Genomic DNA, 57,671 nt, shown 5'->3' on the forward strand with positions numbered 1-57,671 from the left:
CGGACTACGACGGGGACGGGACCTGGGACTTCGCCGTCTTCCGCTCCGCCTCGGGCAAGTGGCTGGTCCGGGGGGTGACCTCTCCCTATTACGGCGCCTCCACCGATCTCCCCGTCACCAATCCCTGAGGGGGGGAAGCAGAGAGCATGGAGAGAAACCCCTCCGCCACGGACCCTGGGGAATTTTGCACCTGATTACTCTGATTAACTCTGATTGAGAGGGGAAAGAATCGTGGTTTCCATTGTCTGCCGAGAGGCATCTTCAGCCCGTCATCAAACCGTTAAAATCCCCTTGTGCCTCTTGCGCCTCTTGTGGCCAACCCTTTCCCCGTTTGTGCCTTTTGTGGCTAACCCTCCCCCTTCATGGCCTTCATGGTCGAGAAAGCATAGAGCATAGAGCTTGGAGCATAGCGAGATTGCTTCGTCGTCCCGCAAGACGCGGGGCTCCTCGCAATGACCTCAAATATTCCGTTCCTATGCTCCCCCGAAACCCTTTTCCTATCTGTGTAAACCTGCCTGCCGGCAGGCAGGCCTGCCTGCGGCAGGCAGGTCTGTGGACCGCTCCAGGGGGTAAGGCGGTGGGCCCGAACCCTGAACCCTCTCTCGGGCCGGCCGGGCTCCGGAGATGCGGGAGGATGAAACATGGTATAATTATTGCAGGAACGAAACCCGGAGCGCCCGGGGAGGTGTCTGGATGCACTGTCGGTATCTGCTCGTGGCCGCGGGATTATCGCTGGCGCCCGCCGCGGGCGCGGCCGGGTTCGAAGGCTGCCCGGTTTTCCCTCCCGACAGCTACTGGAACGTACGCGTGGACCGGTTGCCGGTCCATGCCGCTTCCGCCGCCTATATCGATACCATCGGGGCGGAGACCGGCCTCCATCCCGATTTCGGTTCCGGGACCTGGGAAGGAGGGCCCATCGGCATCCCGTTCACGGTGGTCGGCGCCGCCCAGGCCCCCGTCGATATCCAGTTCGACTATGAAGACGAAAGCGATCCCGGGCCCTATCCGGTTCCTCCCGACGCTCCGATCGAGGGGGGCAGCGAATCGGACGGCGACCGGCATATCCTGGTTTGGGACCGGGACAACTGCGTTCTCTACGAGATCTATTATGCCTGGCCCCAACCCGACGGGAGCTGGCTGGCCGGATCGGGGGCCGTCTTTCCCCTCAACGGCAACGAGCTTCGGCCGGACGGATGGACGTCCGCCGACGCCGCCGGTCTTCCCATATTCCCGGGTTTGGTGCGCTACGACGAAGCCGCCTCGGGGGAGATCCGGCATGCCCTGCGCTTCACCGCCCCCCATACCCGCGATGCCCATGTCTGGCCGGCGCGCCACGACGCCTCCGCCCTGAGCGGCTCTCAATATCCGCCCATGGGGCAACGGTTCCGCCTCAAGAAGAGCTTCGACACCTCCTCGTTTTCGCCGATACCGCGGACCATCCTGGAGGCGATGAAGACGTACGGCATCGTCTTGGCCGACAACGGCTCCGCCTGGTACATCTCGGGCGCGCCCGACGAACGCTGGGACAATGAAATCCTGGCGGAGCTGCGCCGGGTCGAGGGCGCCGATTTCGAGGCGGTCGATTGTTCGTCCCTGATCGTCGACGCCGACTCCGGAGCCTGCCGGGGGGCGAGAAAGTCGGCGGCCAAGCTCGATTTCAACGGCGACTCCACCGCCGAGTTCGGACTTTTCCGACCCGAGACCGGATTGTGGATCGTCCGGGGAGCGACCCGGTTCTACCTGGGAACCGAAAACGATCGACCCGTGCCGGGCGATTTCCGCCGCGACGACCGCCAGGAGCCCGCCGTCTTCCGGGGGACAAACGGGCTTTGGGCGGTGAGGGGATGGAGCCGTTTCTATTTCGGGGAAGCCGACGATCTTCCGCTTCCCGGAGTCTACGACTCCTCGGGAAGGTTCCGGGCCGCGGTATTTTCTCCGGAGTCGGGCGCCTGGAAGATCCGGGGGATAAGCCGCTTCCATTTCGGCCGCTCCGGCGACATCCCGCTTCCCGCCGACTACCGGGGTGAAGGAGAAGTCTGCCCGGCGGTGTTCAGGCCCGGCGACGGTCTCTGGCTCGTCAGGGGCTTGAGCCGTTTTTATTTCGGGCACGAGGGCGACGTCGCCTTCGTTTTCGATCAGGACGGGGACGGGACTGCGGACCCGGCTCTTTTCCGGCCGCAGACGGGCTGTTGGGTCCTGCGGGGACGAACTCGGTTTTATTTCGGCTCCACCGGAGACGCCCCGGCCGCCGCCGATTACGACGGCGACGGGAGCGGGGATCCCGCGGTCTTCCGCGGCGGCACCGCTTCCTGGTTCTGGCGGGGAACGACCAGGTTCTGGTTCGGCAATCCCTCCGATACCCCCTTGGGCGGAGTCTGATGGCGGGAAGGAGCAGGTTGCGGTATCTCCCGCCCGTATTTCTGCTGCTTTTGGGCGTTCTCTTCTGCCTTTACCTGCTTTTCTCGCCCGCTCCCGAGTCACTGCCGGATTCGGCCGAGCGGCGGCCCGTATGGTCGTGCGAACTCAGCCTGGGCACCGGCCTCCACGGGGAGGAAGCCGCCGGCGGCGCTCGAAATTTTTCCGCCGGGGAGAAGATTTATGCCCGGTTTCTGGTCCGGGGGCTCGAACCCGGACCCCACCGGATCGATTTCCGCTGGTACGGTCCCGGAGGAGAAGAGAGGGAGAGGTACACCCAAACCCTGACATCGAACGGGGGAACCTACCGCTGCCGTTCCTGGATCGTGGTCACGGCCGGCGCGGGGGAGTTGTTCGGGGATCTCTGGCCCTTCTCCGGGAAACTGACCGGGCGCTGGGAAGTCGAAGCCAGTATCGACGGCACGGCGGCGGCCAGGAAGTGGTTTGATGTGGCCCCGGAGACGTGATATAAACGCATACATTCACCAGCGGAAAGGGGATCACATGCGCACGATCGAATTGAAGGCGGGAACGATCCTGGCTCTGGTCCCGCTGCTGCTCGCCTCCTGCGGCGGCAGCGGGAGCGGGGGGAGCAGCGACGGTTACGTCAAATACAAGGCGGAAACCGCCGATCCGGAAACCGGCTGCCAGATGAGAATCAAGTACAACGATTCCGACGGCGACGAAAGGACGCGTTACGCGGACGCCCCGGGGCCCTGGGATTACTCGTTCTACGGCAAGGACGGGGACCACCTCTACCTCGAGGTAAAATCCAACGATTGTCAGGGCCAGGTGACGGCGTCTCTCTACCTGGACGGAACGCGCCTGAAGCGGATCACCCGGTTCACGGCCGAAATCGACGGATACCTTCGCCAGAACGAAGACGGCGAGTTTTATTTTGAAGACCAATCGCCTTGACGGAGCTCCGCCTCCGCGTGCGGCCGGAGTGGTGGAAATGGCAGACACTGGGGACTTAAAATCCCCTGCACCAAAAGTGCGTGCGGGTTCAAATCCCGCCTCCGGCATGGCGGCCGCCGGTCTTCTTTTCGGCCTGCTGCTGTTGTCCGTCCCTCTTTCGGGAGCGGGCCAGGAATTCGACAACTACGGCCAGTACGGGAATTACGGTCATTACAGCGTCGAATCGACCCAGGTCGAGATCATGCGCCAGGAATTGACCAGGAAACTGGACGAGATCGCCGCCTCCCTGGACCGGATCAACCGTACCCTGGACCTGCTCAAGCGCAAGGTCGACGAGTTGGACCAGCGCATAAAATAGGCGCCGACCGGAGCATGGTTCCGGAACGTATTCAACTCCTCCTGGCGGGCGCCATCCTGGCGTCGGCCGTTCCCGGCCACGCCCAGAGCGAAGCGCCTCCGGGAGGATTTTCCCGGATCGTCAGCCTCAACCCCGACTTTACCCAGTCCCTGGTGGATCTGGGAGCCGGAAACCGGCTGGCGGGGATAACCCGGTTTTGCCCGGCCGTTACCGGAGCGAGAACGGTCGGGGACCTTCGGGAGATCGACGCCGAAGCGGTACTGGCGCTGAACCCGGACCTGGTCCTGGCCACCCGGACGGGAAATTTCCGGGAGAGCGTGGATGCCCTGCGGCGGTTGGGGCTCCCGGTCCGGATCGTGGAGAGGCCCCGGACGCTGGACCAATTCGAGGATTACCTGCGGGAAATGGGGGCGCTTTCGGGGAGGGAAGAAGCCGCCGAGATCCTGTGCCGGCGGTTGGACCGCCAGCGGGAAATTTTCCGGAAGAGGGCCCAGAACGGTCCCCGGCCCCGCGTGTTCTTCGAGTTGGACGACTACCCGGTCTATTTCAGCGTCGGCAAGGAGACCATGATCGGAGAACTGATCGGCGTCTGCGGCGGGATCAACGTCTGCGAAGGCCTGGGAGAACCGTATCCTTCCCTGGACGCCGAACAGGTGGTGGCCCTGGCCCCGGATGTGGTGGTGGTTTCCATCATGGGAACGAACGGCGAGGCGGCCGTCCGCCGTTGGCTGGACTCCGGACTGGTCCCCGCCGCCCGCCGCGGGCGCGTCTACAGGGTCGATCCCGATCTGGTCTGCCGTCTCGGCGCCGGTCTTCTGGAGGGCATGCGGGAGTTGGCGGAGTGCATCCACCCGGAATGGAGCCCGGCGGGGGAGGACGGCGGCGGTGAAGAGTAGGGTTTCCCGGATCGTTTTCTGGTCGTTCCTGGCTCTGCTCGCGGCCGCCTCCATAGCGTTTTCCCTGGGGTCGGGAAGCATCGATATCCCTCCCCGGGGAATAGCCGACGCCTTGATCTCCCGGGTTTCGGGCAACGCCCCCGCCGGCAGAGGGGAATTGGTGGTGGTGGAACTCCGTCTTCCCCGGACGGTGGCGGCGCTGCTGGTCGGAGGCGCCCTAGCGGCGGCCGGAGTTCTTTTCCAGGGTCTTTTCCGCAACCCGCTGGTGGAACCCTACACGCTGGGGGTTTCAGGAGGCGCCGCCATCGGCATCAGCCTGGGGATCGTGCTCGGCGGGCCAGATGTCATGGCATTACGGCCACTGTTGGGATTTGCCGGGGGCGTGGCGGCCATCGCCGTCGTCTGGAAAATCGCCGGGAAAGGGGAGGGGACGAACCGCCTGCTCCTGGTGGGAGTGATGGTGTCGTTCATCAGTTCGGCCTTGATCATGTCCTTGCTGGCGGTCGCCGGGCTCGATCGTTTCCGGCCCGTGCTGTACTGGACCATGGGCTCCCTGGCCGGAACGGATCCGGTCCTGGTCGCGATTTTGGGCGGTCTGGAGGCCGTATGCCTGGTGTTCGCCCTGTCCCGGGCCTGGAAGTTGAACGCGCTGGGCGCCGGGGAAGAGATCGCCGCCGGTTTGGGCGTGGACCTGAGGCGCGAACGGCTGCTGGTCTTCGCCGTCGGCGCGCTGCTGGCCGGGGGCGCGGTCGCGGTGGCCGGGGTGATCGGTTTCGTCGGGCTTCTGGTTCCCCACGCCGTCCGGCATTTCACCGGACTCGATCATCGCCGACTCCTTCCCGCGGCGTTCCTGGCCGGGGGAACGTTCCTGGTGCTCTGCGACACCCTGGCCCGCACCCTCTTCGCCGACAGGGGCATCCAGTTGCCGGTGGGCGCGGTCACCGGATTGTCGGGAGGAGTGATTTTTCTCATGATCCTGGCGGGAAAAAACGGACGGGAACGATGACCTCGGCCGTCGTCCTGAAGCGGGTCCGCGCCGGTTATCCGGGCAGAACCGTGCTCCGCGAGATCGATTTCGAGGTCGGAGAAGGGGAGTTCGTGGGGATCCTCGGCCCCAACGGCTCCGGGAAAACCACGCTGGTCCGCGTCATCTCCGGCCGGATCGTTCCGGAAGCGGGGCGGGTCGATTGGCCCGGGGTATCCCGGAGCCGGAGTCTACCCCGGCACCTGGCGGCGGTCCCCCAGAATCCGGAAGTCGATCCCGCCCTGGACGTCCGCTCCCTGGTTATGCTGGGAAGGCTCCCCTGGTTCGGGCCCCTGCAGTGGAACCCTTCTCCGGCCGACCGGGCCGCGGTGGCGGACGCCCTGGACGTGACCGGCACGGCGGATCTGGGCGACCGCAGGATCGGAGAGTTGAGCGGAGGCGAGCGCCAGCGGGCCCTGCTGGCCATGGGCCTGGCCCGCGAGCCCGCCATTCTCGTTCTGGACGAACCTTCCCAGAACCTGGATATCAAGCATCGGATCGAGCTGTTCCGGCTCCTGCGGCGGCTGCGCCGAGTCCGGGGTAAGACGGTGATCGCGGTTCTTCACGATCTGAACCTGGCCGCCCTCTACTGCGACCGCCTGCTCCTTCTGCGCGCCGGCGTCATCATGGCCCAGGGGTCGCCGGCGGAAGTCCTGCGCGAACCGATATTGGCGGAACTTTACGGGATCGAGGTAACGGTGGCGGAGACGGAAAGGGGACCGGTCGTGCTTCCGCGCGATCCGGGAGTTGACGGATTCGAAAGCGCCGCCGTACCATAAAACGGTCAACCGAGGCTGGTACCGAAAATCAAGGAGGTCGGAAATGGCCCTCACCGTCAAAGGCGCGGTCTTCGACAACGACAACACCATCGCCAAGATATATCCGGATCCCAAGAGCTACTGGAAAGACGTTTTCCTGGAAATCGTCAAGGAATGCGGCGGGAAGGTTCCCCCGGGCCGGGAAGATGAGTTCATGCTCTCGTATTATATGGCCCGGGGGTTCGAGGAGAAACTGGCCGAAATCGGTCTGAAAACGACGTTCGAGGAATTCCAGGCGGGGAAGGGCAGGGTCGACGAACGGCTGCGCCTGGCCTACATCCGGGCCGGAAAATCGCGGCTTTTCGACGACGCGGTCGAATTCATCCGCTACCTGGAGAAGACGGGGATCGTTTACGGGGTGGCCACGTTCACCTCGGAACCGGTGGTGATGGCCGCGTTCGACCAGGTTCCCGGTCTCTACCGACCCTCAGGATTTTTCGGTTGGGACGATTCCCTGCGTTTGGGATACGAAAAGCCGGATCCCCGGATAGCCCGGACGGTGCTCTCCCAGCTGGGGGTGGAGCCGAAAAACGCGATCATGGTCGGGGACCGCCTCACCGACGTCGTCCTCGGCAACCGGGCGGGGATGACGACGTTCCTGGTCAAACGCCGCGACGAGGACGGCGACGCGCTGGTCGATTCGCTCGAGCGCGAGATCGAAGAGATCAAGAAGATGGGAATGGTCGAGGAGTTCTGCAAGATCCCCGATTATCAGGTTTCCAAGCTGACCGAAATCATTCCCGTGATCGAGGGATAAGGCGGAAGCGCCAGGGGTGTTCCAACCCCTCCCTGATTCCGACCCGGGGGCCCCGGACCACGTTCTCCTCGGGGCGGATCTCGCCCGCGGCCACATACAGCGTCCCATGGAGAGCGAGGTCGAGCCCGTTACAGGTCAGGTCGACGGACATGGCCTGGGTCAGCCGGCCCGGGCCCGAGGCCAGCGGATTTCGACCGCCCCGCCGGCCCTCCATAACCGCTTCTCCCCACGACGGCTCCAGGGCCCGAAGCAGGACCGCTCCCGCAGTTCCTTCCTTCTCCGTGACCACGTTGAGCAGGAAGTGGAACCCATAGCAGAAGTAGACGTAGGCGCGTCCCGGCTGCCCGAACATGATCCGGCTGCGGGGGGTGGGGCCGTTGCGGGCGTGAGAGGCGGGGTCTCCCGGACCGAGATAAGCCTCGGTTTCGACGATTCTCCCCGCGGTCACGCCCTCGGGAAGGCGGCGGACGAGAATTTTCCCCAGCAGTTCTTCGGCGACCCGAACCGTTCCCCGTTCGTAGAATTTCCGGGGAAGGGGCGTTGGGGGCGGGCCATCCGCGCCGTCCCCCCGCCCGAGGCGCCCCGCCCGGGCTTTCACGGTTTTTCCTCCCGCCGCCGCTCGAAGAGCGCCAGCAGCTCCTGGTGGGGGGTATGGGGGAAAAAGTCGAACGGCCGCCCCAAGACCGGCCGGTAGTCGTCGAAAAGTCCTTCCGCCTGCTCCGAGAAGGTGCGGGGGTTGCAGGAGGAATAGAGGATGAAGGGAGGCCGCAGCTCGCGGATCCGCTTGAGCACTTTTTTCCCGATGCCCGATCGGGGAGGATTGACCACCAGGAGTCCGAACCTGCCGGTCCAGTTTTCCCGGCGCTCGTACAGGACCTTGCGGGCATCGCCGGCGATGAATTCGACGTTGCCGGCGCCGTTGAGAACGGCGTTTTCCCGGGCGGTCTCCACCGCCGCCCCGTCCATTTCCACGCCGACCACCTCCCGGGCGCGGGGAGCCAGGAGGAGACTGATGGGGCCGATCCCGCAGAAGAGGTCGAGCACCATGCCGGGATCGGCCGCCGGCGGAAGGTCCCGGAGAACCCGGTAGAACCCCGCCACGGCGCGAGGGTTGACCTGAAAGAAGGAAAACGGGGGGATCTTGAACTTCAGGCCTTCCACCTCCTCCACCAGATAGCCCTTGCCGGCCAAAAGCGCCACCGAATCGGGAACGACCGCGTCTCCCGGCCGGTCGTTGATCGTGTGCAGGAGGGAAAGATCCGTTCCCGGAGGGAGGGCGGCGGCCAGGAGCCCCGCCAGCCGTTCGCCGTCGAAATCTCCCGAGGAGGTGGTGACCAGGTTGATCAGAAGCTGGTTCGTGAACTTGGTTTCGCGGACGACCAGGTTGCGCCAGAACCCCCGGTGCGTAAAGCAGCTATGGGCCGAAAGACCGCTCCGGCGGGCGAACTCGCGGACCGTCCCCACCACCGCCGGGGCCTTCTCCGAGAAAATCAGGCATTCTTCGAGGTCGAAAAGCTCCCTTCGACGGTCGCGGCGATGAAGACCGCAGATCAGGTCCGCCGCGGTCCCGGCAAAGCTGAACTCCATCTTGTTGCGGTAGAAATACGGAGAGGGGGAAGGGACGGCGGGAAGCAGCGCTCCCTCGGCCCCCCACGAGGAGAAGAGGCCGCGGCATTCGGCTTCCTTGGCCGCCACCTGCTCGGAATAAGGGATATCCTGATAACGGCACCCCCCGCAGGTGCCGTAATGCCGGCAGATTCGGCCAGGATCGGACATGCTCGCTTCCTTTCTCAATCGCGGTTTTATCCCCGCCCGGAGTAGGGTATAGTAACAAAAACGAACAAGGACCGACGACCATGGAAATCGAAGTTTTTACGCTCTGCGATGCCGCCACCGATTCTCGGGGCAAACTGAACATTCTGGGAACCTTCGACAGCATCTACGCTTCCGGATTCCCGATGGTCTTCCCCCGCTGCTCGATAGCCCTCAGGCTCCGCTACGCGGTGATCGAGGAAGGGGAGCACGCGGTAAAAATAACCATGCGCGGCCAGGAGGGGAAAGACGTCATCCCGCCCATGGAAGGTTCGTTTCATCTCAAAGTCATGCCCGAGCGGTTCAGCGCCGCCGCCAACCTGGTCTTGAATCTGGAACGGCTCCGTATCCCTCAGCCCGGAGAATACCTGATAGAGCTCTCCATCGACGGCGATCGGCTGCGGACGCTTCCGCTCAACGTATTTCAGAGCTCTCCCCGGGGGCCGGAGAGAGAGCGGGAGCAGTAAGGCGTGCCGGGCGGGGCGGCTCAGGACATTCCCGAACCGGGGAAGCTGCTCCTGGTCAAACTCGGCTCGATCGGCGACGTGGTGGAAACCCTTCCCCTGGCCAACCGGTTGCGGGTCGGCCTGCCCGGAACCGAAATCGGGTGGGTGATCGAGCCCAAGTCCTATCCGCTGATCGAATCCCACCCGGCGGTGGACCGCCCGATACTTTTTCGCAGGGGAGGGGGGACGGCCGCCCTGAGGGAAGCGGTCTCCCGTATTCGGGAATTTTCCCCGGACCTGGTCATCGACGCCCAACGCATCCTCCGCAGCTCCCTGTTTACGGTCCTATCCGGAGCGCCCCGGCGCCTGGGGTTCGACAGGGCGCGGACAAAGGAAGGGTCGTGGATGTTCACCAACCGCAAGCTTCCCCCGCGTCCGGGGTCGCGCCACATGGTGCTTCAATACCTGGAATTCGCCGATTACCTGGGAATTCCCGCTTCCGCCCCGGTCTTCGGCCTGACGGTCGCGGAAGAAGCCACAACCGCGGCGGCCCGCCTGCTGGAGGGCATGGGCGGGAGGTATCTGGTCTTCAACATCGGCGCGGCCAAGCCCGCCAACCGCTGGCCGATCCGGCACTGGGCCGAACTGGCCCGGGAGGCGTCGTCTCGAACGGGGATGCCCATAGCCGTCACCGGCGGCGCAGCCGATGGTGCGGCGGCGGCCGAGCTGGCGAAAACGCTTCCTCCGGCGATTCCCCTGAAAAACCTGGCCGGGGCCACCTCCCTGGCGGAACTGGTCGCCGTCCTGGCCGGCGCCGGAGCGGTGGTCTCCGGGGACACCGGGCCGATGCATATAGCTTCGGCCCTCGGGGTCCCGACCCTGGGGCTTTTCGGTCCCGCCGATCCCGGCAGAACGGGGCCGTTCAACCACCTGGACCTGGTGGTCCGTTCCCCGGCACCCTGCTCTCCCTGCGGGCGCCGGAGCTGCCCGCGCGACGACTGCATGGCCGCCATCTCCCCGGGCCGGGTCTGGAAGGAACTGGCGGCGGCGCTGGAGAGGGGGCGGGAACGGTGAACGGGGCCGGACGGCGGGGGCTGCTGGGGATGGACTCGGTCCGACTCGACCGGAACTGGACCTGTTTCTGCCCCTCGGAGCGCAGACGGCAGGCGCTGGCCGCCGCCGCCGCTTACGCGGAGGGGAAAGCGGCGCGCCTCGGGACGGGGCGGGGAACGACCTTTTCGGTCTCCACCCCCTTCGGCATGGTCGTTTGCCGGGAATACCGCCACGGGGGGATCCTGGCCGGATTGACGGGGGGGGTGTTTCGGGGGAAGAGACGATTTCTCCTCGAGGTGTCGGCACTGAATAAAGCCCGGGCCGCGTCGGTCGCGGTTCCCCGGGGAGTGGGGGTGCTGGTCAAAAACCTCGGAGCGGGTTTGACCCGGGGAATCCTCATGACGGAGTGGATCGAAAACGCCGGGGACCTGCTGACTCTCTTGCGGGAAGGAACCCTCACGGACGGGACCTTGCGAAAGATCGCCCGGGAAACGGGGCTCCAGGTGAGAAGACTGCACGACGCCGGTCTCCGTCACCCCGACCTTCATCTTAAAAACGTTCTTTATTCTCCGGCTTCGCCGGAATCCCCCGTCTGGCTGATAGACTTCGACAAAGCCGGCGCCGCCGGGGCGCTTTCGGAACGGGCGCGCGCCGCCGATCTGGCCCGGCTGTGGCGATCATGGGAAAAACTGAGAGAGAGCGGCGAAGGGCTGCCGGAGACGCTTCCCCGTCGCTTTCTGGCCGCTTACGCGGGAAAAGAAAGGAACCGTCTCCACCGGACGGCGGCGGAGATCGGCCGCAGGCGGTTGCGGATCGGGCTTTCGGCGCTGCGGTGGCGTTTCCTCCGCGCGCGGGGGAGACAACCGTACGCCCGCCCGCGGAATGCAACCGGGCCGGGAGGGAAAGGCTTTAAAACCCGCCCCGGGACCGAGGGCAAACGGTCCGATTCCGGGGCTTGATCGCGCCGGGTCCTGAGTTTATCCTGATTCGAACCTCCATTCCGGCGTACCGGGCGCGGTTCGAGGGGAGGCCGACGGGATCGACGCCGGGGGTTAGGCGGCCGCAGCGAGGCTAGGAACATGAGAGTGGCGTTTTGTATCGAGAATTTCGTGCCCGCCCGGGGCGGGGCGGAGCAGTACGTCAAGGATCTCTCCCTGCTTTTCTGCCGGGAAGGGCACGAGGTCACCGTCATCACCATGCGCAGCGACGTCGAACCCGAGGAGAAGCTAAGCATCCTCCGCGTGGGAATCCCCCGGCGGCCCAAGTTTCTGCGGACGCTGGTGTTCGCGTGGAAGTGCCGGAGCCTGGTGCGCAAGGGCGATTACGACGTCGTGCATTCCTTCGGGCGCACTCTGGGCATGGACGTATTTCAACCCCTGGGCGGGTCCCAGATGGCGGGGCTGGTAGGCAACCTCCGTTCCATCGATAATCCGCTGAAACGGTTCTTTAAGATACTGTGCTACATCTTCAGCTTCCGGCGTATCGCCTATTTCATCATCGAGAAGCTGCAGATGAAGACGGCCCGGGTAGTCGTGGCCATTTCGGGAATGGTCAAAAACGACGTTCTCCGCTATACCCGGTTGGGGCGGGGCAAAATCAGGATCGTCCGCAACGGGGTCGATCTGGAGCGGTTCCATCCCCGCAACCGCGAACTGTACCGGTCGGAAGTCAGAAACGGGCTCGGACTCTCGCCCGACGATATCCTCATCCTTTTCGTGGCCCATAATTTCAGGCTCAAGGGCCTGCGCCCGCTGCTGCAGGCGTTGGCCGTCATAACGGAAACCTTTCCGGAAAAACCGTTTATCCTCGGGGTGCTGGGGGAGGGGAAGAAAAAGCGTTTCCGCACCCTGGCCCGGAAATGGGGGGTGGAAGACCGGGTCAGGTTCATCGGGTTGAAAATGGACACGTCCCATTACTACGCCGCCGCCGATATCTGCGTCCATCCCAGTTTCTACGATCCCTCCGCGCTGGTGGTCCTCGAAGCCATGGCCAGCGGCATTCCGGTCATCACCACCATGTTCTGCGGAACTTCCGAGATTATCAGCGAAGGCAGGGAAGGCTATGTCGTCAACACGCCCAACGATATCGCCGACATGGCGGAAAAAATCATGATTCTGGCCGACCCCGAAGCCAGACGGCGGATGGGCCGCCAGGCGCGCTCCCGGGCCGAAGAAGCTCCGTACGTGAGGAACATGCAGGCGATCCTGGGAATACACAATGAATATTGCCGCCCTCGTTCCTGACCGGGAGGCTCCCAGCAGCCGCTACCGGTTGGTCCAGCTGATCCCGGCCCTGGCCGGGCGCGGAATCGGGCTGAAGGTCCTCGAACTGGAACGGGCACCGCGCGCTCGGCGGCGGCAAATGGCGGACCTGGCTTCCTTCGACGCCGTGATCCTCCATCGGAAACTCCTCACCCGGGGGGATTTTTCCCGTCTCCGATCCCGGGTACGGCGCCTGGCCTTCGACTTCGACGACGCGGTACTCTTCCGGGATTCCAACCGCGGCCGGTTCGAATCCAGGACCCGCCGCCGGCGCTTCTTTCGCGCCGTCCGCGGGGCCGATCTGGCGATCGCCGGGAACGAATATTTGGCATCCCTGGCCTCCGAGGCGGGCGCGGCCTGCCGGATTCTTCCCACCGTGCTGGATCTCTCCGGGCTCCCGGCTCCGGACCTCCGGGACCGGGGGGAGACTATCGGCTGGCTGGGCACCTCTTCCAACCTGATCTACCTGGCGGATATCGCCGAGGCCCTGGCCCAGGCGGTTTCGTCCGCTCCGGGAAGGCGCCTGGTGGTCGTCTGCGACCGGGACCCGGAACTGCCCGGTTTGGACTACGAATTCCGACGGTGGTCGCCCGCGGTCGAACGCAACGCGTTGGCCGAATTCGGGGTCGGGATCATGCCGCTGCGCGACGATCCCTGGACGCGGGGTAAATGCGCGTTCAAGCTCATCCAATACGGCGCCGCCTCCATCCCGGTGGTCGCCAGCCCAGTGGGGATGAACCGTTCGGTGGTGAAGCACGGGGGCACCGGTTATCTGGCATCGTCGCCCCGGCAATGGGCGGAGGCCCTCGATCGCCTCTTGAGCGATCCCCGTTCCCGGACGGAGATGGGAGCGGCGGGGCGGCGCCTGGTCGAGGAAGAATATTCCCTGGAAGCCAACCTGAGCCGCATCGTCGAAGTCCTGGAGGAGCTGGTCGGGTGACGGAACTCTCTGTCTGTATCGTCAGCTGGAACGTGCGCGAGCTGCTGCTGGCCTGTTTGGATTCGGTCCGCCGGGAGCTGGCGGGCCTGGAGGGGGAAATCGTGGTGGTCGATAACGCCTCCGGGGACGGGAGCGCGGACGCGGTCAGACTTGATTTCCCCGAAGCCGGGCTGATCGCCAACCCGGAGAACGTCGGCTTCGCCCGGGCGTGCAATCAGGCCTGGAAACGAACCCGGGGCCGCTACGTCCTGCTGCTCAATCCGGATGCCGAACTGGGGAGCGGGTCCGCGGCCGAAATGATCTCCTTTCTCGACCGTCAGAGTCGGCCCGGGGCCGGGGGGTGCCGTCAGCTCGGCCCCGACGGAGCCCTGCAGCCGTCGGTCCGCGCTTTCCCTACGCTGGCTACGGGATGGGAGCAGTTCACCGTTCTGGGCCGATTGGGTTTTCTGCGGGGGGAGCGGAGGCGGTACCTCGCCCAAGATTTCGACTACGCCCGCGCCGCCTCCATCGATCAGCCGATGGGTTCAGCCCTTTTCCTCAGCCGCCGGGCCGTGGAGGAAGTCGGACTTTTCGACGAAGGTTATTTCATGTATTTCGAGGAAGTCGACCTCTGCTGGAGGCTGGCCCGCGCGGGTTATTCGATACACTACAACCCCCTGGCCACGGTTGTTCACCATGGAGGCGCCAGCGCTTCTCAGGCCGGCCCCCAGACCCGTGCCTGGCTTTTGACCGGTTACCTTCGTTTCATGCGCAAACGCTACGGAAACGAGCGGGTGGACCGTTATCTGAGCTGGTTCCGGCCGTTGGCGCGGGCCCGGCTGGGATGGGACCTCTGTCTTGGGACCTGGGGTTCTCGGTTCCGCCTGGGGACGGCCGGGGCGTCTCGGGCGCGCCGGGCGCGGATGAAGCTGGCGGCCAAGCGGGAGTTCCGAGACCGTTTCCTGGAGAAGGTGTTCGAGCGTGATCGTCTTAATCAGCCATGACGGGACCTTGACCGGCGCTCCCATCTGCCTGGCGAGGCTGGCGGGAGAGATGGCCGCCGACGGCTCGGGCCGCGACCTCGTTCTGGGAACTCCCCGGGGAGGCAGGTTGGAGGCCCATCCCGCACTCGCCGGGGTGGATACGTTCCGGTACCTTCCCCGGTGGGGGCCGGGGAAGAAAAGGGTGGCGGGGCCCGGAGTCCGCGCGCGCCTGCGCCGGGTCTACCGGCGGCTGGGAGCGACGGCGGTGATCGCCAACACCCTGGAATCGTTTCAGGCGGTCATGGCCGCCGCCGACGAAGGCATCCCCTCGGTCTGGATGGTTCACGAATTCGCGGAGAATTACCGAGCCCGAAGGGAGTGGGGAGCGATCAGGGAAGCGGCCTCCGCCGCCTCCTGTCTGGTCTTCAACTCCGACGCCTCCCGAAAACAGGTTTCCGCGCTGGGGGAGGGGCTGGAAAGCAAAGCTTGCCGGGTCTATCCCGGGATCGATCCCGGTCTCTTCCCCGCCCGGAGCCGTCCTTCTCCGGGGCCCGGCTTCAGGATCGGGTGCGTGGGCGACATCTGTCCCGCCAAGAATCAACTCGGCCTGATCGAACTTCTGGCCCCTCTTTTGCGGGAGTTTCCCGAAGCCGGCTTGCACCTGATCGGCCGCGTCCCGGCCGCGTTCGCCGCCTACGGCAAGGAAGTCGAGCATCGGATCGGCCGCCTGGACGCCCCGGCGAAGGTGGTCCTGGAAGGGGAGAAAACGGACGCTCCGGCTCTCATCGCCGACCTCGATCTTCTGATCAACGCCGCCCCCCACGAGTCCTTCGGCTTGGCCGTGCTGGAAGCCATGGCCGCCGGCGTCCCGGTGGTGGCCGTCGACGGCGGGGGGCCGGGCGAATTGCTGGGTCCCCTGGGCGCGGTGGTGCCTCCCGGCGACGGGCCGGCCTTGCAGAACGCCGTTTCCAGGGCCGTTGCCGCTTCCGCCGGAGAGCGCCGGATGTGGGCGCAGGCGGCACGGGCGCGTATCGAGGAACGTTTTCTTTTGCGGGATTACGCCGGAAATATGTTAGAAATCCTAACGCGCCTGACCGCCGCCGAACGGCGGCCGAGAGGAGGGCCGGACGGCTGAGCCCAGCCGTCCGGCCGGAAAACATGGGTCTGCCCGCAAACGATTATAAACGGCTTCTGGAATCGCTCCTGCGCTGGTGGATTCTGGCCGCGGTTTTTTTTCTGGTCCTGGGGCAGGTCAGCTTAAACCGCGACAACCCCGAAGAAGCCCTCCTCGCCCAGCCCGCTTTCCGTTTCCGGGCGGCGTGCGTCTCCTCTCTCGACTTCTCGGTGGGGGGCAAGATTGCCAATCTGGTTTATCCCGCGGCCGGACTCTGGCTGGCATGCGCCGCCTGGGGGGCTTTCAAGAAACGCCCCCCCCTGCTGTTTCCCGTTCTCGGTTTCCTTCTGGCCGCGGCCGTCTCCTGCGCCTTTTCCCCGCTGACACGCTTGAGCTGGGAGACCGGGGTCAAGCCCCTGCTCACCGCCACCATGCTTTTCCTGATAGTGGCCACGGCCTTCGGGCCCGAAATCTGGCGCCGCCGTTTGCTGGTCGCCGTCTTCGGAGCGTTGCTCCTGACCGCGGCGGCGGGCCTGGCACTCTACCTGGGACGGGTCTATTTCCCGCAGACCGACCAGAGGATATGGCTTTCCTTCGGTCATCCCAACAGTTCCGGAGCGGTGATGATCCCCGCCATCGCCATCGTGGCCGCTTACCTGATGACGTCGGCGCCGGCCCGGGTCAAGGTCGCCTGCGCGTTGACCCTTCCGATCCTGGCGGCGACCATGGTGCTCACCTTTTCCCGGACCGCCTGGATCAGCCTGCTGCTGGCGTTGGGAGTGCTGGCCTTCTGGGCCGGGACCAGGAAGTTCAAAACGTTTTTTCTGGCGGCGGTCCTGATCGCGGTCGGAGCCCTGATCTGGGGCGTGAACGTCGGACCCCAGAGTTATTGGAAGACGCGGGTAAGGAGCCTGGCGGGCTGGCGGGAAGATCCCAACATTCAAAGACGACAGGTCTATTGGGAGGCCGCAGGCAGAATGTTGGCTCGCCGGCCCCTCGTGGGTTGCGGGCCGGGATATCGGGTTTTCATGGAAGCCTACCGGGGTTATTTCCAAAGGGTGGATACCGGAGAACTGGTTACCGGGCCCCACAACGGGTTTCTCTCCATCGGGGCGGGCATGGGAGGGTTGGGGTTGGCGGCGTTTCTCTGGCTGATCGCGGCCGTTGTCGGTCTTCTGGGGTCGGGACGGGGTCCGGGGTGGCTTCACCGGGGTTTTCGGCTGGGGTTGGGCGCCGGATTGCTCGGCTTTATGGTCGGAAACCTCACCGACGACCCTCTCCTCAACGACCGCATTCTCTGCCTGGTCTGGGTATTTCTGGGAATTTTGGCGGCCGGGGAGGAGGGGAGCGGATTGACGGCGCTCCCGATATCCCCTACGATACCCGAAAATCGGGGGAAACGAGGTTAAATGAATAGAGAACAGATAACGGTGGTTACGGGCGGAGCGGGATTCATCGGCAGCAACCTGGTCTGGGAGCTGAACCGGATGGGGGAGGATCGGATTCTCATCGTCGACAGCCTGGGGTCCGGAGAGAAGTGGAAAAACATCGCCGGTCTGAAGTTCCGGGACTATCTGGAAAAGGACGAATTTCTGCGCAGAGTCGAGGGGGGAGGGTTCGGAACCGGGTTGAAAACCGTTCTGCACCTGGGCGCCTGTTCGTCGACCACCGAGAGCGACGTCGGGTATCTGGTCGAAAACAACTACCGCTACACCGTGGTCCTGGCGGAGCAGTGTCTGCGCAGCGGGACCCGGTTCGTTTATGCCAGCAGCGCCGCCACCTATGGGAACGGGAGTCTCGGCTATTCCGACGCCGAGGCCGGGTTGGAGCGGTTGCGCCCGCTGAATGCCTACGGCTTCTCCAAGCAGATGGTGGACCTGTGGGCATGGCGACATGGCTTCCTCGACCGCATGGCGGGCTTGAAATACTTCAATGTTTTCGGGCCGAACGAATATCACAAGGGGGCGATGCGCTCCATGGTCTGCAAGGGATTCCGACAGATCAAGGATACGGGCAAGATCCGGCTGTTCGCCTCCGATCGGCCCGAATACGGGGACGGCGAGCAGGAGCGGGATTTCATTTCCGTCGGGGACGCGGCCAGGATGACCCTCTTTTTCCTCGAACGTCCCGACGTCAACGGGATCTTCAACGTCGGCAGCGGGGAAACCCACACGTGGAACGAGATGGCCGCGGCCATCTTCGAGGCCCTGGATATCCCCCCCTGCATAGAATATATCCCGTTGCCCGAGGAATTGAAGGGGCGTTACCAGTACCATACTCGGGCGGAGATGGCGAAACTGCGTGAAGCCGGGTACGCTCTCTCCCTCACCCCTTTCCGCGACGCCGTCGTGTCCTATGTCAGGGACTACCTGATCGCGGACGGGTACCTCTCCTCAACCGATTAACGCAAAGGAGTCCGGGACCGTGGATGCAACCAGCCGCAAACGTTACCTGGAGCTGTTGAACGCCTTCGGGGGAGTGAAGGTTCTGGTGGCGGGCGACGTCATGCTCGACGAATATATCTGGGGCGAGGTGGAGCGGATATCTCCCGAAGCGCCGGTCCCCGTGGTCCAGGTCCGCGAAGAAACCTGGGTTCCCGGGGGAGCGGCCAACGTGGCCAACAATATTTCCGCCCTGGGCGGAAAGGCCTACATAGCCGGTTTGATCGGCGCCGACCACGCCGGGCGCCGACTCTCGACCCTCCTGCGGAGACTGGGAATCAAAACCGACGGTCTGATCGCGGATCCCGAGCGTCCGACCATCACCAAATCCCGGGTGCTGGCCGGGCATCAGCAAGCGATCAGAATCGACCGCGAAGAGACGAAACCGGTCGGCAGAAAATCCCTGTCGGGGATCAGGGACAGGTTCAAATCCCTGGTTTCTTCCGTGGACGTGGTCGTCATCGAAGATTACGCCAAGGGTCTTTTTTCCCAGGATCTGGTCGACGATCTTATCCAGATCGCGGCCCGGGAAAAACGGCCCGTTCTGGTGGATCCGAGTTCCGGGAACCTATTCACGTTCCGGGGCGCGGGTATCGTCACTCCCAACCTCAAGGAAGCCCTGGCCGCCAGCGGTCTGCCCCGGGGCACTCCCGTCGCCAAGGTGGGAAGGAGCCTCCTGCGCCGGTGGGGTTCGGGAGCGGTGTTGGTTACCCTCGGAGAGGACGGGATGGCCCTCTTCGAACCCGGGAAGCGCTATTACCACATTCCCACGGTCGCCCGCGAAGTCTTCGACGTCTCGGGCGCCGGCGACACCGTCGTCGGGACCCTGGCCATGGCCCTGGCGGCCGGGGGGAGCCTCTCTGAAGCGGCATTTTTGGCCAACTGCGCCGCCGGAGTCGTGGTGGGCAAACTGGGGACGGCCACCGCCGGGATCGAGGAGATTCTGGAGGCGCTCGATTGGAGATGAAGTCTCCCGCGGTATTTTTCGATCGGGACGGGACGATCAATCCCGACCCCGGGTACATCCGGGTCCCGGAAGATTTTACGCTTTTTGAAGAGACGATTCCGGCCTTGCGCCTGCTCAGGGAGCACGGCTACCTCCTCTTCGTCGTCACCAACCAATCGGGGATAGGGAGAGGTTATTTCCGGCATGAAGACCTGGCCGCCGTTCATCGTCGGATGGAAGAGCTGCTGCAGGCCGGAGGAATCACCCTGGACGGGATCAGATACTGCCCGCACCACCCGAGCGAGGATTGCGGCTGCCGCAAGCCCTCGCCGTTCATGATCCAGGAACTGGCCCGAGCCCACGGCGTGGATCTGCCCCGGTCCTGGTTCGTGGGGGATACCCCGGCCGACGTCGTCAGCGGCCGGCGAGCAGGTTGCCGGACGGTGAGGATACTGGGAGAAGGCGAAGACGGACGGGAACCTTCGGAGCTTCCCTCTCCGGCTGATATCGTCGTCCGTTCGATACTGGACGCGGCCCGGGCCATCGTCAGGGTCGATGCCTCATGAAAGCGGTCGGGGTGATTCCGGCCCGGTGGGGGGCGAGCCGTTTCCCGGGAAAGCTTCTGGCCCCGCTGGCGGGGAAACCGGTGCTGCAGCATGTCTGGGAGAGGGCGTCGCGCGCCTCGACCCTGGAGAAGGCGGTCGTGGCCACCGACGACGACCGGATCCGCCGGGCCGCCGGGGCTTTCGGGGCCGAAGTGGTCATGACCTCGAGCGGGTGCCGAACCGGAACCGAAAGGGTGGCGGAAGCCGCGGAACGGCTTTCGGCCGATGTCCTGGTCAATGTCCAGGGAGACGAGCCGTTCATTCTTCCGGGCATGATCGATACCGCGGTCGAGGCTTTGGAGGGCGCGTCCTGGGCGGAGGTTTCGACTCTGGCCCGCCCCTGCGGATCGGGGGAAGAGCTGGAGCGGCCCGATACGGTCAAAGTCGTAGTGGGGCGCGAAGGCTCGGCGCTGTATTTTTCGCGTTCGCCGATACCCTATCCGGGCCGGGGAGGCGGCGGGGGGCTGGTGCATATCGGTCTTTACTGTTATCGCCGGGAGTTCCTGCGGGTCTTGGCCCGGTTGGAGCCTACTCCCCTGGAAACGGTCGAAAAGCTTGAGCAGTTGCGGGTGCTCGAATCCGGATATAAAATAAAGGTCGCCATGGTCGCCGGGGGAACGATAGGGATCGACACTCCGGCGGACCTGGAACGGGCGAGGGCGATGATCGGTGATTGAGCGAACCAGAAAAATCAGGGTGGGGGAGATCGAGATCGGGGGCGAAGCTCCGCTGGCGCTCATGGCGGGCGTCTGCGTGATCGAAGACTACGAGCACGCCCTTTTCATAGCCGAGAGCCTGCAGGAAACCTGCTCGGGCCTGGGAGTGCCCCTGATCTTCAAGGCCTCGTACGACAAGGCGAACCGCACCTCGCTTGACTCCTATCGGGGCCCGGGACTGGAGAAGGGGCTGGAAATCCTGGCGCGGATCAAAGCCCGAACCGGACTTCCCCTCCTCGTCGATTTTCATCAGCCCGGCGACGCCGTCAAGGTGGCCGAGGTGGCGGATATGCTCCAGGTCCCGGCGTTTCTCTGCCGCCAGACCGATCTTCTCCTGGCCGCCGCCGCCGCCGGACGGCCGGTAAACGTCAAGAAGGGCCAGTTCCTGGCGCCGGAGGATATGGTTCACGTGGCGGAAAAACTACAAAGGGGGGGGTGCCGGGCGATCGCCCTCACCGAACGAGGCGCCAGCTTCGGATACCACCGCCTGGTCGGAGACATGACTTCGCTCGCGGTCATGCGGTCGCTGGGCTGGCCCGTGGTCTTCGACGCCACCCACAGCGTTCAGTTCCCGGGCGGTGCGGGGGGGGTGACGGGGGGGGAAGGGGAGATGGTCCCGGTTTTAGCCCGGGCGGCGGTGGCGGCCGGCTGCGACGCCGTTTTCATGGAAGTTCACGATCGTCCGGAAAAAGCGCTCTCGGACGCCTCCAGCGTTCTTCCCCTGGAGAAGCTCCCGGAACTGCTGGAAAAGCTCGTGGCCATCGATCGGGCGGTGAAAAGATGAACGGCAAACCCGTCAACATTCCGGAACTGGCCCGGGAGGTGATTGAAATCGAGGCGGAAGCGCTTTCCGTTCTCGGCCGGCGCCTGGACAAGGAATTCGAACGGGCGGTGGAAATATGCTCGGCCTGCCGGGGCCGGATCGTGGTCACGGGGATGGGGAAAGCGGGGTTGGTGGCCAGGAAAATCTCGGCCACTCTGGCCAGCGTCGGCTCCCCTTCGATCTGGCTCCACCCGGCCGAAGCTCTTCATGGCGACCTCGGCATCATCGGCGAGGCGGACGTGGTCCTGGCCGTTTCCAACAGCGGGGAATCGGACGAGATCAAGGCCCTGCTCCCCTATATCGATGCTCTGAGCGCGCCCCTGGTGGCCATCACCGGCAATCCGAAATCGACATTGGCCAAGGCGGCTAAGGCCGTTCTCGACGCTTCGGTCGCCCGGGAAGCTTGCCCGGACAATCTGGTTCCTACCGCCAGCACTACCGCCGCCATGGCTCTGGGCGATGCCCTGGCGGTCTGCCTCAAAGAGTTGCGGGGGTTCAAGGCCTCCGATTTCGCGCGCCTCCATCCGGGAGGGACGCTGGGAAAACGGCTTTTGGCCAAGGTCGGGGATCTGATGAGAAAAGGCGCGGCCAACCCCGTGGTCGGAGAAGAGGCCACGGTCAAGGAAGTGCTGTTCCGGATCACCGCCGCCCGCGCCGGGGCGGCGAGCGTCACCGGCGCCGATGGGGTGCTGACCGGTATCTTCACCGACGGAGATCTGCGCCGCTGGCTGGAACGCGATCCGGGAATCATGGAACGCCGCGTCGGAGAGGTCATGACCGGAAATCCGTTGAAAGTCCGGGAAGATCAAAAAGCCCTGGAGGCGATGGAGATGATCCGGGACCGAAAGATAGACGAGGTTCCGGTGGTCGATTCCCGGGGAGCGCCCGTCGGCATGCTCGACGTCCAGGATCTCTTGAGCGCGGGAATTATCTGATGCCGGGCCTCGACACCGCCAGGGCCAAAGCCTCCCGGGTACGGCTGATCATTTTCGATGTCGACGGGGTCCTGACGGATGGGAGCATCTCCTATGCTTCCGACGGAGAAGAGCGCAAGCGCTTCCACGTCCGGGACGGGTCGGCCGTTATTCGCGCCCTTCGCCGGGGCTTGAAAATAGCCTGGGTCAGCGGGCGCCGGGCGACGGCGGTCGAGCGCCGGGCGTCCGAACTGGGCGTTGCCGACCTTTTCCAGGGAATCGAAGACAAGCGTCCGGTTTTCGAGCGGCTGCGGCGCGAGGGCGGTTTCAAGAAGGAGGAAACGGCTTATCTGGGCGACGACCACGGCGACGTGGAGCTTTTCGAATCGGTCGGATTCAGCGCCGCTCCGGCCGACGCTCACCCCGCGGCCCGGGCCCGGGCCGACTACCTCTGTTCCCTGCGGGGAGGAGAAGGAGCGGCGGGGGAGGCGATCGACTTTATTATCGAGTGCCGGGAGGACGGTCGATGACGTTGTCGGGGTTCTGGACGGCCGCGGTTTGCCTGGCGGCGGGCGCCGCCCCTTCTCCGCCTCCACCGGTTCCGGCCGCTTCTCCCCCCCCGTCGCCGGCGGCCACGTCGGCACCGGTCCGTTCGCTGTTCGATTCGCCCGCCGCGGCCGGCGAGGCCCGTGAAATCAAGGACGGGTTTTCCCGTTACGTGCCCGACGAAAACGGCGATATCGATTGGGAGATCAAGGGTTCTTCGGCTCAGTTCGTAACCTCCAACCTGATCACGCTCCAGGACCTGGTGGCGCGTTCCTTCGACCAGGATATCGGTCCGGTCAGCATCCGCATCGCCAGCGGCGATTACAACACCGATTCCAAAATCGCCACCGGGAGGGATCAGTGGATCGAGATCCGCCGGGGAACGATGGTACTGACCGGGAGAGGCGTGGTCTGGTCCATCCCTTTGGAGGAAGTGCGGGTGCTTGAGGACGTAAGGGTTCTGATCAAGGAGAGCGGGGGAGCGGGGATGTTCCCGGAATGAAAAGAATCTTCATCCTGTTGGCGGCCTCGGCGCTCTGGGCCGGCTCGGCCCGGAGCGAAGAGACTTTGGACGATCTCGGCATCGGGACCGGGGAACTGCCCGAAGTCGTAGGGCCGGACTGGACGGAGATAACCTGCGACGGCAACATGCTGGTCAATTACCGCGAGGGGTGGGTAAGATTCGCCCGCAACGTCAAGGTAACCAATCAACGCGGGATCATTACCTCCGACCTCCTGGTGATTTTCACCAGCGGCGGGGGGGAAAAGGTCGATCGGGCGGAAGCGAGGGGGAACGTCACCATCGTCAGCGGAGATCGGGTGGGAACGGGCGACGCGCTGATCTACTACCCCGAGGAACACAAAGTCGTCCTCTCCGGCAACGCCCTGGTCAAAGAAGGGGTCAACACAGTCTCCGGAGAAACCCTGACCCTCTATACCGATTCCAGGGATGTGGAAATCAACCGGGCCCAGGATATACAATTCCATCCCCGGACCGAGTTCGAACTGGATATTTGAGCCTCATGGAACTGCTGAAGACCGAAGAGCTGGTAAAGTCCTACCGCCACCGCAAAGTGGTCGATGGAGTCAGCCTGACCGTCAACCGGGGCGAGATAGTGGGCTTGCTCGGCCCCAACGGCGCCGGCAAAACCACCACGTTTTATATGATCGTGGGACTGATCCGAGCCGAGGGCGGCAAGGTGTTTTTCGGGAGCGCGGACGTCACCCATCTGCCCATGTCCCGGCGGGCCCGCCTGGGCATGGGCTACCTATCCCAGGAACCGAGCATATTCCGCAACCTGACCGTGGAGGAGAACATCCTGGCGATTCTGGAGACGCTTCCCATGAAACGTTCGCAGCGATGGAAGCGCAAGAACGAGCTTTTGACGGAACTGGGAATCTCCAAGTTGGCGGAGAGCCGAGCCTGCACCCTCTCCGGGGGGGAACGGCGCCGGTTGGAGATAGCCCGGGCCCTGGTGACCGATCCCAGTTTCATCATGCTGGACGAACCGTTCGCCGGCGTCGATCCCATCGCCGTGGCCGACGTCCAGCAGATCATTATCTACCTCAGGGAGAAAGGGCTGGGAATACTGATAACCGACCATAACGTCCGTGAAACCCTTTCCATTACCCAGCGTTCGTATATCATGTTCGAGAGTCGGATTCTGATATCCGGCACGTCCGAGGAGCTAACCAACGACCCCCGGGCCCGGAAGATTTATCTCGGGGAACAGTTCATGTTGTAAGGAGGGAGCGGTGCAGATAGAAATCACCTGCCGCCATGCCGAAATCGACGAGACCGAGCGGGCTTACGCCTTGGAAAAAATCGGGCAACTGTCCCACATCTGGAACCGGCCGCTGGAAGCCCGTCTGATCGTGGAATTCGAAAAATACGATTATCGGATCGAGATCAACCTTCATGCCGGCCATTCCCTGATCTCGGTAACCGAGAAGGACCGGCATTTCCAAGCGGCGTTGGATAAGGCCGTTCGAGTCACCGAGAGGCGGTTGCGGCGCCTCAAGGGAAAGACGGCCAATGAGTCGAAGCGCCGCCGGCGGCTCTTCGTCTCCGAGATCAGGGAAAGCGCGGGAGAGGACGATCTTCCGGAGCTTTCGAGCATGGAAGATATGGAGATGCCGGAAATGACCAGGAGCATGGCCGTCGACGCCTTCAAGGATTCCGGCCGGGGTTTCTTCGTGTATTACGACCTGGAATCGGGCCGGACGGCCATCATCTACCGCAGGAAGAACATGGCCCTGGGCGTGATCGAACTGTAAACGGGCGAACCGGTCTGAACCCGGAGACGAGAACGGGCGGAACAGCATGACCCACGGGGTGACGGTCAGTCAGTTTTTCCAGCAGATGCAGGAACGGCTCCAGTTGACCCTGGTCGCCGGAGAGAACGGCCTCAAGCGGAAGATCCTGGTTTCCGAACTCAACCGCCCGGGCTTGATTCTGGCCGGCTATTCGCGGTTTTTCGCCCGTCGCCGCGGCCAGGTACTGGGAAAGGTCGAAATCAGTTACCTGCGCGGCTTGAAACCCGACGAGCGCAGGCGGACGATCAGGGCCCTGTTCGAACAGAAAATTCCCTTCTGCATTATCGCCCGCAACTATCTGCCCCCCCGAGAGCTGATCGAGGAAGGAAACCGCTACGCGATTCCGGTGTTCCGTTCTCCCTTGATAACCATCAGGCTGGTGCACACCTGCACCATCTACCTCGAAGAAAAATTCGTGCCCCAGACCACCGTCTTCGGAAACCTGGTCGAAGTCTACGGCGTAGGCGTGATGGTCATGGGACGCAGCGGGGTGGGGAAGAGCGAATGCACCCTGAGCCTGGTGGAGCGGGGGCACCGGCTGGTTTGCGACGACATCATCCACGTGCGCCTGATGGAGGGCGAATACCTCCTCGGGGAAGGGTCGGAACTGACCAGATTCCATATGGAGATCAGGGGGTTGGGAATCATCAACATCCAGAACCTCTTCGGTCCCGGCAGCGTTCGGCAACGCAACCGCCTCGACCTGGCCGTTACCCTGGAAAAATGGGATCCGGAAAAGGAATACGAGCGCCTGGGGCTGGACGAGTCCCGCTATGCACTTCTGGGGATCAGTATCCCCCATCTTCTGGTTCCGGTTCGGCCGGGAAGGGACCTGGCGCTGCTGATCGAAGTGGCGGCTTTGAATTACCGGAGTAAACAGATGGGATATGACCCCGCCCGGGAGCTGGACAAAACCCTGCAGGCCCGCATGACCGGGCGTTTCCCGCGGGGCGGATAGCGTGAGCCGGGAATACCGGGAATTCAAGATTCTGAACAAGTACGGGCTGCATGCGCGGCCGGCGGCGCAGTTGGTCCAGACCGCTTCCAAGTTCAATTCGGAAATCTTCATCGAAAAAGGCGCGGTCCGCATCAACGCTAAAAGCATCATGGGCGTGTTGATGCTGGCCGCCGCCCAAGGAACCGTCCTGAAGATCCATGCCGAGGGACCGGACGCCGCGGAGGCGGCCGAAGCCCTGGGCCGGCTGATCGAGGGCAAGTTCGGGGAAGAATGAAAGAGGAACGGATATTCGAAGGGATCGCCGCTTCACCGGGAATCGTGGTGGGAAAGGTCCTCATCTTCGGGCACGAAGACCTCCCGGTCCGTCCCCGGAAGATCAAGGAGGGCGAGATCCCGGTCGAAATCGCGCGTTTCGAAAATTCCCTGATCGCGACCAGGAAAGAACTGTTGGAAATCAGGCGGCAGTTGGCCGACCAGTTGGCCCGCAACGAAAGCGATCTTTTCGACGCCCACCTTCTGGTCGTCGAGGACCGGGCTTTGATCGAAGAGGTGGTGCAGGGGATCGAGGAGCAGAAGTTCAACGCCGAATATATCTTTCAGGAAGTCCTGCACCGCTACGAGCAGGTCTTTTCACAAGTCAAGGACGATTATATCCGAGAACGGCTGAGCGATATCAAGGATGTCGGGCGCCGGGTCATGCATAACCTGACCGGGCAGCAGCGGGCGACCCTGTCCTCGCTGGAAGAGATATCGGTGGTCGTGGCCCACGATCTCTCTCCGTCGGATACGGCCTTGATGCACCGGGAAATGGTGGTGGGGTTCGTCACCGACGTGGGGGGACGGACATCGCATACCGCCATCATGGCCAGATCCCTGGCCATCCCGGCGGTGGTCGGCGTCGGGAACATCAGCGGCGTCGCCGAGGACGGAGAACCGGTGGTGGTCGATGGGAACCGCGGCCGGGTTATTCTCAACCCCAGCCGGGCGACCTTGGCCCGGATCGAGAAGGAGAAGCGGGAGCTCGCCGAAAACGAGCGGATGCTCTCCTTCCTTCGGGATAAACCGGCGGAGACCAAGGACGGGTTCCGGGTGACCCTGGCCTCGAATATCGAGCTTCCCGAAGACATCAATTCCGTAATCGCCAGCGGAGCCGAGGGCGTGGGGCTTTTCCGGACGGAGTACCTGTTCCTCAACCGGGACGATCTGCCTTCCGAGGAAGAGCAGTTCCAGGCCTATTCGTACGTGGCCGAAAAGGCGCAGCCGCATTCGGTGATCATCAGAACACTGGACGTGGGCGGCGACAAATTCGTGAGCCAGCTCGATATCTCCCGGGAATTGAACCCGTTTCTGGGGTGGCGGGCCGTACGGTTCTGCCTGGAACGCACGGATATCTTCAAAAACCAGCTCAGAGCCATCCTGCGGGCGGGTCGGGCCGGCAACGTCAAGGTGCTCTTTCCCCTCGTCAGCGGCAAGGCGGAGCTGCGGAGAATACTGCAGGTTTGGGAGGAGGCCAAAGGCGAGGTCGAGAAAGACCGGTCCGATCCTCTTCCCGAGATCGAGGTGGGTATCATGATCGAAGTCCCTTCGGCGGCCGTTCTCGCCGATAATCTGGCCGAAGCGGTGGATTTTTTCAGCATCGGGACCAACGACCTCATCCAGTACACCCTGGCGGTGGACCGGGTCAACGAGAAGATCGCCTACCTCTATGAACCCCTCCATCCCGCGGTTCTGCAGCTGATCAGGGGAACCATCGACGCCGCCCACCGCAACAACATCTGGGTGGGGATGTGCGGTGAAATGGCGGGGGATCCGATCGCCGTGCCCATCCTCCTGGGCATGGGGCTGGATGAATTCAGCGTCAGCCCGGTGGCGGTGCCCCTGGTCAAGAAAGTGATACGGAGCCTGACCATCCCCCGGGCCCGGGATCTGGCCGAGAGTATCCTCGGCCTCAGCCAGGCTTCGGAGATCAGGGCCCGGGCCGAGACATTTCTGAAGGAACTCGACCCCTCGGTCCGGATGTAAGGCGCGGCTTGCCGGAGGGCGAGTTTAAGCTTGCGCCGACCCATGTATTGGATTATGGTGCCAGGTCAAATAAACCCAACCAGCCCCTGAGGAGGTATGGATGAAACCCAAGCATTATATTTTTTCCTCGGAATCGGTGACCGAAGGGCATCCGGACAAGGTCTGCGACCAGATATCGGATGCCGTTCTCGACCGGGTTCTGAGCGAGGATCCGGAAGGCCGGGTGGCCTGCGAAACCTTCATCACCACCGGCCTGGCCATCGTGGGCGGAGAGATCACCACCACGGCCTACGTGGATATTCCGGTTCTGGTCCGGGGCGTGGTCAAGGGGATCGGCTACACCCGCCCCGAATATGGATTCGATTACAAGAGCTGCGCCATTCTCAACGCCATCGGCCGCCAGTCGCCCGATATTTCCCAGGGAGTGACCGAAGGCAGCGGGGAATTCAAGGAGCAGGGCGCCGGAGACCAGGGCCTGATGGTGGGGTACGCCTGCCGGGAGACTCCGGAGCTTATGCCCCTGCCGATCATGATGGCGCACAAGCTCTGCGGCCGTCTGGCCGAGGTGCGCAAAACCGAGGTGCTCCCCTGGCTCGGCCCCGACGGCAAGTCGCAGGTTACGGTCGAATATCTCAACGGCGCGGTCGCTTCCATCCCCCGCGTGGTCATCGCCGCGCAGCATACGCATGAAGTAGTGGATGCCAGCGGCGAATTCATGACCGAGGAGGCCAAGAAAGCCATCCTGGAAAAAGTGATCAAGCCGGTGCTCAAGGATTTCTTCCGGGAAGGGGAGACGACCTGGATCGTCAACGGCACGGGGAAATTCGAGATCGGCGGCCCCCAATCCGATACCGGGATGACCGGGCGCAAGATCATCGTCGACACCTACGGGGGCGAAGCCCCTCACGGCGGCGGCGCCTTTTCCGGGAAAGACCCCTCGAAAGTGGACCGGTCCGCCGCCTACATGGCCCGCTATATCGCCAAAAACATCGTGGCCGCCGGCCTGGCCGACCGCTGCGAGATTCAGCTGGCGTACGCCATCGGAGTTCCCGAGCCGGTCTCGGTATACGCCAACCTGCACGGCACCGGAAAAATCACCGACGAGAAAGCGGTCGAGATCATCCGGGATATCTACGGTCTCAAACCCAAGGAGATCATCGAAACGCTCCAGCTCAAACACCCCCAGGGGTGGTCCTACCAGGATACGGCCGCCTATGGGCATTTCGGCCGCGAGGACCGGAACTTCCCCTGGGAGAAGGTGAACACGGTCGAACAGCTGGTGAAGGCCGCGGGTATCTGATCCCGGGGACTTTATCGAAGACAGAAAGCGAGGCTGGGCCCGGTTCGGGGCCCGGCCTCGTTGTATTTTCGCCTCCGGCGAAATCCCCTCCGCCGCTCAGATCAGATTGCGGAGAGCGACGATCCCCCAACAGTTGAAGAGGATGGAAAGAACGATGACCGCCCTGGCCCCGAGGGTCAAGGAGGGCGGCGTGCCGCGCGCGATCAGGACCATGAGCAGCGGCAGCGAGTCGAGGATAAAGCGGTAGCCGAACTGCCAGGACCCGTTGTTGCAGTAGAAAAGCTGGGCGGCGACGATACCGGCCGCGGAGACCCAGATCGCCCGGTTCTCCCAGGACCGGAAGCCGGCTTTGAACGCGTAGAAAAGAGCGGGGCTGGTGAAGATCAAGGCCTGACCGGCGGGGGTGGGGCGGAACCAGGGGAACCCATCGGTCAGGCGGGGGGGCATGAACAGCAGGGTATAAAGGTTGCGCGGCAGATAGTGCGGATGAAAAAGCCCGTAGCGTTGGTATTGGATAACCGCTGCTCCGGTAATGCAATGGTAGCCGTATCCGGTTTCGAACGGAGATCCGAACCGGAGAAAATTATAGCAGAGATAGACGAAAACCCCGCCGGCAGCCCCCAGGAGCACCCAGAACAAGCGCCGGGGACGGCCGATTCCGCCGCCGCTGACGGCCGTTATCCCCAAAAACGCCGGCAGGGCGAGAATGGAAAGTTGCCGACAGAGGAACGCCCCGGCCAAGGCGAAACCGGCCGCGGCGCCATGTCCGGAAAAAGCGGCGTTTAACCCCAGGAGCAGGAAAAAGACCGCGCAGACCTGGGCGAAATACCAGGCGCCCCCATGAGAGGCGACGAACCAATGAACCGTTCCGGCGCCGAAGAAGGCGGTCAGCCAATAGATCTTGGAGCGATCGCGGACGATCTTTTCCAGAAGCCGGAAACAGAGGCCGACATTGACCGCGCCCAGGAGAACCGCCACCGCGCGGGCGTCGGCATGCACCCCCCTCCAAGGGATAAGGGGAAGGATGAAGATGGCGGGAAGGGGAGGCAATCCCAGATAGAACCGGTTCCGATAGACGGCGATGTCGTCGAAACTGTCGGGGCGGTCATGCACCCCGGCCGACGGAAGCGCCAGGTTCAGGCGCCCGTGAGCGAAGGCATCGGCCAGGTAAACGTAGTGGTGGAACGTGTCTTCGAAAATCACGGGGAGCGCGGAGACGAGGTAGAGGATCAAGGATATCCCCGCAACCAGGACCAACCCCGTGTGTTTGTCCGACAAACTCTTCAATCGCGCCCGCTCCTCCGGCGCCGGCCGCCGCTGAAATTGCATATTACCACGAGAAGCCGGCCCGCGGCCTCCTCATTCATCCACAGACCAGGCAGGTTTCATGGATTAAAGAGAGGTCCACATATTTCACGGATTTTAAAACAGAGATTACACGGATTGGGAAAAGGAGAAACTGAGATTACGCAGATTTAGGGAACTACTCGTAAAATTGCTTTGTCGCCCAGGCTTCTCGCAATGACCTCAAATATCCCGTGCCCTCTGCTCCCTCAAAAATCTATTCCTATCTGTTCTGTGTAAACCTGCCTGCCGGCAGGCAGGTCTGTGGGCTCCCTCCCTTCCTGAACCCCGAACCCTGAACCCTTTGCCTTCATGGTCGAGCAGAGAGCATGGGGCATAGAGTAAAACCCGACATCTTCTCGGCCCCTTCCCGCAGGATCAGTGGGGAAGGCGGGCGGATTTCTGGTAGCGGGACGTGAAGCGGGGGCGCCCCTCGGCGTAGGCCTGGAAATTTTCGTCCGCCCGGGAGACGTCCTCCTGGCGGAAGAGCATATCCAGAAACGCCAGGAGCTTGCGCTTGAGCTCGTCCCAGGATTTTATCTGCAGCAGCGAACGCATCAGGAAAGAGGGGCGCGAGTGGTAACTGACGTAGGCCCAGCGGGTCAGGCGGTCGATCTCCTCGTTGCTCAAGTCCGTCCAGGGCCGGGGCAGGACCTGCTCCTCCGCCCGGCCGAGAATATACTCTTTCCAGTAATCGTAGCCGGTTTCCGCAACCATTTGCCGCCACATTCCGGTCAAGGGCTTGGCGGTCAATTTGGAGAATTGAACGTAGTCGAGGTCGAGGGACTTGGCGAAGCGCACCGTGGTTTTTACGGTTTTTTCGGTTTCTCCGGGAAGTCCGACGAGGAAGAAACCGAGCGGACGTATCCCCCGGCGTTTGGTCATGGAAATAACGGTCTTGACCTGATCGAGACTGATCTCCTTGTCGACCTTGTCCAGCATCTCCTGGAGTCCCGATTCGATGCCGTAGTAGATGCGCCGGCAGCCGGCCGCATACATCAGTTCCAGCAGATCCTTATCCACCGAGTCGATCCGCGACCGGCAGGCCCAGGTGATATCGAGTTTGCGGTCGAGTATCCCTTCGCAGATCGCCCGCGTGCGCTGCTTGATCCGGGGAAATTCATAATCGAAGATGTCGATTTCCCGCACCGAAAACCGTTCATAGCACTCCTGCATCTCGTCCAGAACGGTTTCGGGGGAACGGGGGTTGTAGGTCGTCCGCCCGGCTTCGCAGAAGGTACAGTGCATGGGACAGCCCAAACTGGTGACCATGACCGTGAAGTTCTTGCGCTCGGTGGGGAACTCGGCGTAAAGGTGATTGGGGAGCAGGTGACGGGCGGGAGCGGGAAAGTCGTCGAATACTATCTTCTGGGGGTGGGGAGTGACCACGATTTCCCCCCCCGCGTCTTTATAGGCCAGGCCCGGCACCCGGGAAAAATCGCGGTCTCCTTCCAGTTCTTCCAGCAGGGCAGGGAGGGTGAAATACGCTTGCTCCACGCAGCCGAAATCTATCTCCGGGGGGGCGATCGATTCCCGGGGATAGACCCTGAGGTTGTATCCCCCGACCATGACCGGGATCCTCCCTCCCAGCCCCGATTTAAGGTACCGGATCCATTCCAGGGTTTCCCGGAACATGTACGTGGTCATCATGAAACCCAGGATATCGGGGCGGAACGCTTGCAGTTCGGCCAGGGTTTCTTGGGGAGTCAACCCCAGGGTACGGGCGTCGATAATCGCCGCCTGGTGTCCGTGGCGTTCGGCGATGGCCGCGCACCAGGCCAGGCTCAGGGGGGGGAAGAGGCCGAAATACTTCTGCACGATTCTGAGGTTTTCTTCGTGAAGCTTATATTTGAACGGATTGAATACGAACGCAACGCGCATGGCCGTCTCCCGATTTAAGCGGAAATCCTATCAGGTTTTGAGGGAGGGGGGCAAGCGGAGCGCTTCAAGAGAAGCAGTTCCCTGAAAACGGCCCGGACGTTTCCCGCGGCGGGAAGCGCCAGGCGCCCCCGGTCGAACGCCGAGGCCCCGGCTCGGCGCGGGTAGTGGCGGACGGGAATTTCGACGGTTTTCAAACCCGCGGCGCGAGCCTGAAGAAACAGTTCCGCCTCGACGGCGCCGGTTCGGCAGGCAAAAGCCATCTGCTTCAGCGCCGCCCGGCGAACGAGCTTGAAAGAGCAGTCCACGTCCCGAACCCGGAGGCCGAAGAGCATCCGGATCAGCCGGTTATAGGACCACGCGGTCGCGATTCTCGCCGGGGGATCGCGACGGATTTCCCGGTACCCCACGACGAGATCGGCTCTCCGCGATGCTTCCAGGAACCGGGGGAGATCGTCGAGGGAGTACTGCCCGTCGCAGTCGGTGTAAAAAACCAATTCGCCGCGGGCAGCTTCCCAGCCCAGGGCCAGAGCCCGGCCGTAACCGGGATCGTCGCCGCTTTGTTCGATCAGCCTCACCCCCGGGACTCCGAGCAGGTATTCCCGGGATCCGTCGCGGGTGCGGTTATCGAGCACGACCAGGAGTTCGGGTTTCGATGCCCAGGAGTCAAGGCGGCCCAGGCACTCGGGAACGGAACGGCGCAGATTCGCCAGGTCGTTATAGGCGGGCATGAAGACGCTCAGGGAAGACACTTTCACGGTCAAAGGATAGCACCCTACGCGGGGTTCCGCGAAGCGAGAACGGCAGGTCGCTCCGAGCTCAGCGGTTGAGGATGAGGGAAGGCCGGCCCTCGATACGCGGCAGCGCCGCGGCTCCTTCCGGACCCGGTTTCAGATTGGCGCGGGTAAAGAGGAAGACGGCCAGGAGAAGGAGCGCCAGAAGAACCGTACCCAGCGTCGCGCGGACCGGAGAAAGTTCGGCCGTCCGCACCCGCGAGCGGCATCCGGCGTCCCAGCGGGTCGTGCCCTCCCGGCGAAGCCGCAGGTAGGCGGCGAACTGAGTGACGAGGGGGAGAAAGAAGAAGAAGAGGCCGTAGCCGTACAGGCCGACCAGAAGCGTGCGTTTCCAGGCGGCGCTGAAGGAGAGGAATTTCCCGTCGGCGCCGGTGACGGTGATGCCGAAGAGCCATTTCCCGGGCGTCGATCCGTAGCGCGCCAGGCAGAACGCCTCCACCGGGCTCCAGATCAAAAAGACGAGCAGCGTCCACAGCCAGAGATCGAGGCCCAGCGGGGCGGCGACGCTGTTTTCCATGCCGGCGGCCGGAACGGCGTCCCCCACCCCCGCGACCACCCCGGCCAGGGTCAGGATCGGGGCCGAAACCACGGTGGCGCAGACATTGAGGTCTATGGTCCGGGCCAGGAACCTGCGCCAGGGATGGGCGCCCGTCCCCGGAACGGGAGGGAGGGGAGGAGATGGCGGAGGAGAGGCTTTCCCCGGGGCCTTTTCGCCGGGAAAGAAGCGTTCGATCGGCATCCATTCGGGCAGCCCCTCCGCCCAGACCAAGGTCTCCCGGGAAATTTCCCCGGAGCGGTAGCGCTCCAGCAGGTATTCCCGGGAGACCGGCCCCAACCGGTTTTTCCCGTCGATCGAATAGTAACAGGTAGTCAAGGTCTTGAAATCCCCGTCGTTTTATTTTTTAAGCGTACCAGAATCATGAAATCAGCTGAAGAATGAAGAATCCGGGGGAGGAAGAGCGGGGATTAACCACAGGACACAGAGGGGGGTGGGAGCATGGAGCAGAGGGCATGGGGCATAGAGAAAGACCCACCGCTGGGGACCCGGGTTCAGGGTTCAGGGTTCAGGGTTCGGGGTTCAGGAGGAATGCCACCGCCTCGGCCCCCGGGAACTTTGCACCTGATTACTCTGATTGGGGGGAGAGAGAGGGTCAGGGTTCGGGGTTCAGGAAGAGAGTCCACAGACCTGCCTGCCGGCAGGCAGGTTTACACAGATAGGAAAAGATTTTTGGGGGAGCAGAGGGCACGGGATATTTGAGGTCATTGCGAGGAGGAGCGACGAAGCAATCTTACGAGTAGTTCCCTGAATCTGCGTAATCTCAGTTTCTCCTTTTCCCAATCCGTGTAATCTCTGTTTTAAAATCCGTGAAATCTGTGGACCTCTCTTTAATCCATGAAACCTGCCTGGTCTGTGGATTAATGAGGGGGCCGTGGCAGGGCTATTGAATCCTGTATTCTGAATTTTTTCCCTTTCAGAGTAATCAGATACAAAAAGAGTTCAGGGTAAGGGGGAGTGGTGGGGGTGGTGGGAGTCTTACGCTTTGCTCTATGCTCTATGCCCCATGCTCCCTTGTCACCCCCGCCGCGGGGCGAGGAGGGAACTCACCAGGCGCACCGGGGCCAGGCCGGCGCCGGAGAGAAAGACGGCGGTACGGGCCAGACGGCCGGGGCGGAAATAAAAAGCCTTCCAGGCCCGGCGGCAGAACCGGTCCAGTTCCTCCTCGTCCTGCCCGGGAAAAACCCTCGGGAACAGCTCGCTCCGGTCTCGCTCCAGGTATCTTTCCGCGCCGGTACCGGGAAGAGGGTTGCAGATGTGGAAGGAGGCGAGGTCGAGGGGGAGGGAGAGCGCGAGGCGCAGGGTGGCTTCACGTTCCTTGGGTTTTTCGTCGTAGGCTCCGAACATGAAAAAACCCAGGGAGAGTATCCCCGCCTTCCTGGTCCATTCCAGCGCCAGATTTTCGCGGCCGCCCGGGGGGGGTCTGCCCAGGAGCCCGAGCACCCGTTCCGAGGCGCTTTCCAGGCCGTAGTGAATGAGTCGGCAGCCGGCTTTCCCCATCAGCTCCAGCAGATCGGGGTCGACGGAATCGACGTGAGCGGTGCAGCACCAGCTCGTTTTCAGCCGGCGCTTGAGCGCTTCTTCGCAGAATGCCGCCGCGCCTTCGCGGTTGAGGCAGAAATCGAGGTCGATAAAGGCCAGTACCCGCGCTCCCGCGGCCTTGACCGCGGTTTCGGCCTCCGAGTAGATGGCTTCTCCCGTCCGGGGCCGGAAGCCGGTTCCGTACATGGCCCGGAGACAGACCGAGCAGTCTCGGGAACAGCCCCGCGATCCTTCGATCACGGCCAGGGGGCCCCCCAGGACAACATGGCGGTAGCGCTTCAACGGGGGCAGCAAGTCCCAGGCCGGAGCGGGGAGAAGGGCGATATCGGAGGAAGGAAGCGGCGGGGGAGGGAGGGGGTCACCCCGGCGGTAGATCCCGGCCGGAGCCTCATCCCCCATGGGCTCGACGGCCGCGACGATCCGATCTTCCGGTTCTCCGAGTACGAGGAAATCCGCTCCCGTCGCCTCGATTACTTCGCGAGGGAGAACGGTCCCGTGTACGCCGCAGACCCCGACGCGAAGGCCTTGGGCATGCAGCGCCTCCACCAGGGAGACAACGGGTTCCAGGGAAAGATTAGGGCACTCCCAGCGATCCAGGGGGGAGGAAGTCACCAAGGCCAGGTCGGCCCCCATCGCCGCCGAAGCGGTCTCCCTCGCCGTCAATCCCAGGACGGGAGCGTCGAGGATTGTAGCCGCGATCCCCCGATCGCGCAGCCGGGCGCCGCACCGGGCCAGGGAAAGGGGGGGCCAGAGGCGGTTGTGAATCCCGTCCCGGCCGATCCCGGATGGGTTCTCCATGCCGGGCCTGATCAAGACGACGTTCATCTTCGCAAAATCCCCCTGCCTGCCGGGGCCTTATCTGGTACTATACCATGCAGGCCCCGGATAAGAGCGAGGATACACGTGATCGAGGTCGTCCTCATAGTTTTTCTGCTGCTGGTGGCGTTGACCGCCACGGTCGCCGTCAAGGTGGGGTTTAGAGCCATCGATTACATGGCGGAAACCCGGGCCCGGTTGAAGCGCTTGGAAGAAGGGCAGGAGCGTCTGCTCGGCGGCCGCGGGGTGGAAAAGGACGGCGAGCCGGATGTCTGAAATTCTCATCCCCATGAGCCGGGGTCGGAAGTTCGGATATATCGACGAATGCGGCGAATTCGTCATCCCCCCCCGCTACAACCACGCCTTTCATTTCTACGAGGACCGGGCTCTGGTGGAGAAGCGCGTGCGGTTCAGCCGGGACCGGGTCGTCTACGGTTTCATAGATTCCCGGGGCCGGAGGGTGACCGGGTTCAAGTACCGTCAGGCTTTTTCGTTCTCCGAAGGTTTGGCTCCGGTGATCCCGGAAAGCTCCAGAAGCGATTTCTGGGGTTTCGTGGACCTCCAGGGCTCCATGGCGGTCAAACCGCGGTTCGCCATGGCCGGCGGCTTTTTTTCGGGTCTGGCCCGAGTTCAGGTCGGCCGGAAGTGGGGGTTCATCGACAAAGCCGGCAAGACCCCGATTCCCCCCGCGTTCGATTCGGCCGGAGATTTTTCCTGCGGGCTGGCCCCGGTGCGCCGCACCCATGGAGAAAAATGGGGGTATATCGATCGGGGAGGGGTTATGCGGATTCCGGCCCTGTACGACTGGGCGGAATCGTTCTGCGAGAACATCGCCCGGATCAACCGCGGGGGAAAATGGGGCTTCATCGATCTTCAGGGAGGAGTCGTTTTCCGGCCCGTCCTCGGATATGCCGGGAATTTTTCCGAAGGCATGGCGGCCATCAACATGGAGCGGACGTTCGACGAGATTTTTCATGAAATGCGGGGAGGGAAATGGGGATATATCGACAATCGGGGCCGGGGCGCGATCGACGCCAACTTCGACGAAGCCGGCCCTTTCCGGCAGGGGTTGGCCCGGGTGCAGCTGTTCGGCAAGTGGGGGTATATCGACCGGCGGGGCGAAATGGCGATCGATCCTTTGTATGAGGAGGCCACCGACTTCACCGGTCCGGTGGCCCTGGTCTGGAAGCAGGAGAGGCAGCTCCTGCTGGACAGGCAGGGGACCGAAATCGAAATTCAGGAATAAGCGGAGGGCATTCATGAGCGTACGCAAACGCTACCTGCCTTCAGGGTGGTACCCGGCTTCGCCGGAGGAGACCCGGTCTTTTCTGCGCGAACTTTCCGCCGGTCCGGAGGTTCCTCCGGAAGCGAAAAAAGCCGTGGCGGTGGTCGCGCCCCACGCCGGATGGGGGGCTTCGGGAAAAACCGCTCTGAAGACTCTGGCGCTGGTTCCGGAGACAGCCGAGACGGTCGTCGTCATCGGAGGGCACCTCGGACCCGGCGATGGAGTGCTGGCCGCCAGCGAGGACGGTTATGAAACTCCGCTGGGCCCCATCCCCGCCGACCTCGACCTTCTCGACGGGCTGGAAGGGGAGATGGCGGTAGCGGTGGATGTCTATCCCGACAACACGGTGGAAGTGCTCATGCCCATGATCCGCTATCTTCTCCCCGACGCACACGCGCTCTGGCTGCGTGTTTCTCCCGACGAATCGGCCGTACGGCTGGGCAACGCTCTCCATCGGCTCGCGGTCCGGGATAAGGCCTCCCTGGCGGTCGTCGGCTCGACCGATCTCACCCATTACGGACCGGCGTACGGTTTCGCCCCCGCCGGCAGGGGCCAAGAGGCCTATCGGTGGAGCAGCCGGGAAAACGACCGAGAATTCATCGAACTTCTCCTGGAGATGCGGCCGGAAGAGGCGCTCGAACACGCCCAAGGGCGCCGCTCGGCCTGTTCGGCGGGAGGAGCGGTGGCGGCTATGGTATTCGCCAAAAACCGGGGAGTAAAGTCGGGAACGCTGGTGGAGTACTCCAACAGTTTCGATATTTACCCTTCGGATTCTTTCGTGGGATACGCCGGAATAGCTTACCGGTCCTGAGGGGAAATACCGTCGCCGGACAGCTCGGATTGGACGCTTCGTACCTCCCGCCGCCGCCGCTCCCCGTTTTCGGGATCGGGATCGATCCGGAAGACGAGAATGTCCCCGTCGCCGGTTCCCGGAGGCAGCAGAACGGTGGGCCATTCTATCGCCCCCGGGACACCCTCGGCCTCCAGGACGGTGACGGCGTTGTCTTCCACTCGATCGACGGCAACCCGGAATTCCATGCGTTCCTCCCTTGCGGCCGGCCTCCGAGATCGATGCCCCGGGCCGCCCCTAGCCGACCCGGCGCAGGAATTCGGCGATCAGGCGGGTGAGATCCTTGCTCGCCTTGTGGGCGGCCTCGGTGACCTCTTCATGCGTCAGGGGCTCGGTCCGGGTGGGGCTGACCAGGTTGGATATACAAGTCACGCCCACATAGCGCATCCCCAGGTAATTGCCGACGATGGCTTCCGGTATGGACGACATTCCCGCGGCATCGGCTCCCAATTTCATCGCCATCGCGATTTCGGCCTTGGTCTCGTAGCTCGGCCCGGAAAAGCCGATGAGAACTCCGGACCGGAGTTCGATTCCCAGTGCCTCGGCCGCCCCGCGCATGGCTTGGCTTAAACCGGCGTCATACGGTTTGGACATATCCGGAAAACGGGGGCCGACCTTGTCGTCGTTGGGGCCGATGAGGGGGTTCGAGCCCATGCAGTTGATGTGGTCGGTCACCAGCATCAGGTCGCCTCCCCTGAATTCGTGGTTGATCCCTCCGGCGGAGTTGGTGTTGATGATGCATTTGACCCCCAGGGCCTTCATGACCCAGAGGGGGTACATGACCTTCTCCCAGCCGATGCCCTCGTAATAATGGACGCGGCCGACCTGGGTGACGACGGTCTTCCCGGCATAGGTGCCGAAGGTAAGCGTGCCGGGATGACCCTTGACGGTGGAGACCGGAAAATTGGGAATCTCTGCGTAGGGGACGGCGACCGGATTTTCCAGCATGTCCACAACTCCACCCAGGCCCGAACCCAGAATCAGGCCGAACTCCGGTTCCATATCGGTCCGGGTCCGTAAGAATTCGATTGTCTCCGCCACTTTGTCTTTGCTGATGATCATGGCTGTTCCTCCCGATCGGTTTTGGTTGCAACGTCGTCACGGATTTCCCGTAAAAAACCGGTCCCGTTCTTAAGGGGCGGGATCCCCAGGTACTCGGCCAGGGTTTGGGCGATGTCGGCGAACGACCGGCGGATTCCCAGGTCGACTCCGGGCCGGACGGGGGGGCCGGAAACCAACAGGGGAATATATTCCCGCGTATGGTCGGTATGGCGTTCCAGAGAAGGGTCGCAACCGTGGTCGGCGGTGATGAAGAGCATGTCTTCTTCCCGCAGTGCCCGCGTGATTTCGGGGAGGCGACCGTCGAAACGCATGAGCGCCCGGGCGTACTCCTCCAGGTTCCGACGGTGGCCGTATTTCATGTCGAAATCGACCAGGTTGGTGAAGATCAGGCTGAAACCGGGGCGGGCCATCGCCTCCAGGGTCTTGCTGATCCCGTCGTCGTTGCTTTCCGTCGTCTTGTACTTGCTGATGCCCCTTTGAGCGAAGATATCGTTGATTTTCCCGACCCCGTAGGTGCGGTGACCGGCTTGGAGAAGGAAGTCGAGGAGCGTCTCCTCCACCGGGGGCAGCGCGTAATCGTGACGGTGAGCCGTTCTCGTAAACGAACCGGGAACACCTATAAACGGGCGCGCGATCACCCTGGCCACGCCGTGCTCCTTCTGAAGCAACTGCCGGGCGAGGTGGCAGAACCGGTAGAGCTTGCGCAGGGGAACGACGTCTTCATGGGCGGCGATCTGGAATACGGAGTCGGCCGAGGTGTAGACGATCGGCCGCCCGGTCTTCATATGTTCTTCCCCGAGTTCGGCGATGATCTCGGTTCCCGAAGCGGCCTTGTTCCCCAGGGTCTTGCGGCCGATCGTCCCCTCGAACCGGGCAATCAGATCCGGAGGGAACCCCCCGGGGTAGACCGGAAACGGCTTTTCCTTGACCACACCGGCGATTTCCCAATGCCCGACGGTGGTATCCTTGCCCCGGGAGAGTTCGGCCATCTTGCCGTAGGCTCCGGAAGGCCGGGCCGCGGGCGGAACTCCGGCGAGCGGGGCGATGTTCCCCAGGCCCATTCGGGCCAGGTGAGGGAGGGAGAAACCGGGAAAACCCCGGCTGATGTGCCCGAGAGTATCGGCGCCTTCATCCCCATATTCCGCGGCATCGGGCAAAGCCCCGATGCCGACGCTGTCGAGCACGATAACGATTCCTCTGCGCACGTTGATTTCCTTTCTCGGCCCGACACCGGGGAGGGGGAGTCCGATAATCCGCCCCGGCAGAGGCGGAATAATGCGACCTTATCGGTGGCTACAGCCGTTTCTTGATTTCAGCGATAAAACTCTCGGCCTCCCGGGGCAGCGACCAATCCCAGAGCGACCGAAGCTTGCTGGAAAGGCCGACGGTCAGATAAACTCCGGCGGCGTAGGTGTGCCCGGCGATCTGAACCGGTTTGCCGTCGACTTCCCGGAGATTTCCCAGCAGATCGACCCGGAACGAGTTCCCGACTCCGCCCCGGATACTGAGCCGGTCGTTGCGCAGCACCATGATGTAGAAATCCGGTTGATGGAACTTGACGATGTCGTAGCCTATCGAAGCGGGAGGAGTGTGGCGGTCGAAGCGCCGCCGCGGTTTCCCGTCCTTGCCGGGGTCGGTGCGGAACGTGCGCAGGTCGACGACCAGGAACCGGAGGCCGCCGTCGGTTTTTTCTTCCCGGTGCTTGTCTTCGGCAAAAGCCTTGTAGATCTTCTCCTCTTCGATCATCCGTGCGATCCGGAATTTATCGGTCATGGAGAAGGGCTTGTTTGCGGCCAGGTTGGCGATCAGGTCGGCGATCTCGGAAAAAGTCCCCGAAGCCTGGGTGGCGGTTATGAGATGTCTCCAGCCGGCCGCCCAATCTTCTTCTTCCTTGACCGACTGGTTCAGGAGCAGGCGCATGAGCTTGCGGGAGTATTCGTCTCCGGGGAGAATCCGGTCGAAGACGATTTCGGCCGCGTTGCGGAAGTTGGTATCGACGATCAAGTCCGCGCAGGAATCCCGGGCGGTATCGACGCTGAGCGGGCTCCAGGGATGATGATCGTACCAGTAGACTTTGGTCCCCCCGTTTTTCAGCTCCATGAGAGCATCCTCGATCGCGGGCAGGAATTCGCTGCTGATCCCGAGATCGGCGATGAAGAGGCGGTTGGGCTTGTCCCCGGAACGGCCCAGGTTGCGCAGATCGATGCGCAGCCTCCGGGGGGTGGAGACGACTATCCTGGCCAGGGATGAAAAATGCTTGAGCAGCGCTCCCGATATTATCCCGTCCCAGTCGGTGTGGGTGACGATCATGTCTAGGATTTCGGGAGCCTGGGAGAGCTCCAGGCGCTTGAGGTTGCCATCGGCGTCGACCGGCGCGGCGGCAACGGCGACGGCGTCGGCGGAAGGAGCCTCCTGGGCGGATTCCATCAAAGGCGAAGTCTCGTTGTCCGCCTTCAGTCCCAGGTCCTGCCAGGTGCCGGAGTTTTTTCTGATGACCCGGCTCAAGTCCAGAGCGGCGACCAGGAAAACGAGGAAACAAACTCCGCTGAGCAGGAAAAACATCGTATAGTCCATCCCTATCTCCCTAGTGATAGCTGATCGTGTAATCCTTGCCGTCAGAAGCGATGGTTACGGTTCCCGAGTAATCGGTGCGCAGGATCCTGGCTCCGGTCTGCCGGAAAAGCTTGATCGGTTCCCAGTGGGGGTGGTCGAATTTGTTCCTTTTCCCGGCGGAGACGACCACGACTTCCGGATCGGTAAGAAAATATAGATCGGGCCCGCTCGCGGTCCTGGAGCCGTGGTGTCCGGCTTTTAAAATCGTAGCTTCGACCGGCGCCCCCGAGGTAAGGATGTCGAGCTCTTCTTCGTGTTCGCAATCGCCGGTAAGCAGAAAGGAGACGTCTCCATGTTCGAGCCGGATGACGATGGAGTTGTTGTTCAGGTTCAGGTGGGAGCGTTTTTCGGGGGGCACCTGGGGAGCGATGACCAAGGCGGTCACTCCGGGTCCCCAGTCGAGCAGTTCCCCTTTCCCGGGAACGCGGTAGGGGATTTTCTTGTCTTTGATGGCCTGAACGAAATTGGCGTACGTTTGGGTGGTGTGGGGGATGCCGGTATCCAGAACTTCACCCACGCTGATGTCGCTGTTGAGCACCGCCACCAACCCTCCCATATGGTCGAAATCGGGGTGGGTGGCTATGACCATATCCAGCCTGGTGATGCCCGCTTCCCTGAGAAAAGGGAGGATGACCTCCTCTCCCGCATCGAAATTCGATCGATAGGTGGCGGATTGACCGCCGTCGATGAGAATGTTTTTGCCCCCGGGGGTCTGGATCAGGGTCGAATCTCCCTGGTTGACGTCCAGGAAATGGACTTTGAGGACTCCGGCGGTTTCGCCCGCCGGGCAAAGGGCCGCGACGGAAAGCCCCGCGGCCAGAACTGCTGTCCGAAAGATGTTCATCGTCCCGCTTCTCATCCTCCCCGGCGGGGCGCCGGAAGACGCCCCGCCGGAGAAGATCGAAGGTCTACTCCTGCGCCGCGCCGGGCTGGATGCAGACCGCCATTCCCTGCCACTTGGCCACGGTTTTGGGGCCGATCCCCTTAACCCGGTTGGATAGATCGCTGAGCGAGGAGAAGGGGCCGTTGGCCTCCCGTTCGGCGATGATCTTGTCGGCGGTTTTGGGGCCGACCCGGTACAGCTGCTGCAGCTCGCTGGCGCTGGCCGTATTGACGTCGACTTCGGCCCAGAGCGGGGCGGCCAAAGCCAGGGCAAAAGCCGCTACCAATCCCAGAGCGATGACTGAACGCATGGCGCTCTCCTTCTTGTTTCCCCCTCGCGGGGCGGTTATGGTTTCAGCCGGGCTTCCATGGTCCCGGCGGTAACTTGGTTAAAAGCCGACCCCCAGTTCCTTCTCCCGGTCCGGGGCGGCGTTGTCGTCGGCGACGTCGAGTTCCTCTTCGATCAGGCCGCCGAGCATGCTCTCCACCTGGTAGGCGTCGCCGTAGATATGGATGATGACGGCGCCGTCCTCGGGGGTGTTGAAGGTCCGGATCCCCTTGGCGGTGCAGAGGCCGGCCACTTCCTCGTAGCGCTTGTCCACGTATCGGCCGCCCTTGTAGTGGAACACGGCCACCTCGGGTTCGACCCGTTCGAACATCAGATCGCTGTTGACGAACCGCCCCCCTTTGCCGAATTCGGGGATCTGGTAGATGGTGCTTTTGATCTCGTCCTCGGGCAGGGTCAGAAGCCACTCCGAGGCCTCCTGGTTGATCAAACTGGTGAAGAGAACGGAGTAATCGCCGTAGCGGACGCGCATGACCGTGGAGTTGGCGTCGCTGACGTAGGTCCCGGTGAACCGTTTTTCGGGCGGATTGAGAATTTCGATGCTCAGGGGCATCCCGTTCACGTCCCGCGGCTTGATCACGTCCATGCCGTAGTGAGAGGAGGTGATGGGGATTTTCTTCTTCCAGACGGTGTAGATCAGGCGGTGGTATTGCAGGAATTTCTCGTCTTCCCGATAAACCCCCTTGGTGTCGCCCACGGCTTCGACGAACTTCTCCTTGAGCTCGTTGAGATACCCCTCCAGTCCTTCGATGCTGTGTACGACGCCGCCCTGCTGATAGATGTACCAGACCGCGATCGGGGGAAGCTCGGTGACCAGGGCGCGGTAGTCATCGGTGGAGAGCAGGGGCATATCCCATTTGCGGGCGATCTCCTCGGCTTCTTCCCGGTTTTCCAGGGGCCGGTCCAGCATCTGGTAGGTGGAGAGGATCGATTCGATCAGTTCCTCGTGCTTTTCCTTTTTCTTCTCGGTGTAATCGGCCAGGGCGTTGTCGGCCGCGGTTTGCGCCGCGGAATCGAGAGAGGAGATGAACTCGTCGAGCTCTTGTTCCCCTATCTCCTTGAAATAATTCTGGAACTCCATCACCGTCAGGGGCGACTCCCAGTAGCCGAGCAGCAGGGTCTCGTAGAGGCGATCGGCGTCCTGCCGGAAATGCGGGGTCAGGAATTCCTTGAACCGGTTGATGTTGATGTCCTGGGGCCCGAAGGATTCCGGGGGCAGGTAGGCGTAGAGTTTGCGCACGAAATAATCGTCGGAGGCGAGAATGAAGTTCAACCCCCCCAGCAGGGAACTGTCGAAACTGGAACTGACCACGGCGTCGAACGAGATCACCCCCTGGGCCAGAAGCACGTCGGCGGTACCGCGTTGCCCCTGGTTGACGTAGCGTTTCTGGTATCCCCATTTCCCCTCGAAGCCGCCGTCCACGAGAATATTGCTCCCGTCCGGGGTCTGGATCAGCGCGGCCATACCCCGAGCCGGATAGCTGAGGTCGAGCATGGTCACCGTCAGTTCCGGGCGCGAAACGGTCTTGAAACCGAGCAGGAGCGTGGCCACCGAAACCAGCAGGGCCGCGGAAGCGACGCCGAAGCGGACCCGGTTGGCCCCCTGGGACAGGGCGGCGCGCGTCCGGAGGTAGGCGATTTTAAGGCTAAGCGCCAGTTTTTCCCGGAAGATGAAGATCAACACCCCGGCGTAGAAAAGAATAAGTATGGGAGAACCCCATTCCGGGACCTGGGGATACGGCAGGATCCGGGCCCAGAAATCGTCCCAGATCAGGAAGAAGCGCATCCCCAGCCAGTTGGCCGCGGTCAGGACCAGGGCGATATAGATCCCGAAACCCGGGATCATTCCGATCAAGGTAGCCAGCATCCCCAGGGGCAGAACGATGCCGATCAGGGGAATGGCGACGAAATTGGCGAAGGGCGCCGCCAGCGAGATCCGGTGGAAGATGACGGCGGAAAGAGGAATGATGCTGCACTGGATGGCGATCTGGGCCGCGATGAACTGCCGCAACCAGAGGCTGGGGATGGCGGCAAACCGGACCCGGAACGGGAGAAAGCCCTGGATAAAAAACGCCGCCACCGCCGCCACCACCAAACCGATCAGAAGCTTGGACGTGAAAAGCGCCAGCGGGTTCTCCAGATTCATGAAGAACAGCCCCACCGCCACCCAGGCCAGGATGAAGAGCACGAACCGGAAGAGGCTGTTGAGCCTGAGATTGAGAAAATGTTCGACCGGTTGGCTGAGAAGGCCCAGAAAAAGCACGGCCGAGAACGACATCAGGAAGGAAGCCTCGGGCATGATCAAGGGCCCCCCGTATCCGGCGGGGAGGACGGTGAGGATGATGATGGCCGCGAAGCAGATGGCCATGATCAGGGATTTCTGAATGTTCTTGCCGAAGTAGGTGAAGAAGACCAGGACGAAGATGTTCATGATGGCGGCGCGCAGGGTCGACGGCCGGGCTCCGGTGATGATGGTGAAGACCAGCAGAAAGACCACCGCGATCGGAGCCCAGATGGTCTTGGGAATCGGGGTCTGGCTGAAGATGAGGAGGATCAGGGCCGTGATGATGGTCACGTGGAGGCCGGAGACGGCGAAGACGTGAGCGGTCCCGGCCGCCCGGGAATCGACCATGATCTTCTCGGGGACCCCCCGGCGCAGCCCCAGGAAGATGCCGGAGAGGAATCCGGAGTCGGGGAAAGGCGTCGTCAGTCGGATCACGTCCAGCATCTTGTACTTGATGCTCAGGCACCAGGCGATGAAAGGGTTCCCCAGTTTTTCTTCGATGATCTCGATGGTGTCGGGCTCCCGGTCGGTCCCTCCCGTGCCGGAGATGGTCATCATGGCGAAGTAGTTGGTGTTGTTGAGCATGCGGCGGTAGTCGAAACCGCCGGGGTTGCTGGCGGGGAAGGGGGTCCTGACCCCGCCTACGATTTTGACCACGTCGCCGTAGCCGGTGTAGTAGGAAAGGTCGAGATAGGTCTGGGCCTGTTCTTCGGTGTCCTTGATGGTGGCGAAAATCCAGCCGGTGGTGATCCGCCCGATCCAGGAGTTGCCGTAGGGATCGTTCTCGGCGGAAAGCTCGTTGAGGGCGGCGAAGACGGTTTCGGCCATATCTTCCGGCATTGTAAAAGCGCCGCTGGAGAAAACGTCAAGCACCACTTCTTTTTTCCGCTCCTCGGAAGCGCCTTCGGGGAGTTTCTGCAGCCGATCCCTCGCGTCCAGGAGCGTGGCGATGGCTTCCCCCTCGTTGTCCCACTCCCGGCCGGTGCTTTGCAGCACCTCCAGAATGCCGGCCAGCTTGGCTTTGGCCTCGGGATCGCGGAGATGGGCGATGACGGAGGGCTGGACGGTCAGGCGGGTGTCGTTCACCTCCGGCCGGACTTCCGGCTCCTTGACCACGGTGCCGTAGACCAGGGATTGCTGCCCCCAGCTGTCGGTCGCCCATTCGGCCAGGTGGGTGGGATACCCGATATCCTTGTGGATGGAGGTGATCCCGTACCCGAGGAAGAGAGCGCTGCACATCCATAGTACCAGACCGTTGATCTTGAGCGCGGCCAGAACCAGGGAAATGACGGCCAGGATAACGAACGTCCAGATGAAATGAGCGCTGAGGGAGTAATCGGCGGGCAGGCCCTGAAAAGCGGCGCAGAGCCCCGCGATCAGGAGTAGAAAAGCCAGAGCCCGGTTGCGGTAGAGGAGGGAGAGAACGGCGCCGGCCAAAAGGAAGGCCCCGACGATGAAGGGAACGGTTTCATAAACGGCGCTGGCCGGATGGAGAAGCCGCACCGAAATTCCCAGGCAGAGAAGAACCGCGAAAGAAACGATATATTTCTGCATCTGATACCCCCGGAGCTATTTTTCGGCCAGGATGGAGTAGAAGTTGCGGTTGCTGACGGCATTGTAGGGGATGCGGTAGTTTTTTTTCAGGATCAGCACCAGGGTGCCCAGAATAGCCGCCCCGATCATCAGGTAGAACAGGGTCTTGGCGCTTCCCATTTCCCTCCCTCTCTTTGAAGATTAGGTTGGCCGGACTTTCAGAAGCACGAATGCACTCCCGACTTGTCGACGATTTTATAAAGTATCGGGTAGGGGTCGCAAGGAGAATCCTGGAGAACGATCGCCTTTCGGCACCGGTCGATCTGGGAGGAGATGTCCCCACGGTCATGGTGGATGGTGAGGATGGGATCCCCTTCTTCGACCCGGTCGCCGACCTTCCGGTGGAAGACGATCCCCGTTCCCATGTCGATCTTGTCTTCGGCCCGGCTCCTCCCGGCCCCCAGTTCCACGCAGGCCAGCCCCATCTCCAGGGCGTTGAGGCGGGCGATGTACCCCGAAGCGTCGGCCAGGAGATCGAAGCGCTGCCCGGCGGCGGGCAGCAGCGAGGGATCGTCGACGCAGGCGGGATCTCCCCCCTGCCAGGCGATCATTTCGGCGAATTTCGCCGCGGCCCGCCCGTCGGAGATGGCGGCCCGGGCCAGGTCTTTGCCCTCGGCGATGCTCCCGGCTTTTCCCCCCATCTCCAGCATCATTCCGGCGATCTCGTAGGTGAGCGTCATCAGGTCGTCGGGCCCCTCTCCCTTGAGACAAGCGATGGTCTCCTTGACCTCGAGAGCGTTGCCGGCGTACCGCCCCAACGGCTGGTTCATATCGGAGATGACGGCCCGGGCGTCTTTCCCGCTGAGGACGGCGATCTCGACCAGAACCCGCGCCATTTCCTCGGCCTGGGCCTGGCTGGCCATGAACGCCCCCAGGCCGGTCTTGACGTCGAAAACGAAAGCGTCGGGGCCGGCGGCCAGTTTTTTGCTCATGATCGATCCGGCGATCAACGGGATGCTGTCCACGGTCGCGGTCACGTCGCGCAGCGCGTACATCCCGGCATCGGCAGGGGCGAGTTTGCGGGTCTGGCCGATGATGGCCACTCCGATTTCCGACACCTGGCGTTTAAACTCCTCTTCGCTGAGGCTGACGCGAAACCCGGGGATGGATTCGAGCTTGTCCAGCGTTCCCCCCGTGTGGCCGAGGCCCCGGCCGCTCATCATCGGAACCGGCACCCCCAGGGAAGCAACCAGGGGGGCGAGGACCAGGCTGACCTTGTCCCCGACGCCGCCGGTGGAATGCTTGTCCACCTTGACGGCGGGGATGGAAGAGAGATCGATGGTGTCGCCGGATGCGAGCATGGTGGCGGTCAGGGCGGTCACTTCGGCCGGGTTCATACCCCGGATGAAAACGGCCATCATCCAGGCGGCCATCTGGTAATCGGGGATTCTCCCCTCCGTAAAACCGTCGACCATGAAGGCGATTTCTTCCGGGGAGAGCTCGCGCCCGTCCCGTTTTTTGACGATAATCTCGTAGGCGTTCATAAAACCTCCCCGCACTGCGGTTGCGCAACAAGCCGGAATTTTAAGCGGGGAAACGGGCCGAGTCAACGGCGATCGGAAGCAAATCGGCCGGCATTTACTTGAAGAGGCGCTCCCGGTCGTTCCGGCGCTGGTAATCGTCATCCCGGCGCCGGGAGTCGTCGCGCCCCTCCATTTCCCGGCGGCTCAAGACCCCGTCGTGGTTCCGATCCTTTTCCCGGAACATCTGCTGGTAATGGGAGTCCCATTCCCGCGCGGAGATGCTCCCGTCCCGGTCGGTGTCGAACAGCCGGAAGCGGTCGTCGTCCGAGGCCGAGGCGGCCGTTGCCCCCAAGGCTATTCCCGCCGCTACCCATGTCCCTATCAGGGCCGTTTTCATCATTCCTTCTCCCGGTTGTCTCTTCGTCTTCCCCCCCGTGCCCGATCCGGCTCCATCCTACACCTCTTCCCCGTTTCCGGCTAGAGCCGGAGCATCCGGCGCGCCGATTCCAGGAACGGATACTTCAGAGGTAGACATGTAGATACTGGAGGGGGGGGAGAAGAGGGTTCAGGAAGGCAGCAAAGAGCATAGAGCATAGTGCATAGAAAAAAACCGGACCCTTTAGGGTTCGGGGGGGAGTTAAACCACCACAGAGGAGAAACAGAGGGTACAAGAGGCACAAGGGAGCATAAGAGGAGAGGGTTCGGGGTTCAGGCTTGGAATTCTACCATGAAGAACATGAAGTCCATGAAGGGGAGAGGGTTTGTGTGTCATTGCGAGGAGTCCCGCGTCTCACGGGACGACGAAGCAATCTCCGGAGCAGTTCGAATATAGTGAGATTGCTTCGCTCCGTTCGAAATACTCTATGCTCCATGCCCTATGCCCTATGCTTTCTCGACCATGAAGGACATGAAGATCATGAAGGGGAAAGGGATAGCCACAAGAAGCACAAGAGGGCACAAGGGGAAAAAGGGATAGCCACAAGAAGCACAAGAGGATTTTTAGAGATGAAGACGGACTGAAGATACCCCATGATGGGCAGTGGGAACCATGAACCTTTCCCCTCTCAATCAGAGTTAATCAGAGTAATCAGGTGCAAAACTCTCCAGGGGCTAAGGCGGGGGGTCTGAACCCTCTTTAGTCAGAGTAATCGGGTGCAAACATTCCCCCATTCCCAATCTGTGAAACCTGCCTGCCGGCAGGCAGGTCTGTGGACTCGTTGAAGGGGCCGAGGCAGGGAGCTACTGAATTCTGAATGCTGTATTCTGAATTCTTGCTCTATGTCCCCTGTTCCCCCGCCGGGGGCTTGCGCCCGAGGACGGTATAAGCGGTCAGGGAGGAGAAAAAACGGCCCCGGCGGGAACGTTGTTCCAATTCCCGGAGCCACTTCCGGCCGGTGGTGTCGTCGAGGGTGCCGTCCGCCGCCATCCGGCGGACGCTTTGGCGAAGGTCGTAGATCCGGTCGGCCAATTCGAAATCTTCAACCAGCGAAACCCCGGGCCGGACGACTATCTCTTCCAGCCCGGCATCGAGAAAATAGTTCCTCAAATCTCTCCCCACGGCCCCGCTCGGGAACGAATCGCACCACGACCGGAGCACGGCGCGGGTAATCTCTCGGTCGTCCGCGGCAAGGGTAAAGCTTCCCCAATCGTTGTCGTAGGCGAGGAGGAGGCCGCCGGGTTCGAGAACCCGAGCCAGCTCCCGAACGGCGTTTCCCGGGTCGACGAGGTGCTGAAGGGTGCGGTCGATCCGGCACCGGGAAAAGGACCCGTCCGAGAAAGGCATCCGGCCGGCGTCGGCCCGGCAAAAACATATCCCGTTTTTCCCCCGGCTCCGGGATTGGGCCAGGACGATCATATCCGCGCTGGTATCGATCCCGATCACGCTTCCGCCCGGGGCCGCCAGCGAGGCCATGCGGAAAACGTCGTCCCCAAGACCGCAGCCGGCGTCGAGGATGGTGCTCCCCGGTCCTATCCGGAGAAGATCGTAGCTTTGCCGTTTGCAGCGGCGGTAGTAGGGGAGCGAGTCCAGCATCCGCAGACAACCGGTATAGGTCTCGACGTTCGGTCTCGCGTCGACATCGGCGAATCCCGAGGCGAGATACTCTTCATGCATCGGAATTACCGGGCGATGGGGATGTCCCCGGGCTCGCCGAAATAGCTCCTGGTGAAGCCGCGCACCGCCCACAGTGCCGTAGCCGGCCGGAAAAGGGCGATACCGTCCGTTCCGTCGCCGTCGTAATCGGCGGGCTGAGGCCGGTCGCCGCCGGCCCCGAACCAGGCCCGGGTCGTTTCTCTCAGCGCCCACAGGCCGGAAGCGGGACGAAATATCCCCGCGACGCGGGTTCCTTCCCCGAGGTAATCAGCCGGAACGGGCCGGTCGCCCGCAGAACCGAAATAGAACCGGGTCACCTGTCGTACCGACCAGAGGCGGGAGCTTCCTCGGAAAGTGGCCATATTCATCGTCCCGTCGCCGTCGTAATCGCCGGGAACGGGCCGATCGGCGCCGGCGCCGAAATAAACCCGGGTGAGCCCCCGAACCCGCCAGACTCCGTCGTCGGCGTTGAATACGGCGACGTCATCGCTCCCGTCGCCGTCGTAATCCCCGGGAACGGGGATGTCGCGGTCGTCGCCGAGGTAGAACCTGGTCAGGGTTCGGATCCACCAGAGACCCTCGCCGGCGCGGAAAACGGTCACGTCGGCGGTCCCGTCGCCGCCGTAATCGCCGGGAACGGGAAGATCGAAAGTCTCTCCGAAGTAAATTCTGGTCAGGCCCCGGACGGCCCAGAGCCCCGAGCTTCCGCGGAAAACGGCGATTTCGCTGGTCCCATCGCCGTCATAATCGCCCGAGGCGATTACGAAGAGCGCCGGCGTCGGCGTGAGCCCGCAGGTGGGGGTGGGGGACGCCGAAGGGCAGTACGGAGTCGCCGTGGCCGATGAAGAAGGAGCAGCGGTGGGAGTAGCGGCGAAGGTGGGAGTGGTTGATGGGGTGGCGGTGACGGAAGCAGTCGGCGAAGGCGTGGGAGTCATGGTGGCCGATGGGGACGGGGTAGGAGTGCCCGAAGGAGTCGGAGTGCAGGACGGGGAGGGCGTGGGCGAGGCCGTGGGAGTGAGGGATGGAGTAGAGGTGGCCGAAGGGGTGGGGCTCGGCGTTGCCGAAGGAGTGGGGGTGCAGGACGGGGTGGGCGTGGGCGAGGCCGTGGGAGTGAGGGATGAGGTAGGGGTGACCGAAGGGGTGGGAGTTTCCGTCGGCGCCGGCGTCGGCGTGCGACTGGGCGATGCGGTCGGAGAAGCGGTAGGCGAGGGCGTCGGGGAAGCCGATGGAGAGGGGGAAGCGGAAGGAGCGGGGGTCGGCGTGGTGCTTGGGGTGGGGGTGGGAAGAGCGTCGAACCGCGCCAAATGGGAAAAACTGTTTGCGGCGAGGGTGGTGAAATCTCCTCCCATGTAGAGGTCTCCGGCGGCGAACGTCAGCGCATAGACGCAGTTGTCCGCATCCGGATTCCAGGCGGCGGCGCCGCCATCCGGGTCCACGGCCGCGATATAATTTCTCTCCTCTCCTCCGATGCTGTCGAACAAGCCTCCCGCGTACACGGTATCGCCGCCGACGGCGACGCCGTAGACATAGTCGTCCGGGTTCGGATTCCAGTCGGTGGCGGCGCCGGATGAATCGACGGCGGCGAGATTGTTCCTCCCCCGGCCCCCGATGTTTTCGAAGGCCCCCCCCGCATAGACCGTCGTGCCGGAAAGCGCGAGAGCAAACACGGCGTCGTCGGGATCGGGGGCCCAGTCGGTGGCTTCCCCGCTGGCGGCGTCGAGAGCGGCCAGATTGCTCCGACCCTGCCCCCCGATGAGCGCGAAACTCCCGCCGACGTAAAGGATGTCGCCGGAAATCAGCATAGCTCTGACGAAACCGGTGGCCGTGGGGTTCCAGGCGGTGGCGGCGCCGCTGGCCGGATCGAGAGCGGCGATGTACTGCCGGTTCTGCCCCCCGATATAGAGGAACTGGCCGCCGGCGTAGACGGTGTCGGCGGTAGCGGCCAGCGTGAAAACGGTGTTGTCCGCCTGGGGGTTCCAGGTGGAGAGCGCCCCGGTGGAGGCGTCGACCGCCGCGATATAGTTCCTGGGTTCACCGCCGACAACGGTAAAGTCTCCGCCGGCATAGACGGTGTCTCCGGAAACCGCGAGCGCGCGGACGAGGCCTCCGGCGTTGGGGTTCCAATCCGTGGCGGCGCCGGTTGAGTCGAACGCGGCGAGGTTGTAGCGTGACAGCCTCCCGATGCTGGTAAAATCTCCGCCGGCATAGATGGTACTTCCGGCAGCGTCGAGGGCGTTGACGGCGGCGTCGGCGTTGGGGTCCCAAGCGCCGGCGGCTCCCGTGGAACTCGTGAAAGCCGCGATCCGGTTCCGGGACTGCCCGCCGATGGACGTGAAGGCCCCGCCGGCGTAGACGGTCTCCCCGGACACCGCGAGGGCGTTGACGGCGGCGTCGGCGTCGGGATTCCAGGAGGTGGCGTTTCCGTCGGCATCGATCGCCGCGATCCGGTTCCGGGATTGTCCGCCGATGGACGTGAAGGCCCCGCCGGCGTAGACGATCTCCCCGGACACCGCGAGGGCGTTGACGGCGTCGTCGGCGCCGGGATTCCAGGCGGTGGCGGCCGCCGAGGCCGCGTCGAGGGCGGCGATGTGCATTCGAGTCTGCCATCCGATGGCCGTGAAGAGCCCGCCCGTATAGACGGTGGACCCGGAGACAGCCAGGGAATACACCGCGTTGTCGGCATTGGGGTACCAGGGCTCGGGGGTTCCCGTGGAAGCATCTATGGCGGCGATGAAGTTATGAATATCCCCGCCGACTATGGAGAAATCGCCCGCGGCGAAAATGGTGGTTCCGGAGACGGCCAGAGCGCGAACGGTATCGTCGGCGTCGGGATCCCAGGAGGTGGCGCTCCCGGCGGCGTCCAGAGCCGCGAGCCGGTTCCGGGATTCCCCGCCGATGGCATTGAACTCCCCGCCCACATAGAGGACGCTCCCGGAAAGAGCCAGGGCATGGACGGGACCGGTGGCGTCCGGGTTCCAGGAAGCGTCAAGAGAGCCGTCGGCGAGAATGTGGGCGATCCGGTGTCGATCGGTTCCGTCGACCGTCATGAATCCGCCCCCCACGTACCAGCCGCCGACGCCGTCGGAGGCGACGGCGTAGACGGCGCCCTCCACCCGGGGGAAAGCGGCCTCCGGCTCGCCGGAAACGGCATCGAGGGGGACGCCGCTGCGGGTGTTCGGCCCCACGTGGCCGAACGAGCCCCCGATATACATGACCGAGCCGTCGGTGGCGACGGCCCTGACGGTGCCGTCCGTTACCCAGACTTCCGGGTCGGGGGCGGGCTCGAGTTCGGCCCGGGCGGCGGTAACCGCGCCCGGCGAAAGCAGGATACCGGCGGCCAATACCGGGACGATCAAGACTTTTTCCCGCGAGCAGCCGGGTCTTCTCGATCTTCTCACGAGGCGCCCGCTTCGGTTATCAGGTGCAACCGGGTGTCCGCCGACAAGCCCCGGGTGAGGGTTCTCCGGTTCGAATTCATCGGGCGACCGGGATATCCTCGGGCTTACCGAAATAGCCCCTGGTGAAGCCTCGCACCGCCCACAGCGCCGTGTCTTCCCGGAACAGGCCGAGGTCGGCGGTCCCGTCGCCGGTGTAATCCGCCGGTTGCGGCCAGTCGACGGTCTTCCCGAAATAGGTGCGGTTTCCCCCCCGTACCGCCCACAGACCGCGGGAGGGGCGGAAAACGGCGATGTCCCAGGTCCCGTCGCCGGTGTAATCGGCGGGCGCGGGCCAGTCGGATTGCTTTCCGTAGTAAACCCGGGTCGAACCCTTCACCGCCCAGAGGCCGGTGGCGGGACGGAAGACGGCGATTTCTCGGAGCCCGTCTCCGCGGTAATCTCCCGGGACCGGGCGGTCCCGGTCGGTTCCGAAGAAAACGCGGCTCACTCCGCGGATCTTCCAGAGACCGGCCTGGAAGACGGCCATGTCGGCGGTCCCGTCTCCGTTGTAATCGCCCGGCGCCGGGGTATCCCCGAACGTCCCGAACCCGACCCGGCTCAGCCCCCGGATCGCCCAGAGACAGGTAGAAGGACGGAAGATGCCGATATCGGTGGTACCGTCGCCGTTATAGTCGCCGGCGACGGGCAAATCGCCTTCCATGCCGTAATAGACCCGGCTTACGCCCCGGATCGCCCAGAGGCCGGAAGCGGGACGAAAGACCGCGATTTCGCTGACGCCGTCGCCGGTATAATCTCCGGAATGGATCATGCAGCCGGTGGGGGATACGGCGGCCGCGCTGAACTCGGAGGTGTTCCCGTCGGCGTCGGTGGCCGTGGCCACGATCGGTTCTCCCGGGTTCACCGGCACCGCCGGCGAAAACATGGTTTTGACCGTGCCTGCCGGGGTCGAGTAGTCGGCGAAGCCGACGTATTCCTTTCCCTGGCCGGAAGCGGAGGTAAAAAACTCCACCCGGATGGGGTAGGTGGAGTTCGCCGGCGCCGAGGGGACGTTGTAGGCGGCCTTCAGGTCTCCGGCCGGCGTGACCTTGAGCGCGGTCAGGACCGGAAAATTCTGTAAGCGGTTCGGCCCGGTGTCGGGATCGTCGGGATCGTTCGGGGTCCTACCGTCGCCGTTCAGGTCGATGCCCAGCTCGGGGTTGGAGAAGATGGAGTTGGCCAGCATGGCATTGCCGTTGTGGCCGGTGACGGTGATGCCGGTGTATCCGTTGTGGGCGATGGTATTGCCGGCTCCGACGTCGCCGCCGATGGTGGTATCGTAAGCGCTGTGGGAAACGCTTATCCCGGAGTAGCCGTTCCCCAGAGCCCCGAGCCCGGTGGCGTCGGTGCCGATGAGGTTTCCCTCCACCGTGATATCCCTGGAACTCTGGATGTCCACGCCGTAAATGTCGTTCCCCGAGATCAGGTTCCCCTCTCCCTCGGCCGCCCCCCCGATGACGTTGTGGTCCGAGCTCTCGCTGAGACAGATCCCGCTCCAGGCGTTGGCAATGGCATGGGTCCCCGTCACGTCGGTGCCCAGGTAATTCCCCTGGAAGGTGTTATAGGTGGAATAGTACACGTTGATCCCCTGCTGTTGGTTGCCGGAGATCAGGTTTCCCTCTCCCTCCCCGCTTCCCCCGATGCTGGAGTATTCACCCTCGCATTCGATGCCGTGCCCGGAGTTGGGGAGGGCGGCCGTCCCGGAAACGTCCGTCCCGATACGGTTGCCGGTGACGGTGCTGTGCGTGGCGCAGTATTCCAGGATGATGCCGGGTCCCTCGTTCCCGGAGATCAGGTTATTCGTGATGGAGTTGTGATCGCCGCAGACGTCGATCCCGCCCGTGGAGTTGTGAATGTGGGTGGTGCCCGAGGCGTCGGTGCCGATGTAGTTGCCCTTGATCGTGCAATAGTCCGCGCCCACGACCTCGATGCCGTATCCGTAGTTGCCGGAGATGACGTTCCGCTCCGCCGGGGAATCCCCGCCCACGACGGTATAGTCGGAGGACTCCTGTTCGATACAGACGGCGCTCTCATGGTTGGGGTGGGCCGCGTCCCCCGAGGCGTGGAGGCCGAGGTAGTTGCCCTCGATCGCCACCCCCCGGGGGTTGAGGAGGTAGATGGCGATCCGGTTCCATCCGCCGATGGCCAGCCCGCGCACGCGGCTGTTGTCGCTGTCGGTAAAGAAATAAAGAGCGCCGACGCCCTCCCCGGCGGAGGAACCGTCGAGTTCGATCATGATCGCGGCCGGGGAGGTCTCGGTCGCCATGGCCGCGCCGGGCTGGGAGTAACCGTCGACGGTCACCGGGCCGGTGAAGGCGGGGAACCAGGAAGCGGGGCTGATGACGTGCGGCCCCGTCCCGGGAATGTCGAACTCGATGGTGTCGGCGCCGGGGTTGGAGTTGGCGTCGTCGATGGCCTGGCGGAAACTGCCCGCTCCCGAGTTATCGGTGTTGGTCACGGTGTAGGTGGCCGCCGGAACCGAGAAAACAACCAGAACCGTTCCCAGCACGCCCGCGCCCAGCGCGCTTTTTATCGTTCTCATGATGCATCTCCTCGTGCTATGTGTATCTTTCCGGTTGACTATACGCTTCCACCGCCGGCTTTTCAGCCAATAACGACGGCCATTTACCGGGAACGAGAGGTGCCTCCGGCATCGGAGGCGCCCCGGCCGTTTCTCATGCTGACACACGTTCGTTCGAGAGTACAAGGAAACCCCGAGTAAAACGCTCATCGGTGTCTTTGAGCGGGGCCGGCGACTGGCGGGCGGCAAGAGGTCGTCTTCCGTCGCGCCGGTTATCAGGATCGGCTCGCCTCGGCCGGCTCGGGACGAACTCTCCGCTGCACGGGTTCTCAGCCGCCGTCGTTCGATAACAAAGCCGGAGGGATTTCCTTGCCGTCGGAGATGAATCGTGTCACGGAGCGCGATCGACGGGGACGGATAACTCCAGAGGTGCTCGCTTCGGCGATTTTGAAAACAAATTTATTAGCGGGTGACGGGAATATCGCCGTTCACCCCGAAGTATACCCGGCTCACTCCCCGGATCGTCCAGAGCGCGCTGAGCGGGCGAAAGACGGCAGTGTCGTCCAGAGAGTTTCCCTCGAAATCTCCGACCACCGGGCTGTCCCCGGCAGCACCGAAATAGAACCAGGTAACGCCTTGAATCGCCCACAGTCCGGTGGACGGTCGAAAAACGGCGATCCGGTCGCGAAAGGCGCCGGCCAAGCGGGAAGAGCCGTACCATTGATACGCCCCCGGGACCGGGCGGTCCCCCCCGGTCCCGAAGTAGCGGCGGGTGACGCCGCGGACGGCCCAGAGGCCGGAGGCGGGCCGGAAGACGGCGATCGAGTCGCTGCCGTTCCCGTCGTAGTCGCCGGGGACGGGCAGGTCTCCGGAAGCACCGAAATACGCGCCGGTGAGGTTCCGGACCGCCCAGCGGCCGCTTGTCTTTCCCATGACGGCAACGTCGCAGCAGCCG

55 protein-coding genes and 1 tRNA gene (1 of these 56 running past the window's edge) are annotated in these 57,671 nt (G+C 63.2%); 35 read left to right on the forward strand and 21 right to left on the reverse strand.

Annotation, left to right across the window (positions count from 1 at the left end):
- Positions 1-693 precede the first annotated feature (693 nt).
- The 9 genes from PLZ73_08275 to PLZ73_08315 all read left to right on the forward strand — a co-directional run bounded on the left by PLZ73_08275 (position 694) and on the right by PLZ73_08315 (position 7,186).
- Positions 694-2,379, forward strand: coding sequence for a hypothetical protein (locus tag PLZ73_08275; GenBank protein ID HOO77869.1), 1,686 nt, complete (start codon positions 694-696; stop codon positions 2,377-2,379).
- Positions 2,379-2,882 carry a hypothetical protein gene (locus PLZ73_08280; protein HOO77870.1) on the forward strand — a complete coding sequence of 168 codons (504 nt, stop codon included), beginning with the start codon at positions 2,379-2,381 and terminating at the stop codon, positions 2,880-2,882. Before PLZ73_08275 ends, PLZ73_08280 begins: the two co-directional genes overlap by 1 nt.
- A 37-nt stretch (positions 2,883-2,919) precedes the next feature.
- The gene (locus tag PLZ73_08285) at positions 2,920-3,333 is read left to right on the forward strand and encodes a hypothetical protein (protein ID HOO77871.1); all 414 of its coding nucleotides are present in this window, start codon (positions 2,920-2,922) and stop codon (positions 3,331-3,333) included.
- A gap of 22 nt (positions 3,334-3,355) precedes the next feature.
- Positions 3,356-3,440, forward strand: a tRNA-Leu gene (locus PLZ73_08290).
- On the forward strand, positions 3,440-3,691 hold the full coding sequence (locus PLZ73_08295; protein ID HOO77872.1) for a hypothetical protein: 252 nt from the start codon (positions 3,440-3,442) through the stop codon (positions 3,689-3,691). Before PLZ73_08290 ends, PLZ73_08295 begins: the two co-directional genes overlap by 1 nt.
- 14 nt (positions 3,692-3,705) lie before the next feature.
- Positions 3,706-4,587: a helical backbone metal receptor gene (locus tag PLZ73_08300; GenBank protein ID HOO77873.1), complete on the forward strand. Its 882-nt coding sequence runs from the start codon at positions 3,706-3,708 to the stop codon at positions 4,585-4,587.
- Positions 4,577-5,593, forward strand: a complete 1,017-nt coding sequence (locus PLZ73_08305) for an iron ABC transporter permease (protein HOO77874.1) — start codon at positions 4,577-4,579, stop codon at positions 5,591-5,593. The genes PLZ73_08300 and PLZ73_08305 overlap by 11 nt, the downstream gene beginning before the upstream one ends.
- Positions 5,590-6,390 (forward strand): ABC transporter ATP-binding protein, encoded by an 801-nt coding sequence (locus PLZ73_08310; protein ID HOO77875.1) that lies wholly within the window; start codon positions 5,590-5,592, stop codon positions 6,388-6,390. Before PLZ73_08305 ends, PLZ73_08310 begins: the two co-directional genes overlap by 4 nt.
- A gap of 43 nt (positions 6,391-6,433) precedes the next feature.
- Entirely contained in the window at positions 6,434-7,186 is a 753-nt protein-coding gene (locus tag PLZ73_08315) for an HAD hydrolase-like protein (GenBank protein HOO77876.1), read from the forward strand.
- On the opposite strand, the gene PLZ73_08320 is transcribed toward PLZ73_08315, so the two are convergent.
- A complete protein-coding gene (locus tag PLZ73_08320; GenBank protein HOO77877.1) occupies positions 7,164-7,784 on the reverse strand; it encodes a DNA-3-methyladenine glycosylase in 621 nt (206 codons plus the stop codon). The genes PLZ73_08315 and PLZ73_08320 overlap by 23 nt on opposite strands.
- Positions 7,781-8,962, reverse strand: a complete 1,182-nt coding sequence (rlmD, locus tag PLZ73_08325; protein HOO77878.1) for a 23S rRNA (uracil(1939)-C(5))-methyltransferase RlmD — start codon at positions 8,960-8,962, stop codon at positions 7,781-7,783. Before rlmD ends, PLZ73_08320 begins: the two co-directional genes overlap by 4 nt.
- Before the next feature lie 80 nt (positions 8,963-9,042).
- On the opposite strand from rlmD, the gene PLZ73_08330 reads away from it, so the two are divergent.
- The 23 genes from PLZ73_08330 (at position 9,043) to metK (ending at position 29,361) form a co-directional block, all read left to right on the forward strand.
- Entirely contained in the window at positions 9,043-9,465 is a 423-nt protein-coding gene (locus PLZ73_08330; protein HOO77879.1) for a hypothetical protein, read from the forward strand.
- Positions 9,466-9,468: 3 nt separating this feature from the next.
- The gene (locus PLZ73_08335; GenBank protein ID HOO77880.1) at positions 9,469-10,518 is read left to right on the forward strand and encodes a glycosyltransferase family 9 protein; all 1,050 of its coding nucleotides are present in this window, start codon (positions 9,469-9,471) and stop codon (positions 10,516-10,518) included.
- Entirely contained in the window at positions 10,515-11,456 is a 942-nt protein-coding gene (locus tag PLZ73_08340; protein ID HOO77881.1) for a lipopolysaccharide kinase InaA family protein, read from the forward strand. The genes PLZ73_08335 and PLZ73_08340 overlap by 4 nt, the downstream gene beginning before the upstream one ends.
- Positions 11,457-11,576: 120 nt before the next feature.
- On the forward strand, positions 11,577-12,740 hold the full coding sequence (locus PLZ73_08345) for a glycosyltransferase family 4 protein (GenBank protein ID HOO77882.1): 1,164 nt from the start codon (positions 11,577-11,579) through the stop codon (positions 12,738-12,740).
- Positions 12,715-13,698: a glycosyltransferase gene (locus PLZ73_08350; GenBank protein HOO77883.1), complete on the forward strand. Its 984-nt coding sequence runs from the start codon at positions 12,715-12,717 to the stop codon at positions 13,696-13,698. The genes PLZ73_08345 and PLZ73_08350 overlap by 26 nt, the downstream gene beginning before the upstream one ends.
- The gene (locus PLZ73_08355; protein ID HOO77884.1) at positions 13,695-14,681 is read left to right on the forward strand and encodes a glycosyltransferase family 2 protein; all 987 of its coding nucleotides are present in this window, start codon (positions 13,695-13,697) and stop codon (positions 14,679-14,681) included. Before PLZ73_08350 ends, PLZ73_08355 begins: the two co-directional genes overlap by 4 nt.
- Positions 14,659-15,795, forward strand: a complete 1,137-nt coding sequence (locus tag PLZ73_08360; GenBank protein ID HOO77885.1) for a glycosyltransferase family 4 protein — start codon at positions 14,659-14,661, stop codon at positions 15,793-15,795. The genes PLZ73_08355 and PLZ73_08360 overlap by 23 nt, the downstream gene beginning before the upstream one ends.
- A gap of 23 nt (positions 15,796-15,818) precedes the next feature.
- Positions 15,819-17,183 (forward strand): O-antigen ligase family protein, encoded by a 1,365-nt coding sequence (locus PLZ73_08365; protein HOO77886.1) that lies wholly within the window; start codon positions 15,819-15,821, stop codon positions 17,181-17,183.
- Complete coding sequence (gene rfaD, locus PLZ73_08370) at positions 17,184-18,179, forward strand: ADP-glyceromanno-heptose 6-epimerase (GenBank protein HOO77887.1); 996 nt, start codon at positions 17,184-17,186, stop codon at positions 18,177-18,179.
- 19 nt (positions 18,180-18,198) lie between these two features.
- Positions 18,199-19,182, forward strand: coding sequence for a D-glycero-beta-D-manno-heptose-7-phosphate kinase (gene rfaE1, locus PLZ73_08375; protein HOO77888.1), 984 nt, complete (start codon positions 18,199-18,201; stop codon positions 19,180-19,182).
- A complete protein-coding gene (locus PLZ73_08380) occupies positions 19,179-19,727 on the forward strand; it encodes an HAD family hydrolase (protein ID HOO77889.1) in 549 nt (182 codons plus the stop codon). Before rfaE1 ends, PLZ73_08380 begins: the two co-directional genes overlap by 4 nt.
- A complete protein-coding gene (gene kdsB, locus PLZ73_08385; protein ID HOO77890.1) occupies positions 19,724-20,443 on the forward strand; it encodes a 3-deoxy-manno-octulosonate cytidylyltransferase in 720 nt (239 codons plus the stop codon). Before PLZ73_08380 ends, kdsB begins: the two co-directional genes overlap by 4 nt.
- Positions 20,439-21,266 carry a 3-deoxy-8-phosphooctulonate synthase gene (kdsA, locus tag PLZ73_08390; GenBank protein ID HOO77891.1) on the forward strand — a complete coding sequence of 276 codons (828 nt, stop codon included), beginning with the start codon at positions 20,439-20,441 and terminating at the stop codon, positions 21,264-21,266. Before kdsB ends, kdsA begins: the two co-directional genes overlap by 5 nt.
- Positions 21,263-22,240 (forward strand): KpsF/GutQ family sugar-phosphate isomerase, encoded by a 978-nt coding sequence (locus tag PLZ73_08395; protein ID HOO77892.1) that lies wholly within the window; start codon positions 21,263-21,265, stop codon positions 22,238-22,240. Before kdsA ends, PLZ73_08395 begins: the two co-directional genes overlap by 4 nt.
- Complete coding sequence (locus tag PLZ73_08400; protein ID HOO77893.1) at positions 22,240-22,749, forward strand: HAD hydrolase family protein; 510 nt, start codon at positions 22,240-22,242, stop codon at positions 22,747-22,749. Before PLZ73_08395 ends, PLZ73_08400 begins: the two co-directional genes overlap by 1 nt.
- Positions 22,746-23,267: a hypothetical protein gene (locus PLZ73_08405; protein ID HOO77894.1), complete on the forward strand. Its 522-nt coding sequence runs from the start codon at positions 22,746-22,748 to the stop codon at positions 23,265-23,267. Before PLZ73_08400 ends, PLZ73_08405 begins: the two co-directional genes overlap by 4 nt.
- Positions 23,264-23,782: an LptA/OstA family protein gene (locus tag PLZ73_08410; protein HOO77895.1), complete on the forward strand. Its 519-nt coding sequence runs from the start codon at positions 23,264-23,266 to the stop codon at positions 23,780-23,782. The genes PLZ73_08405 and PLZ73_08410 overlap by 4 nt, the downstream gene beginning before the upstream one ends.
- Before the next feature lie 5 nt (positions 23,783-23,787).
- Positions 23,788-24,510 (forward strand): LPS export ABC transporter ATP-binding protein, encoded by a 723-nt coding sequence (gene lptB, locus PLZ73_08415; protein HOO77896.1) that lies wholly within the window; start codon positions 23,788-23,790, stop codon positions 24,508-24,510.
- Positions 24,511-24,520: 10 nt separating this feature from the next.
- A complete protein-coding gene (gene raiA, locus PLZ73_08420; GenBank protein HOO77897.1) occupies positions 24,521-25,042 on the forward strand; it encodes a ribosome-associated translation inhibitor RaiA in 522 nt (173 codons plus the stop codon).
- Between the two features lie 46 nt (positions 25,043-25,088).
- A complete protein-coding gene (gene hprK / locus PLZ73_08425) occupies positions 25,089-26,039 on the forward strand; it encodes an HPr(Ser) kinase/phosphatase (protein HOO77898.1) in 951 nt (316 codons plus the stop codon).
- Position 26,040: 1 nt separating this feature from the next.
- Positions 26,041-26,313 (forward strand): HPr family phosphocarrier protein, encoded by a 273-nt coding sequence (locus tag PLZ73_08430; GenBank protein ID HOO77899.1) that lies wholly within the window; start codon positions 26,041-26,043, stop codon positions 26,311-26,313.
- Positions 26,310-28,061, forward strand: a complete 1,752-nt coding sequence (gene ptsP, locus PLZ73_08435; protein ID HOO77900.1) for a phosphoenolpyruvate--protein phosphotransferase — start codon at positions 26,310-26,312, stop codon at positions 28,059-28,061. Before PLZ73_08430 ends, ptsP begins: the two co-directional genes overlap by 4 nt.
- A 100-nt stretch (positions 28,062-28,161) precedes the next feature.
- Positions 28,162-29,361, forward strand: coding sequence for a methionine adenosyltransferase (gene metK / locus PLZ73_08440; GenBank protein ID HOO77901.1), 1,200 nt, complete (start codon positions 28,162-28,164; stop codon positions 29,359-29,361).
- A gap of 96 nt (positions 29,362-29,457) precedes the next feature.
- On the opposite strand, the gene PLZ73_08445 is transcribed toward metK, so the two are convergent.
- The 5 genes from PLZ73_08445 to PLZ73_08465 form a co-directional block, all read right to left on the reverse strand.
- The gene (locus PLZ73_08445) at positions 29,458-30,648 is read right to left on the reverse strand and encodes a hypothetical protein (protein HOO77902.1); all 1,191 of its coding nucleotides are present in this window, start codon (positions 30,646-30,648) and stop codon (positions 29,458-29,460) included.
- A gap of 435 nt (positions 30,649-31,083) precedes the next feature.
- Positions 31,084-32,586, reverse strand: a complete 1,503-nt coding sequence (locus PLZ73_08450) for a radical SAM protein (GenBank protein ID HOO77903.1) — start codon at positions 32,584-32,586, stop codon at positions 31,084-31,086.
- A gap of 14 nt (positions 32,587-32,600) precedes the next feature.
- Positions 32,601-33,341 carry a glycosyltransferase family 2 protein gene (locus PLZ73_08455; protein HOO77904.1) on the reverse strand — a complete coding sequence of 247 codons (741 nt, stop codon included), beginning with the start codon at positions 33,339-33,341 and terminating at the stop codon, positions 32,601-32,603.
- A 61-nt stretch (positions 33,342-33,402) separates the two neighbouring features.
- Positions 33,403-34,251: an RDD family protein gene (locus tag PLZ73_08460; GenBank protein HOO77905.1), complete on the reverse strand. Its 849-nt coding sequence runs from the start codon at positions 34,249-34,251 to the stop codon at positions 33,403-33,405.
- A 699-nt stretch (positions 34,252-34,950) separates the two neighbouring features.
- On the reverse strand, positions 34,951-36,300 hold the full coding sequence (locus PLZ73_08465; GenBank protein ID HOO77906.1) for a radical SAM protein: 1,350 nt from the start codon (positions 36,298-36,300) through the stop codon (positions 34,951-34,953).
- Between the two features lie 78 nt (positions 36,301-36,378).
- Between PLZ73_08465 and PLZ73_08470 the strand changes: the two genes are divergently transcribed.
- From PLZ73_08470 to amrB, 3 genes are read left to right on the forward strand one after another with little or no spacing between them, the layout of a single operon-like run.
- Entirely contained in the window at positions 36,379-36,567 is a 189-nt protein-coding gene (locus tag PLZ73_08470; GenBank protein HOO77907.1) for a hypothetical protein, read from the forward strand.
- The gene (locus tag PLZ73_08475) at positions 36,560-37,537 is read left to right on the forward strand and encodes a WG repeat-containing protein (protein HOO77908.1); all 978 of its coding nucleotides are present in this window, start codon (positions 36,560-36,562) and stop codon (positions 37,535-37,537) included. Before PLZ73_08470 ends, PLZ73_08475 begins: the two co-directional genes overlap by 8 nt.
- Positions 37,538-37,550: 13 nt before the next feature.
- Positions 37,551-38,387, forward strand: a complete 837-nt coding sequence (gene amrB / locus PLZ73_08480; GenBank protein ID HOO77909.1) for an AmmeMemoRadiSam system protein B — start codon at positions 37,551-37,553, stop codon at positions 38,385-38,387.
- On the opposite strand, the gene PLZ73_08485 is transcribed toward amrB, so the two are convergent.
- The 14 genes from PLZ73_08485 to PLZ73_08550 form a co-directional block, all read right to left on the reverse strand.
- A complete protein-coding gene (locus PLZ73_08485) occupies positions 38,375-38,614 on the reverse strand; it encodes a DUF3006 family protein (GenBank protein HOO77910.1) in 240 nt (79 codons plus the stop codon). The two genes, amrB and PLZ73_08485, sit on opposite strands and share 13 nt — an antisense overlap.
- Before the next feature lie 49 nt (positions 38,615-38,663).
- Positions 38,664-39,488: a purine-nucleoside phosphorylase gene (locus tag PLZ73_08490; GenBank protein ID HOO77911.1), complete on the reverse strand. Its 825-nt coding sequence runs from the start codon at positions 39,486-39,488 to the stop codon at positions 38,664-38,666.
- Positions 39,485-40,693, reverse strand: a complete 1,209-nt coding sequence (locus PLZ73_08495) for a phosphopentomutase (GenBank protein HOO77912.1) — start codon at positions 40,691-40,693, stop codon at positions 39,485-39,487. Before PLZ73_08495 ends, PLZ73_08490 begins: the two co-directional genes overlap by 4 nt.
- 88 nt (positions 40,694-40,781) lie before the next feature.
- Positions 40,782-42,062, reverse strand: coding sequence for a hypothetical protein (locus PLZ73_08500; GenBank protein HOO77913.1), 1,281 nt, complete (start codon positions 42,060-42,062; stop codon positions 40,782-40,784).
- Between the two features lie 10 nt (positions 42,063-42,072).
- A complete protein-coding gene (locus PLZ73_08505) occupies positions 42,073-42,945 on the reverse strand; it encodes an MBL fold metallo-hydrolase (GenBank protein HOO77914.1) in 873 nt (290 codons plus the stop codon).
- Positions 42,946-43,009: 64 nt separating this feature from the next.
- Positions 43,010-43,294 (reverse strand): helix-hairpin-helix domain-containing protein, encoded by a 285-nt coding sequence (locus PLZ73_08510; protein ID HOO77915.1) that lies wholly within the window; start codon positions 43,292-43,294, stop codon positions 43,010-43,012.
- A gap of 78 nt (positions 43,295-43,372) precedes the next feature.
- Positions 43,373-47,167, reverse strand: a complete 3,795-nt coding sequence (locus tag PLZ73_08515; GenBank protein HOO77916.1) for a ComEC/Rec2 family competence protein — start codon at positions 47,165-47,167, stop codon at positions 43,373-43,375.
- A 15-nt stretch (positions 47,168-47,182) separates the two neighbouring features.
- Positions 47,183-47,326: a hypothetical protein gene (locus PLZ73_08520; GenBank protein ID HOO77917.1), complete on the reverse strand. Its 144-nt coding sequence runs from the start codon at positions 47,324-47,326 to the stop codon at positions 47,183-47,185.
- Between the two features lie 38 nt (positions 47,327-47,364).
- On the reverse strand, positions 47,365-48,690 hold the full coding sequence (locus PLZ73_08525; GenBank protein HOO77918.1) for a thymidine phosphorylase: 1,326 nt from the start codon (positions 48,688-48,690) through the stop codon (positions 47,365-47,367).
- Between the two features lie 94 nt (positions 48,691-48,784).
- Positions 48,785-49,069 carry a hypothetical protein gene (locus PLZ73_08530; GenBank protein HOO77919.1) on the reverse strand — a complete coding sequence of 95 codons (285 nt, stop codon included), beginning with the start codon at positions 49,067-49,069 and terminating at the stop codon, positions 48,785-48,787.
- An 876-nt stretch (positions 49,070-49,945) separates the two neighbouring features.
- On the reverse strand, positions 49,946-50,782 hold the full coding sequence (locus PLZ73_08535) for a methyltransferase domain-containing protein (GenBank protein ID HOO77920.1): 837 nt from the start codon (positions 50,780-50,782) through the stop codon (positions 49,946-49,948).
- Between the two features lie 5 nt (positions 50,783-50,787).
- A complete protein-coding gene (locus PLZ73_08540; protein ID HOO77921.1) occupies positions 50,788-54,117 on the reverse strand; it encodes a hypothetical protein in 3,330 nt (1,109 codons plus the stop codon).
- A gap of 118 nt (positions 54,118-54,235) precedes the next feature.
- A complete protein-coding gene (locus tag PLZ73_08545; GenBank protein HOO77922.1) occupies positions 54,236-56,737 on the reverse strand; it encodes a right-handed parallel beta-helix repeat-containing protein in 2,502 nt (833 codons plus the stop codon).
- A 441-nt stretch (positions 56,738-57,178) separates the two neighbouring features.
- The coding region annotated (locus PLZ73_08550; protein HOO77923.1) for a VCBS repeat-containing protein crosses the window boundary (this coding region is incomplete at its 5' end): on the reverse strand, positions 57,179-57,671 show 493 of its 986 nt. Its footprint extends 493 nt past the window's final position.

The sequence above is a fragment of the bacterium genome (assembly GCA_035380285.1).
Classification (GTDB): Bacteria; Auribacterota; Erginobacteria; order Erginobacterales; family DAOSXE01; genus DAOSXE01.

Coding starts and splice junctions, on each gene's coding strand:
- PLZ73_08380 (HOO77889.1), top strand. CDS start 19,179: ATGAAGTCTCCCGCGGTATTTTTCGATCGGGACGGGACGATCAATCCC.
- ptsP (HOO77900.1), top strand. CDS start 26,310: ATGAAAGAGGAACGGATATTCGAAGGGATCGCCGCTTCACCGGGAATC.
- PLZ73_08535 (HOO77920.1), bottom strand. CDS start 50,782: ATGCATGAAGAGTATCTCGCCTCGGGATTCGCCGATGTCGACGCGAGA.
- PLZ73_08490 (HOO77911.1), bottom strand. CDS start 39,488: ATGATCATCAGCAAAGACAAAGTGGCGGAGACAATCGAATTCTTACGG.
- PLZ73_08500 (HOO77913.1), bottom strand. CDS start 42,062: ATGGACTATACGATGTTTTTCCTGCTCAGCGGAGTTTGTTTCCTCGTT.
- PLZ73_08410 (HOO77895.1), top strand. CDS start 23,264: ATGAAAAGAATCTTCATCCTGTTGGCGGCCTCGGCGCTCTGGGCCGGC.
- PLZ73_08505 (HOO77914.1), bottom strand. CDS start 42,945: ATGAACATCTTTCGGACAGCAGTTCTGGCCGCGGGGCTTTCCGTCGCG.
- PLZ73_08395 (HOO77892.1), top strand. CDS start 21,263: ATGAACGGCAAACCCGTCAACATTCCGGAACTGGCCCGGGAGGTGATT.
- lptB (HOO77896.1), top strand. CDS start 23,788: ATGGAACTGCTGAAGACCGAAGAGCTGGTAAAGTCCTACCGCCACCGC.
- PLZ73_08285 (HOO77871.1), top strand. CDS start 2,920: ATGCGCACGATCGAATTGAAGGCGGGAACGATCCTGGCTCTGGTCCCG.
- PLZ73_08405 (HOO77894.1), top strand. CDS start 22,746: ATGACGTTGTCGGGGTTCTGGACGGCCGCGGTTTGCCTGGCGGCGGGC.
- hprK (HOO77898.1), top strand. CDS start 25,089: ATGACCCACGGGGTGACGGTCAGTCAGTTTTTCCAGCAGATGCAGGAA.
- PLZ73_08545 (HOO77922.1), bottom strand. CDS start 56,737: ATGAGAACGATAAAAAGCGCGCTGGGCGCGGGCGTGCTGGGAACGGTT.
- PLZ73_08275 (HOO77869.1), top strand. CDS start 694: ATGCACTGTCGGTATCTGCTCGTGGCCGCGGGATTATCGCTGGCGCCC.
- metK (HOO77901.1), top strand. CDS start 28,162: ATGAAACCCAAGCATTATATTTTTTCCTCGGAATCGGTGACCGAAGGG.
- PLZ73_08330 (HOO77879.1), top strand. CDS start 9,043: ATGGAAATCGAAGTTTTTACGCTCTGCGATGCCGCCACCGATTCTCGG.
- PLZ73_08345 (HOO77882.1), top strand. CDS start 11,577: ATGAGAGTGGCGTTTTGTATCGAGAATTTCGTGCCCGCCCGGGGCGGG.
- PLZ73_08465 (HOO77906.1), bottom strand. CDS start 36,300: ATGAACGTCGTCTTGATCAGGCCCGGCATGGAGAACCCATCCGGGATC.
- PLZ73_08475 (HOO77908.1), top strand. CDS start 36,560: ATGTCTGAAATTCTCATCCCCATGAGCCGGGGTCGGAAGTTCGGATAT.
- PLZ73_08450 (HOO77903.1), bottom strand. CDS start 32,586: ATGCGCGTTGCGTTCGTATTCAATCCGTTCAAATATAAGCTTCACGAA.
- PLZ73_08315 (HOO77876.1), top strand. CDS start 6,434: ATGGCCCTCACCGTCAAAGGCGCGGTCTTCGACAACGACAACACCATC.
- PLZ73_08300 (HOO77873.1), top strand. CDS start 3,706: ATGGTTCCGGAACGTATTCAACTCCTCCTGGCGGGCGCCATCCTGGCG.
- PLZ73_08525 (HOO77918.1), bottom strand. CDS start 48,690: ATGAACGCCTACGAGATTATCGTCAAAAAACGGGACGGGCGCGAGCTC.
- rfaD (HOO77887.1), top strand. CDS start 17,184: ATGAATAGAGAACAGATAACGGTGGTTACGGGCGGAGCGGGATTCATC.
- PLZ73_08400 (HOO77893.1), top strand. CDS start 22,240: ATGCCGGGCCTCGACACCGCCAGGGCCAAAGCCTCCCGGGTACGGCTG.
- PLZ73_08295 (HOO77872.1), top strand. CDS start 3,440: ATGGCGGCCGCCGGTCTTCTTTTCGGCCTGCTGCTGTTGTCCGTCCCT.
- rlmD (HOO77878.1), bottom strand. CDS start 8,962: ATGTCCGATCCTGGCCGAATCTGCCGGCATTACGGCACCTGCGGGGGG.
- PLZ73_08350 (HOO77883.1), top strand. CDS start 12,715: ATGAATATTGCCGCCCTCGTTCCTGACCGGGAGGCTCCCAGCAGCCGC.
- PLZ73_08530 (HOO77919.1), bottom strand. CDS start 49,069: ATGATGAAAACGGCCCTGATAGGGACATGGGTAGCGGCGGGAATAGCC.
- amrB (HOO77909.1), top strand. CDS start 37,551: ATGAGCGTACGCAAACGCTACCTGCCTTCAGGGTGGTACCCGGCTTCG.
- kdsB (HOO77890.1), top strand. CDS start 19,724: ATGAAAGCGGTCGGGGTGATTCCGGCCCGGTGGGGGGCGAGCCGTTTC.
- PLZ73_08510 (HOO77915.1), bottom strand. CDS start 43,294: ATGCGTTCAGTCATCGCTCTGGGATTGGTAGCGGCTTTTGCCCTGGCT.
- PLZ73_08520 (HOO77917.1), bottom strand. CDS start 47,326: ATGGGAAGCGCCAAGACCCTGTTCTACCTGATGATCGGGGCGGCTATT.
- PLZ73_08365 (HOO77886.1), top strand. CDS start 15,819: ATGGGTCTGCCCGCAAACGATTATAAACGGCTTCTGGAATCGCTCCTG.
- PLZ73_08485 (HOO77910.1), bottom strand. CDS start 38,614: ATGGAATTCCGGGTTGCCGTCGATCGAGTGGAAGACAACGCCGTCACC.
- PLZ73_08280 (HOO77870.1), top strand. CDS start 2,379: ATGGCGGGAAGGAGCAGGTTGCGGTATCTCCCGCCCGTATTTCTGCTG.
- PLZ73_08515 (HOO77916.1), bottom strand. CDS start 47,167: ATGCAGAAATATATCGTTTCTTTCGCGGTTCTTCTCTGCCTGGGAATT.
- PLZ73_08310 (HOO77875.1), top strand. CDS start 5,590: ATGACCTCGGCCGTCGTCCTGAAGCGGGTCCGCGCCGGTTATCCGGGC.